The sequence below is a fragment of the Burkholderia sp. D-99 genome, assembly GCF_011605345.1.
Classification (GTDB): domain Bacteria; phylum Pseudomonadota; class Gammaproteobacteria; order Burkholderiales; family Burkholderiaceae; genus Burkholderia.
In genome coordinates, this window is sequence record NZ_JAAOXM010000008.1 from 114,309 (window position 1) to 170,445 (window position 56,137).

Sequence of the window (56,137 nt, forward strand, 5' to 3'; positions counted from 1 at the left end):
CGCCGACGTTGCTCGCGCGACTGAAAGGCGTCGCGGTACAGGCGCCGCAGCCGGACGTGCACGTGCGCGGCGACGAGAGCACGCGCTATGAGTTCATCGGTCGCGTGATGACGGCATGCGAGCGGGCGGGCATCGGCAAGGTGTCGTTCATTACGGAGCCGCCGGCGCGCGGCGGTTAGGAGGCAGTCATGGGAATGAATCTGTCGTCGTCGGGAAGCGAGCCGGATGTGATGGTGGACATCAACACCACGCCGCTCATCGACGTGATGCTGGTGTTGCTGATCATGTTGATCATCACCATTCCGATCCAGATGCACGCGGTCCGGATGAACCTGCCGGTCGGCACGCCGCCGCCACCGGCCGTGGAGCCCGAGATCGTGCAGATCGACGTCGCCGCGAACGGCGTCACGTCATGGAACGGCGTGCCGGTGCCCGGTCGCGCGGCGCTCGAGGCGAAGCTTGCGCGGGTGGCCGCCGAGCCGGTGCAGGCCGAGATCAGGCTGCGGCCCGACCGGCAGGCGCCTTACCGCGATGTCGCCGCGGTACTGGCGTCGGCGCAACGCGTGGGCGCGACGAAGATCGGGCTGACGGGTAACGAGCAGTATGTGCAGTAGCGGAGTGCGAGCGGAGGGTGCCGGAAGTGTTTCTGGCGCAGGCCGGGATCGCTCTGTCACCGAGAGCCGGCAGGCTGCATGGGGCGAGTCGAGAGGTCAACGTGCGGGACGCCGATTCCATCGGCATCGGTGAGAACGCGATCCGTTCGCTGCGGATGATCGTCTGGTCCGGGTATTCGCCCGGGTTTCTCCACCCTTTGCATCGCACTGCGTCTTGAACCGGAATCGATATAAATCGCGGAAAAGGTGCCGCGACGCGTACTCAGGATTGCGCGCAGTCGCGGGAGCGTGTGATGAACGGCAGGGTCAAGGTCGGACGGATACGTATCGGTGCGATATGCGCCGCATGCAAAGGCATCAAATATGTCCCACGCAAAAAGCGATAGATCAAAGTTTGCCAGTCGAACCAGTCGCTTCAGAAATGCGAAGCTGACGGAAAGGTCGAATCTGCCGTTGAGGAAGAGCAATGCGATGTCGCGAGCCAACTCGTCAAAAATATCCCTGGAAGCGCGAAATTCTGGTGTTTCGTCGGTCTCGATGCAATGTTCCGCCGAGCGTCGCGCCGTTTGACATCCACGAATTGCCTTGTGCATGAATGATCCGATTCTGTCGGGGCAGTGGAATTGTCGTTGGGGTGACGGGGCGGCTTGCCATACTGAAGGAGACGCCGGGAGTCTCCCCGGCGAAACTTCGTTATGCTCGTGGCGCATGGCCTGATTGTTCAGTCGAGAGCGATCGAATTTTTTAAAAAAATCAAGAATATTTAACGAAATTCCTTCGTCGGGTGGCGGCATAAAATGGGTCGCCGGGGTATCGATCGTTGACGGCTGAATCGAACGCCACATCGTGATGTGCGGACGAGTCGTTCAAGGCAAGGCGCGGTTTCGGCTATCGGGAAGGGTGAGTGGACGATCGTATTGACATGACTGGTTCGACGTCGACTTTCCGCCCATTCGTACCGTCTTCAGTGGGCTTGCGCGCTCACGTTGCGTTTTCCGGGCGTGGCTACGGGGTACTGCGGCCGGTTGTCGTGACGGAGCAGGAATGAATCCGCTGTCGTCGCTGCTGCGCTTTGCGCGCGCGCCGGCCTTGTGGGTGCCGGAGTACACGCGTGCCGCGCGGATCGAATGGGGTGGGGCGCAGGTCACCGTGCGCGATGTGCGGAACTTCAGATATCGCACACGCGACGACTGCATGCCGGCGTACTACGACGCAACGTTCGCGCTCGATGCGGTGACGACGGTCGACCTTGTCGTGTCGCGCTGGACCAACGAAGCGATTGCCCACGTGTTCCTGAGTTTCGGCCTGAGCGACGGCCGTTATATCGCGATCTCGATCGAGACGCGCCGGCGGCACGGGCAACGCTACTCGCCGTACAAGGGCTTCTTGCCGCTGTACGATCTCGTGTACGTCGTTGCCGACGAGCGGGATTTGATCGGCGTTCGCACCGATGTGCGCCGGGAACGCGTGTACTTATTCCGTGCGCACGTCGCGTCCGAGACCGCACGTGCATTGTTTGAGGATTACCTGCATCGCGTACATGCGCTCGAACGCCATCCGGAGTTCTACAACACGTTGCTCAACAATTGCACGACGAATATTTTGCGTCACGTCAGATCGGTTGCTCCTGACGTCGGATACAGCTGGAAGGTGTTGCTGAGCGGTTACGCGGACAGATACGGACATGAGCTTGGCCTGCTCGACGATTCCATACCGTTCGATGCGCTGAAGTCGGCAAGCCTGATTCAGCGCCCTCCCGGCGCGATGATCGATGGCGATTTCTCGGCGGCGATCCGCGCATCGCTGCCGCTCGCACGGAACGAATGAACCCATGCCTGGCCACTGGCCTGCGACGACCTGCACACCGTGGCCGGCGACGACGAGGGAGCGGAACATGGTGAGACTGGTCATGCTGTTGCTGGGCGTCGACTATCTGCGCAAGCGCGCGAAAGGAATTGTCTGGATCGGCATCGTATGGGTCATCGCGGGGCTCGTCGTGTTCGTCGATGCGCTCGATGGCGCAATGCACTTTCCGGTCACGCTCTTTGCATGGCTGTGCCTGCTCGAAGGGGGGGCGACGCTGGCTGTTGCGTGGACCGGCGTGGGCGGGCAGCGCGCATTGCGCTACGTGAAGGGGATCGCGGTCGTGGCCGCGTCGATGCTGATCTTTGCCGGACACCATCACGGCAACTTCATCCTGTCGATGATTTTCGGCGCGTTGTTCCTGGTCGACGGGGCACTGCAGTGTATATCCGCGTGGATCGTCCGGTATCGTCGCTGGAGAATCGCACTCGGTTGGGGGGCAGTCGAGATCCTGATCGCGGTGTTTTTCTTTCAACCGTACCCGACCCACTACGTGGGCACGTTGCCGTACTCCCTCGGCCTGTTCCTGATCTTCGGCGGCACGAACATGCTGGCGCTGGCGGCCCGCGTGCGGCGTCTCGAACGCAATCCGGCGTTCAGCGTGTCGCGCTGGTCAGCATTGTTTCCCGACGTCGCATCGGAGACACGCACGGGCCCGTTCGATCGAACCGAATGGGACGGCCCGCCGGCCGATCACGAGCGCGCGCTGACCGTGCATGTGTGGACGCCGACGGGTTCGTCGAAGGCGCCGGCACAGCATCATCCGGTGATCGACCGCTACATCGCCGCGGTCGACGTCAACGGCAACATTTCGACCGGGCATGCGGCGCTCGAGTCGCCTGAGGGAATCTACATCAGCCTGTATCCCGCTGCCGAAATCGACCGTTCGCCGTCGGAGTTCGGCCGTATCCTGCGCGCAACGCGCGAAAACGACGTGCCCGGCACGTTTCAACCGGACTATGCAACGGAGTCGCGCGCGTGGTGTCCTTCTACGATACGCGTGCGGATCCGCAATTACGATCCGGCGAAGTTGCACGCGTTCTGGGAGCGCTACCGGATCGATACGACGTACAACCTCACGCACCGCAACTGTTCGAGCACCGTTGCCTATGCGCTCGAGGCTGCGATCGACGGTGCGGTGGGCCGACTGCACGACGGCAGTACGGGTTGGGGCAGTTTTCTGCGTGTACTCGTCACGCCTGAACTGTGGGTTGCCGCTCAGATTCGCAAGCGTGCGTTGACGATGGCGTGGACGCCGGGCCTCACGCTCGACTATGCACGTGCGCTGAGCATGCTGGCCGATCCGCGTCCGTTCGCGTGGTGGAAGGCAGCAGGGATTGCCGCAAGCCGGCTGTCGCAACAGCGGCGTGCATGGCGCGCACAGGACGCGGGCAACGTGCAGTGATGCGGCATACGGATTGCGCCCCTGCCACGCTAGGGAAAAACACGACGCATTCCGCCGAATGCGCGCTACTCGCGATGTTTGAAAGGCGTGTTGCCGTGACGGCGGTGCGACGCGATTTATCGGCTGTCGTTGTCGCCAGCCGGTGCGTGACCCGACAGCCGAAGTTGACGCGGCGTAACGCCGTAGTACCGCTTGATCTGCGTCGTCAGATAGCTCTGGCTGCCGAACCCGCAATCGAGCGCAATCGACAGGATGCTCGCCGACGTATGGCACAGCAGCCAGCGTGCACGTTCCAGGCGGCGTTCAATCACGTACTGCATCGGTGTACGTGAGAATCGCTCTTTGAACGCCGCGATTGTCGCGTGCTCGCTCAGGCCGGTGTATCGGGCGATGTCGGCAAGGCCGATCGCTTTGCCCAGCGATGCGTCGATCCAGCGATTGATGGACGTTTCATAGAGAATGTCCGGACGCTCGCGGATGTTTTGACTGACGTCCTGAGCGTTAGGGTTTCGACGGTACGTTGCGCTCGGTGGCTCTCCGAATCGCCGGTGGTACAGGCGAACGAAGCGCAACGACGGCGCAAAGCCATATGCACGCAGCACGCCGACAAAACCGGTGCCGATATCGACGGCCAGCGCGCGATGAACGGCGCGAAGACGTGCGTCGACGATGAGGTCCCTCGAGTGTTTTCCGGTCAGGCGCCGGATGCCGTTTTCCAGCGTGTTCGTTGCACATCCCAGCGCATAGGCGACCGTGCTGAGCGTTGCCCAGCGCGTCGGGTCGGCTTCGATCATCTCGACCGCGGTACGTGCGAGGTGCTCGGGCGCGTGACGATCGCTCAGGACGATGTCGCTGTAGTTGCTCTTGTGGCCGGTCACGACGAGCTTGAGCATATGCTCGTACAACGAGCGTATCGCGATATCAGGGGATGGCGACATCAGCATCATTCGACGCAGGCAATCCGCGGACGCGTTCCATTGCGTGGCGAGATCTTTGGCCAGCGGCGACAGGTCGAACTGGATGAGGTCGTCGAGCGGATGGCCGAGCCAGCGTCCGACAAACTCGTTGACCTCGGTGACATCGAGGATCACGGCAATGTGGTGCAGGCCCTCGGGTCGTGACAGGCACGTTGCGTCACTCGCGGACGAAACAGGCATCACATCGCCGATTGCGCATTGCGCGACCGAATTCCCGCTCGAGTAAGTCGATCCGCCATTGATGCACGACGAGAAGAGATAGTTGGGGCGGGGGCCGTGCGACTGAAAATGAAACGGTATTTCGAAATTGCCATCGTAAACCGCGATTCCGTTCCATTGCTGGCCACTGACGGTGACGTCCCGATTGCTGGCATGACAGGCACGAAAGCGGTTCTCCGTATAGGTCGCCACGAGAAAGTCGGAAACCTCATCCGGATCATTACTGTGAAAGCGATGCGTTTGGATGGGCGATTCACTCATCATAATGGCCAGTTCGAATATATCTGCTTGATTGAATATTATTGGGGGTCAATCAATGCGGGAGCAATACGGTTTCCGGCCAGCATCGTAGGGAAAAGCCAGTCGCTCGATAAGCTGCCGTGCTGTATACGGGGTATACGACCGGTTACGCCGACTATGTGCATGGAACCTGCACGTAGTGAAACAAGGTGGCCGTGCGGAAATAGAAAAATGAAGACCTGAGCACCTTACACCCGAGCGCTTATTTTTTAGAGAAATTCCATCGATATTCCGGAATAAATAATCTTACATAGTCAATACAATCGTGTGACCGATGCAGTTTATGTCGGATACGTTTCCCTCGGTAAATCCTGAATTATTCGATTGCGAATCGTGCGGCGTTACGCGGCGCAACTGGGTGAAACCAGTCCTTGCGTCCGCGTGACAGAGGGGCATGCCTGTCGATAAATACGGGCGCGCGTGCGTGACACCGGCTGAAGAATACAACCGATGAAAATTCTCTATACCAACTTTCATGGCGGAAATGGTGGCGGGCACGACACCTATATTTATCACCTTGCGGCTGGTCTGGGCCGTCGGTATCGCGTCGCGGTCGCATCGCCGGCCGGCAGTCGCCTGTCGCGCATGGTCGATACGCTACCGGGCGTGCGCGTCGTCGACATGCAGTTCAAGCCGTGTTGGCGCACATTTCTCCCCGAGTTGGTGCGGCTGCGGCGCCTGATCGAGCAATCTGCGTTCGACGTCATCCATGTCAACGGCTCGGCCGACCACCGGCAGGTCATGCTCGCACTCGTGGGCTGCCGCACGCGGCCATCGGTTGTTTTTACGAAACACAACACCTATGCAGCCGGCAGCATCGGCAATTTTTTGCGGGCGAGATTCGCGACGGACACGACGATCGCCGTCAGTGACTACGTCCGGCTGATGCTGGAGCGGCAGTCGCCCTACGGGGATATCACGGTAATCAAGCATGGCGTGCAGCTGCCGCCGGATACAGGCGGGCAGGCCGAGATCCGGCGTCGGCGAATCGGGTATTTCGGCGAAGCCGGTGCGGATGCCATCGTGCTCGGCAGCGTCGCCGGCACCGGGCCGCACAAGGGGTGGAGCGATCTGGTCAGCGCGCTTGCGCAATTGCCTGAGGCGTTGCGGGCGAAGTTTCGCGTGCTGCTTGCAGGCGACTGGCCGTCGCAGGAGCAGCGCGAATTCGTCGAGCATTGCGGCGCGGCCGCGAACGTGGCGTTCGTCGGTCCGACGGATCGGACGCATGACATTCTCGCGACCTGCGACGCGTCGTTCGTGCTGTCGTATCACGAAAGCCTGTCGTTTGCGTGCCGCGAAGCGATGTCGATGGGTCGTGCCGTGATCGTGACCGATGTCGGCGGCCTGCCGGAGAACGTCGACGACCGGATCGACGGCTGGATCGTTCCGCCGCGCTCGCCCGAAGCGATCGCCGCCGTCCTGCGCGAGATTGCCGAACATCCCGAACGTGTTCCCGAGATGGGGCGCGCCGCGCGCGCAAGGAGCGAACGCGAGTTCAGTTTCGCGCGGTTCATCGACGAAACGAGTTCGGTTTACCGCGCGTCGATCCGCGGGACGGCGGTGTCTGCATGACCGATGCTCCGAAGCAACCGCCGGTCACGCCGCCGGAGCGGCCGCAGGCAGAACGCGCCGTGTGCGGCCCGATCCTGATGTATCACCAGATTCGCCCGTTGCCGCCGCATTCAGACGTATTGCGCGGCCTGAGCGTCGATCCGCGCGCGTTTCGGCGCCAGATGCGTGCGCTGAAGGCGCTGGGCTATCGCGGCATGTCGGTCACCGACCTGCAGTGGCGGCTACCGCAGGCGCGGCGTGAGAAGTTGTTTGCCATCACGTTCGACGACGGTTTTCGCAACGTGTTCGAGCATGCGCTGCCCGTGCTCGATGAGCTCGGCTTTACTGCGACCTGCTACTTCGTGTCGGGCAGGCTGGGTGGCAGCAATGATTGGGATCGCCGGCTCGCGACGGCCGAGAGCGCGTTGATGGATCTCGGTGCGCTGCGCGAATGGCGCGCGCACGGGCACGAGGTCGGCGCGCATACCGTCGATCATGTTGCGCTGTCCGACGTGCCTTCACCGGCTGCGTGGCGGCAGATCGCGCATTCGAAGGCGCAACTCGAGGATGCGGCCGGATGCCCGATCATATCGTTTTGCTATCCGTATGGCGCGCTAGACGCGAACGTACGGCGGCTTGTCATCGAAGCCGGCTTCCGGAACGCGACCACAACCGTGCGCGGACGTGCTGACGCGCGTACCGATCCGTTTCTGCTACCGCGTATTGCCGTGCCGGGCGGGCGCGGCGTCGCGCGCTTTCTCGGGAGGTTCTTCCGGTGATGCGCGACAGATCCGCTGCAAACGCAGGACGGCTTTGCCGTGCCGGCCCGCTGCATGCAGGGCGCGGCACACCGTCCGGATTCGACGCGGATTGGGTCGCGCGGCCGATGGTGCGCGTGCTGCTGTTCGTCGCGCTGGGAATCGCGTATCTGGCGCCGGGCATCATTGGCCACGACCCGTGGAAACAGGACGAGACCTACACGTTCGGGATCATTCGGCACATGCTCGATTCCGGCGACTGGATTGTGCCGACCAACACCGGCACGCCGTTTCTCGAGAAGCCGCCGCTGTACGACTGGGTCGCGGTCGCGTTCGCGCGCCTGTTCGGCGCAATCTTGCCGTTGCATGACGCCGCGCGGCTTGCGAGCGCATTTTTCGCGGCGCTGGCGTTCGGTTTCACCGCGCGTGCGGCGCGCGTGGCAACCGGCTCGACGCGCTGGTTCGAGCCGCGCGTGCTTGGTCCCGTCGCGCTGTGCGCCGGGACGCTCGTGGTGCTCAAACACACGCACGACATGATGACAGACGTCGCGCTGATGGCCGGTGCGGCGATCGGTTTCTGCGGTCTGCTTGAACTTGTCGGCGGGTTCGTGCACGGCGGCCATGCCGATTACCGGGCGGCCGCGCGGCTGGGAGCCGGCATCGGGATTGCGTTCATGTCGAAGGGCCTGTTCGTGCCGATCGTGTTCGGCGCGACCCTCGGTGTCGCGCTCGTGCTTTATCCGGCGTGTCGCACGCGTGCCTGCGCGCGTGCGCTCGCGATGGCTGCGCTCGTCTGCGCACCGTTCGTGTTGATCTGGCCGACGGCGCTCTACCTGCGTTCGGAAACGCTGTTCGCCGTCTGGTTTTGGGACAACAACGTCGGCCGTTTCTTCGGCTTCTCGGTGCCAATGCTCGGCGCCGAGAACGACAAGCTGCTGTTCATCTGGCGCGCGTTGCTGACGGTCGGGTTTCCGGTTGGTCCGCTCGCGGTCGTGGCGATCGCCGGCGGTGTGTTGCGCGGCTGGCGCAATCCGTCGATCGCGCTGCCGGTCGCATTCGCCGCGATCGGGCTGATCGTGCTCCACTTCGCCGCGACGTCGCGGCAACTCTACATCCTGCCGTTCATCGGGCCGCTGTCGCTCATCGCCGCGCGCAGCGTCGAGCGCATGCCGGCTCGCCTGCATGCCGCGTGGGATTACGCGAGTCGCAGCCTGTTCGGTGCATGTGCGGTGCTGGTGTGGTGCGTCTGGTTCGCAATGACGCGCGACACGCTGCCGCGCGACATCGTTGGGTGGTTGGGGGGCTGGCTGCCGCTTGACTGGACGATTCCTTTGCAACCCGCGGCGATCTGCGGGGCGTTCGCGCTGAGCGTCGGCTGGCTCGCTGCGTTGCCGTTGCTGCGCGGCGCGGGCCCGTGGCGCGGCACGTTGTCGTGGGCCAGCGGCGTGGTGCTCACCTGGGGCCTTGTCTGCACGCTGTTGCTGCCCTGGCTCGACGTAGCGAAAAGTTATCGGTCGGTGTTCGACGACCTGAAGGTCCAGCTTGCGCGCGAGTGGCACGCGGGCGATTGCATCGCGAGCCCGGGGCTCGGCGAGTCCGAGGTGCCGATGCTCGATTACTTCGCCGGACTCCGCTACATACCGGTGGACGAGCCGCGTGCGCGCGCGTGCCGCTGGCTGATCGTACAAGGCGTGCGCGGTGCGGTGCCGGATCCTGGGGCGTCATGGGCGCCGTTCTGGCAAGGCGCGCGTCCTGGCGATACGCACGAGGCGCTCGTCGTTTATCGCTCGGTGAACGGTGAGTGGCCGCGTGCAGGATCGAATGTGCCGGAGCGCAGATGACGACGCGTAGCGGACGCCGCGGTTGTTGGCTCGCCGTACTGGTGATCGGCGCGTTGATGTTGCTCGTCGCGGAACTGATTGGAATCGTTGCTTCGCTCGTCGGTTAGGCGTGCGTGTCGAGGCGTGATGCGAAGGGCGGGGGTGAGTACATTTCAGGAGAAAACAATGGGAAAGCGCTGGTGCATGACGTGGAGGCGGATCGGATGGCTGCTTGTGGGGTTCGCGCTGTCCGGATTGATGAGCGCTTGCGGATCGGGAGACGAATCGATAACGGCGACGGCCGAGCGCACGGTGCTCGTTTATCTTGTCGGCGCGAATTTGACATCGAGCCTTCAAGACGATCTTGACGCGATGGCCAATGCCACGGCCGGTACGAACGTGAATATCCTGGTTACAACCGGCGGTGGAGACCGGATGCAGAAGGACGTCGACTGGACTCGAACTCAACGTTGGCAGCTCTCGCAGGGGCGGCGAACCTGGCTGGCCGACCTCGGACAGCAGGACATGGCGGCATCGGCCACGTTGAGCGATTTTCTCGAATGGGGTATCCGGCAGTATCCGGCGAAGCGGGTCGCAGTCATTCTGGGCGATCACGGGGGAGGGCCGAATGGCGGCTTTGGCTATCGAACGACGACGAAGGCCGAGGACGATGCGCAGGAGCGCCCGCATTTGTCGTTGCGGGACATGACCCAGGCGTTTCAGCGCGCGACCGCGACCACGGGAAAGCGCTTCGATCTGGTCGGGTTCGACGCATGCCTGATGGCCAGTGTCGAGGTTGCCGCCGCATTTCGCCCGTATGCGGACTATCTGGTCGCATCCGAGGATCTTGAATTCGGCGGGTGGGATTACGCCAGCGTATTTGGCGGTCTCGTCGCGCAGCCGGATATGAATGCCCGAGACCTGGGAACGCTGATCGTCAACAGCTATGCCGACTTGCGCGCGGAAGGCAATCCGGATCTCACGATTTCGCTTGTCGACCTGGGGGCGCTGGACAGTGTCATCGGCGTGGCTGACGCACTGGGCCGCGGTCTCTATGCGAACGGAACCAGCGTGGAGGACATCGCACGTGCGCGCGTCAATGCGCGGTCGTTCGATACCGACTGGACGACAGTCAACGATATGGTCGATCTGGTGCAGTTTTCAAGGGCGCTCGAGCTTGCGGCGCTGCCGAAGCCGACGGTCGCGAGCAGTGAGGTCGAAAAAGCATTGAGCCAGGCCGTCGTCGCCAAGCGGGCGGGAAGCAACCGGTCGCTGGCGAAAGGATTGACGATTTTCATGCCGGCAGGCGCTGCGTACAACGCCACCGTCATGCAGACGTACGACAGCCTGGATTTCAGTACGTCTTACCAGAGTTTTGTTGGCGAGTACGGCGCGGCATTGCGGGCCGCGCTCGATGTACTCGTTCAGATCTCGCCGCCAGCCGCGACCGGCGATGATGTTCAGGCTTTCGCGTATTCCCCGAAGCTCTGGCAGGAAGAGGTGCCGATGGCTGCGCTTGGAGACAACCTCGGGCAAATCGTGGCATTTCGTCCTATCGGACCGGCGTCACCTGCCGGGGATACGAATCTGGGCGGCGATTTCCGCAAGCTCTCGACCAAATTGTCGGAGCCATGGTATGCGCTCAATGGTTGCATCGTGTCGGTGATTCCGGGCGTAACTGGCGATACCGAAACATCGTTCGTGATTCCGGTATCGTACCGCGACGAGGGCTCCACCGCGGATGTCACAGGCTTCCTGCTGGCGTCGGGAGGGCCGGGTGGTGACATGACTCTGGAGGGCTTCGTGTCGTCACTTGGCACGGCAGTCGGTCATGTGACGTCGATCGACCCGAAGTGGACATTGACGCCGCAGCTTTGGTCCGCTGCCCAGTCGATGTGGTACCCACCCCCCCCGGAGACTGTCGTGTGCAAGGCGGTCGCGGCGCAGGACGGAAGCTGGAAAATCGGAAGGATCGAGAAGCCCAAGTCGTATCGATTCCGGTTCGCCGTGGCAGACCTGGCGAATCGCTTGCGTCTGTCTCCCGAGATGGAACCTGTTCCCCCCGGAGAGGAGCAGGTTCCTTGAACCGCCCGGGGCGCGCTCCAGCTCATGAAGTTCGATCTTGCCGATTCGCTCGAAGTACTCGACCTGATCGGCAGCGCGTTCGCCGCACCGCCAGACGACCTGCCGGGCTTGCCGCAGTCGCCGGCAAGCCGTTTGGCGCGGCGCTGGAAGCGGCAGCGTCGGCCTGTCGGGGTGTTGCGGACTCGTTTGGGCATTCCTCGCGTGCGAGCAGCAACGCGGTGAAGCAGCAGAATGTGCCGGTATCCTGATCGATGCGCGACCGGCCCGATGCGTGGCGTACTTGAAGCAGGCCACGGGGACCGGATCGCGCGCGATCCGCGCCGCACCCGTCACGCGCGGGCCAGCCGGCGCGCCGCCAGCAGCGCGAGCACGAGCAGTACCGCGACGAACGCGGCGACGCCCGTCCACGCGCCGTGTTGCCAGAACGTGCCGCCGAGCGACCCGAGCACGCTCGACCCGAGATAGTACGCAAGCAGGTACAGCGACGCGGCGTGCCCTTTCGCGGACCCCGCAAGGTGCCCGACCCAGCCGCTCGCGACCGAATGGGCAATGAAGAAGCCGATCGTGACGAGCACGATGCCGACGACGATCGCCGCGAGCGAATGCGACAGCGTCAGCGCGAGGCCCGCCGCGAACACGAGCACGCCGCTGACGAGCACCGGTGCGCGTCCGAGACGGTCGGCGAGCGCGCCTGCGCTCGACGACGAAACCATCCCGAACAGGTAGGCGCCGAAGATCAGCCCGCACGCGGTCGCGCTCAGGTTGAACGGAGCCGCGGTGAGCCGGAACCCCGCATAGTTGTAGATCGTCACGAACGCGCCCATCACGAGGAAGCCGATCGCGAAAACGAACGGCAGCCGGTCGTGACGCAGTTGCGCGCCCCACAGCTTGACGTGATGGCGCAGCGTCAGGTCGGCGCGCTTCACGAAGCGCCGCGACGGCGGCAGCAGCATCACGAACGTGGCCGCCGCGACGAGGTCGACGACACCGATCGCCAGCATCGCCGTGCGCCACGAGAAGTGCTCTTCCAGCATGCTCATGCCGATCCGTCCGACCATGCCGCCGAATGCGGTCCCGCCGACATAAAGCCCCATCGAGAAACCGAGCCCTTCCGACGCGATTTCCTCGGCGAGATACGCCATCGCCACCGCCGGGACGCCGCCCAGCGCGAAACCTTCCAGCGCGCGCCAGACCAGCAGCAGGTTCCAGTCGGGCGACAGCGCGGCGAGCACGTTGAACAGTGCGGCGAGCGTCATCGACGCGAACATCAGCCCGCGCCGCCCGACGCGTTCGGACAGCGCGCCGGCGCACAGAATGGAGACCGCCAGCATCCCGGTCGACAGCGACAGCGAGAGCGAACTCGATGCTGCGCCGAGCCCGAACTCGCGTGCGAACGCGGGAAGCAGCGGCTGGACGCAGTACAGCAGCGAGAACGTGGAAAAGCCGGCGAGGAAGAGCGCCAGCGCGATGCGCTTGTATGCGGCCGAGCGCGGGGAAACGCCGGCGGGCAGCGCATCGGGCGTGGTCTGTTGCGTGCCGGGCAGGGAGCGGGAAAGTGAAGGGGAGGGCATGACTGCACTCGATGTGCGAAGGGATGCCTGAATTCTTGCGCACCGCCATCGATATGTCCAATATATGAAAGCAACCGCAGCGATATGTTTAACCACTGGCTAGTAAGCCGACCCGGCGCACCGTGAGGTCACGTACGAATGGAACTCCGACATCTCCGCTATTTTCTGGCCGTGGCGGCCGCATCGAATTTCACGAAGGCCGCCGAGGCGCTCGGCATCGGGCAACCGCCGTTGAGCCAGCAGATCAAGGCGCTCGAAAGCGAGCTCGAGGTGGAACTGTTCAAGCGGACCGCGCGCGGCGCCGAGCTGACGCTGGCGGGCGAGGTCTTCGCGCAGGAAGCGCGCCGCGTGCTCGACGCCGCCGAGCGTGCGGTGCGCGCGGCGAGGCGGGCTGCACGCGGGGAAACCGGGCATCTGCGCGTGGGCTTCACCGGGACGGCGGCGTTCAATTCGAAAGTGTCGGATCTGATCCGGCGCTTTCGGGAAGCGTTTCCGGACGCCGAGCTGACGTTGCAGGAAGCCGCGTCGCGCGTGTTGCTGGAATCGCTGGAGGCCGGGCACCTCGACGTCGCGATCGTGCGGCCGGAACGCCGTGCCGCCGCGACGTTGCGGGTCTCCGACTGGGACGATGAACCGATGTTCGTCGCGCTGCCCGTTGCGCACCGGCTGGCGCAGCGGCGGCGGATCGATCTGGTGGAACTGGTGGACGAGTCGTTCGTGCAGGTGCCGCGGGAGGCCGGCGGCGCGCTGTTCGACTATATCGTCGCCGCATGCAATGCCGCCGGGTTCGAGCCGCGCATGGCGCAGCCCGCGCCGCAAATGGCGTCCGCGGTGACGTTGGTGGCGGCCGGGCTCGGCGTGTCGGTCGTGCCGAAGGCGATTACGCAGGTGCAGGTTGCCGGAGTCGTCTATCGGCCGTTGGCGGGGGATGCGCTGCGTGCGCGGCTCGCCATTGCGTCACGATGCGACGAGTCGTCGGCGGTGGTTCGGAATTTTCTGTTGCTGGCGGGGGAGGATGGGGCGAACGGCGTGCGGTAGAAACAAAAAAACCGCGAAGCCATGTGCCGTCGCGGTTTTTGTAAATGCATGAAATGCGGTGAACCGCATCTGGTGCCGACGGCGAGACTCGAACTCGCACAGCTTTCGCCACTACCCCCTCAAGATAGCGTGTCTACCAATTTCACCACGTCGGCACTGCACTGCAAGGGGCGCAATTCTAGCGTTACTTTTCGCGTTTGTGAAGAGGGTGTGACACGATGAGCGGATGCGTGAAGGCGATCCCGGTAGAATTCGTGCGATCGCCCCGATGATCGCCGCAACCGCAACCCGTTTTCTTCGCGTGACACATACCCTCGAACAACTGCAGGCCGGGCAACTCGCCGGCGCACGGCAACTCAAGCTCGCATGCGGGCTGACCGAGTTTCCGCGTGAAATTTTCGATCTCGCCGACACCCTCGAAGTGCTCGACCTGACCGGCAATGCGCTCACCGCGCTGCCGGACGACCTGCCGCGCCTGCATCGCCTGCGCATCCTGTTCGCATCCGGCAATCGCTTCACCGCGTTTCCCGCCGTGCTCGGTGCGTGCGAACAGCTCGACATGATCGGCTTCAAGGCGAACCGGATTCAAACGGTGCCGCGCGGATCGCTGCCGCGCGCGCTGCGCTGGCTGATCCTGACCGACAACGCCATCGACGAATTGCCCGCCGACATCGGCGAATGCTCGCGGCTGCAGAAGCTGATGCTCGCGGGCAACCGGTTGCGCGCGCTGCCGGCGGAAATGGCCGCTTGCCGCGCGCTCGAACTGGTGCGCCTGTCGGCGAATCGTCTGGAGGCACTGCCGGACTGGCTGCTGCGCCTGCCGCGCCTTGCGTGGCTCGCCGCTGCCGGCAATCCGTTCGGCGCGGCACCGGAAGCCGCGGCGTCGGCGGAACCGGGCGTCGCGGACGTCGATTGGGCATCGCTCGCGTGCGAGCAGAAACTCGGTGAAGGCGCCTCGGGCGTGATTTACCGCGCGCAATGGACGGCGGAAAACCGTGCGCCGCGCGCGGTCGCGGTCAAGCTGTTCAAGGGCGCGGTGACGAGCGACGGCCTGCCCGATTGCGAAATGGCCGCGTGCCTGCACGCCGGCCGCCACCCGAACATGATCCCGGTGATCGGCAAGGTGCGCGGGCACCCGGACGGCACGCACGGCCTCGTGATGGAGCTGGTCGATCCCGCGCTGACGAACCTCGCGGGGCCGCCGAGCTTCGCGACCTGCACGCGCGACGTGTATGCCGACGGCACGAGATTCGAGCCGGCCGCGGCGCTGCGGATCGCACACGGCATCGCATCGGTCGCGGGCCATCTGCACGAACGCGGCATCATGCACGGCGACCTGTATGCGCACAACATCCTGCACGACGGCGCCGGTGGCGCGTTGCTCGGCGATTTCGGTGCCGCGTCGCTCTACGACGTGAACGACCGCATGCGCGGCGCACGGTTCGAACGGCTCGAAGTGCGCGCGTTCGGTTACCTGATCGGCGAGTTGCTCGATCGATGCGAGCCGCGAGCGTGGGCCGGCAGGCACGCGCTCGACACACTGGCGGCAGCCTGTTTGAACGAGGAGGTCGACGCGCGGCCGTCGTTCGTGGAGATCGCCGCCGCGCTGGCTGCGCAAACACGCTGACGGGATTGCGCGGCAGGATCGATATCGAGATGCGTGCGCTTACGCCTGCCGCGCAGTCAGCAGCTTGATCCCGAGCCCGACGAACAGCAGCCCGCTGGCGCGCTTGAGCGCACGCACCGCGCGGCTCATGCCGAAGCCGCGATGGAATCGGCGCACGCCGGCCGAATAGACGCTGTGAACGACCACGACGGTGCACGCGATCGTCGCGTACATCACGACGAACTGCAGCGCGAGCGGGCGGTCGTGCACGATGAACTGTGGCATGAACGCCGACAGGAAGATCATCGTCTTCGGATTGCTGCCCGACACGAACAGCGCCTCGCGAAACAGCTTCCTGCGGTCGGGCACGGCGACGTCCGCCGCGCCGGTCGACGCGGCGGCCTTGCGTTCGCCGCGCAGTTGCCTGACACCCAGGAACATCAGGTACGCGGCACCGACCACCTTCATCGCGACGAACAGCGGCGGCATCGCGGCCAGCACTGCGCCGACGCCGAGCGCGACGAGCACCACGACCACGCCTTGCGCCGTGAGGTTGCCCGCGATCGTCGCGGCCGTGCCGTGCGTGCCGTAGCGCACCGTGTTGCGGATGACGAGCAGCACGTTGGGCCCCGGCGACAGCGTCGTGGCGAGATAGGCTGCGGCAAACAGCATCCAGGTCTGAATGGACATGCGGCGCTCCGAGAGGCGGTTCCGGCGGGCGGGATGCCACGATGATGCCACGCCAATAAATGGCGCAGGCGTGCGCCGGAACCGTCGCGTCAGCGTGCGTCGCGCATGCAGTACGCGGGGATCGACGGCGGCGTATCGATCGCGGCGGGCCGCGTCATCCACGCGATCCAACCGGCCCATATCCCGCAGACGATCAGCACGGCGACGTTCAGCGGCGTCCGGTAGCGGATGATCAGGTCGGCCAGCGGCTGGCGGTTCTTCATGTTCGTCTCCTTCGTTCGTTGCGGACGCAACGTTACTGGCCGGCGTACGACGGCGCTCTGGCGTCGCAGGTCACGGACACTGTCGAGCCGTCCGCGAAATGCAGCCGGAACGGCACCTTGGCGCCGGGCACTACGGTCTGGCGCGGGTCCTCGAGCATGACGTGATAGCTCTTCGGCTTGAACGTCACCGAACCGTGCGCGGGCACCTGGACCGATTCGACATGAACCATCTTCGCGGTGCTGCCGTTCGTTTGCGTTTCATGCAGCATCGCCATCCCGTAGGCGGGCGTGTCGAGGCCCGTCAGCGTGACGGGTGCGTCGCCGTCGTTCTTCAGCGTGAAGTAGCCGGACGACGGCACGGTTGCCGGCATCGCACGGATCCAGCAGTTTTCTGCCTGTACGGCCGGCGCGGCGAACGTGGCGGGGGCTTGCAGCGCCAGCAGTGCGAACAGCAGGCCGGTCGGAATCGAGCGTTTCATGGTTGGTTATCCTGATGGGTGGATGCAGCGGGGATCGGCGGCGACGCGACCGGCGCGGAACGCCGATGCGCGTCGCGAACATCATTTCAGCGTGAACGTGTAGTGGCCTTGCGTGCGATGGCCGTCGCCGGCCACCGCGATCCACGCGACCGTGTACGTGTCGGCGCTCAGGCTGGCTAGCGCGACGTGCATGCGTTTCCGGTTGCCGGCGTCGACGGACGATTTCCCGTCGACGACCGACTGCCCGTGGCTGTCGGTGACGGCGATCGAGCTGAAAGCGGGCTCGAGCGCTTCGCTGAAACCGATCGACACCGCGTGCGGTGCGGTTGAAAGCGTGGCGTTGGCGGCGGGCTCCTGCGTCTTCGGCAGCGCGTGGGCCTGGGCGGCGTGGATGACGACGAAGCCGAGGGCGGCGAGTGCGCCGCGAATGAAAGTAGCGGTTTTCATGGTCGAGTGTGCTAGTGGCGAATCGGTTGGAGCAACACGGATTCGACGGACGGGTGCACGCACACCGTCGCAGCTGCGCCGATGGCGGCCGATGCCAGTGCGACCGCGCGCGGCCGGACGTTCGCCCGCGAGCGAATGTCGGCGCGACAGTACGAACCGGAAGCAGCCAGCCGCACGCACGGCACGACGCTGTGCGCAACACGGTGAGACATGATCGTCCTTCGAAACGTGACACGTCGCGCACGCCGGCGGCGTGCGCGAGCCACGCGATGCGCTACGGCATCACGGGCGTTGACGACGAATCAGGACGCGAACGGAGGGGCGCGCGGTTGCGCGGCCGTGAGCGGCAGCGCGCGGCGCAGGCTTTCGAAGCGGGTCGCTTCGCGATGCTGAATGACGTGCACGTTGGCCGCGAACGTCAGTTCGGGCGCGGGCAGAGCGGGCGTATGGGCAAGCAGGCTGCAATAGCCGCATGCCTGGAGGTGAGACTGCAGGCTCTTGCGCGACGAATCGGCGGCGCGCTCGCCGATGGCCGGCGCGGCCGTGCAGTAGCCGGCCAGCAGCGTATCGACGCGCTGCTGCGTCGTCAGTGCCTGCGAGATCGTCGGCGCGAGCGCCGTCATCAGGATGGCGAGCATCCCGATCAGACTGCCGATCTTCCGGAGGCGACGACTCAGCATGCGATGCGCGGCGGCGGTTGGGCGACGATGGAGCGGATTATGCCACGCACGTCGATTCGCATGTCGACACGGCGGTGCGGCGTTGCGGCGCGCTATGCGTGCTTTGCCAGATATTTCGTGACCAGCGTCATCTGCGCGGCCCAGCCCTGATCGTTCATCTCGCGTGCCTTCGCGCGGCGCGTTTCGATCAACTGATCGAAGCCCGTTTCGGTGACCGTGAGCAGCGTGCCGCCGGCCTGTGCCGCGAGCGCGAACGTGACGAGCGTCATCGGCTCGGAGGCGTAATCGATATTCGGGTCGATCGCGAACGGATGCCAGCGAAACGAGAACAGTTGCTTCGGCTCGACGCGGTCGACGACGATTTCGAACACCATACCCGCATAGGGCTCCTGCGTCTTGGCGACATCGTCGTCGACGCGGGTCGGCGTGATGCGGCCGAACAGCGGCTGGCCGGCCGCGAACGGCCCGTCGAACGTTACGCCGAACCACTGGCCGAATTCGCCGGAATTGCTGACGGCTTCCCACACGCGGTCGGGCGATGCGTTGAGCAGGGCCTGTTTTTCGATGCGATCGGTTTGCTGGGTCATGACGTTCTCCACACGGGATCAACCTTTGCGGGACGGCACGCGCGACCGCGTGCCGCGTCTAGTCGAGCATGACCGCGTCGGGCACGTCGAGCACGAGGTCCGACGTCGCGACGGCCACGCATGGCAGCGTATAGCCGTCGGCCTTTTCCTCGCGGCTCAGCCCCGGCCATTCGATCGTGTAGCGTACGCTGCCGCTGACGATCCGGCAAAGGCAGCTTCGGCACGTGCCGTTGCGGCACGAGCGCGGCAGCGACACGCGCGCGAACGCGGCGGCTTCGAGCAGCGTGAGCGAATCGGGTGCATCGAAGGTCGCGCCGAGCGGCTCGATGCGCACGAGGGGAAGGTGTTCCGGATGGGTCATGGCGGAGGCGGGCGGCGGTTCGGCGGCAACGCGTCAAGCATACCCGAACGTGCTGGCGGCCGGCGTCGGCCGGCCGCTGGCGTCAATGCCGGCGCAGGTGCCGGTACACGGTATTGCGGGCGAGGCCGAGTTCGCGCGCGGCCGCCGACACGTTGCCGCCATGCCGCGCAAGCACGGCGTCGATTACCGCGGCCTGATGGCTTTGCAGCGTCGTACCTTCACGCGTGCCGGCCGATTCGGCCGGCGCTGCGGTGGACGACGCGGCCGGTGCGTCGTCGCAGTCGAGCCAGAAATCGTCGGGCAAATGGGTGAGCGTGATTTCGGCTTCGTCTTCGGCCAGCATGCCGGCCGTGCGCAACACGTTGGTCATCTGGCGCAGGTTGCCGGGCCAGCGGTGGCGCGTGAACGCGTCGAGCACGTCGGCCGCGATGCGGCGCGGCATCGGTTCGCTGCGCGCGAGTCGCGCGAGAATCCGCTCGACGAGCGCGGGCAGGTCGGTGCGTGCGGCAAGCGCCGGCAGCGTGACCGCGAGCCCGTTGATCCGGTAGAACAGGTCTTCGCGGAACGTGCCTTCCGCGATCATCGCGCGCAGGTCGCGATGGGTCGCGCAGACCACCCGCACGTCGACCGGCACTGCGCGCGCGCCGCCGAGCGGCATCACCGCGCGTTCCTGCAGCACGCGCATCAGCCGGACCTGCTGCGCGAGCGGCATGTCGCCGATTTCGTCGAGAAACAGCGTGCCGCCATCGGCCTGCACGATCTTGCCGGGGCTGCCGCGCTTGCGCGCGCCGGTGAACGCGCCGTCCTCATAGCCGAACAGCTCGGCCTCGATCAGCGAATCGGGCAGCGCCGCGCAGTTGACTGCCACGAACGGACCGTCCGCGCGCGGCGATGCCTGGTGCAGTGCGCGGGCGAGCCATTCCTTGCCGGTGCCGGTCTGGCCGAGGATCAACAGCGGCAGGTCGCGCCCGCGGATCTTCGCGACGCGTTCGAGCACGGCGGCCATGCGTGCGTCGCCCGTGTCGAGCGTCGCGAACGTGATCGCGTCCGGTTCCGGGTCCGGCGTGCGTGCGCGTGCGGCGGGCGCGGGCGGCGTGACGGCGACGGTGGTCTTGTGCGCTTCCGCGAATTCGCAGCGTGCCAGCACGCGTACGCCGGTTGCCAGCGTGAGGCGGAACATCGCGCCGGGTGCGCGTGCCGCCTGCTGCGCGAGCTGGCCGAAGCGCATGCCGAACAGCGCGTCGCTGGCCTGATGCTGCAGTGCGTCGAACGACGCGCCGAGCTGGAATTGTGCGCTGCGGTTCGCAGCGATCAATCCGCCGTCGGGGCCGAATGCGACGAGCCCGGCGAACAGCGAATCGACGCATTCCTCGTGCGCATGAAAGCGCAGCCGCAAGGCTTCCGCGCACTGGTTCGCGAACAGGTGATTCTCGATCAGTTGCGCGGACATCCGCACGAGCGCGAGCGTGTGCGGGCTCGAGCCGCGCGGATCGCCGCTGACGTCGAGCGTGCCGAGCGTGCGGCCGAACGGGTCGAAGATCGGCGCGCACGAGCAGGTGAGGATGTGGTTGGCGCGCAGGAAGTGTTCGGCGCCGTGCACCGCGACGGCCTGGCCCGATGCGAGCGCGGTGCCGATCGCGTTGGTGCCGCGTGCGCCTTCCGCCCATGAGACGCCCGTACACAGTGCGACGCGGTTTGCTTTCTCGATGAAGTCCGCGTCGCCGATGCTGTGCAGGATGACGCCGGCGGCATCGGTCAGCAGCACGAGGCTTTGCGTGTCGGCGATTTGCGCGTGGAGGTTCTCCATCACCGGGCGCGCGTGCGAGAACAGTGCGTGATTCGTGTCGAGCAGTTCGCGCAGCGCGATGCGCGACAGCGGCGAGAAATCGGGGCGTTCGTGCGCGCGCAGGCCGACCGCGGTCGAACGCGCATGCGCCTGCGCGAGCAGGTCGGTGCGACCCGCGGTGGCGGGCAGCACGAAGGGTTGCGGCATGACTTGTCTCCTGTCGACAGCAGTTAGCGCTTCAGCGCTTACTGCTGTCCCATGCTTCGCGGTCGACCCGAGTTGGCGCTTTAGCGCTTACCCAGGTCCCATGCTTCGCGGTCGACCCGAGTCAGCGCTCCATCGCTCACCCAGGCCCCATGCTCCTCGAATCTGGCCGATCCGGCGCACGCGCACTCGCCGAAATCCTCTACCGATTCCGGCTTCCGCGTGCGGCGCACCATCGATGTGCGAACGCCGGCCATCCGGGTACGCATCATCATACAAGCGCCGCGTGCGATGCGCGACCGCGAACAAAATCCCCTTGCTTTTAAATGCCCGCCTGCAATGATGGAAATGGAGCACGCACGCGCCGTGTTCCGCATTGCAACATGCATGCGACGCGACATGCATCCGTTCGGGAGACGCATCATGGTTCGGACGGAACTGAGAGTCGTGCTGGCGGCCATCGCCACCTTCATCATGCTGGGCGGCATTGCCGTGGCGATCCACGGGCTGCTGTTCGATCTGACCGATGCGGTGCGATACGGGGCGGCCGCGATTGCGGTGGGCGCCACGACGGCTGCGATTGCGCTCAACGTCTGGCCGACCGATCCGCACTGACGCCGGTTTCCGAAACGGTGCCGGATGCCGCGCTGATCAGATGAAATGCGCGTCGGAACGACGCACGCCGGAATATTTGTCTCCTGCGCGAAACCGTCTAAAGTGGAAGTCAACCGGCATGCATTGTTCGCGCCATCACCCGCCGGCGAGCCCGCGTACATCATCGTCCGGCCGGTAGCGGACGACGGACGCGGTCATTCGTTTTCTACCGGTCGAGGCGGCTCCTATGCAAATCCATTTCACGAACGATAAGCCCGAGTATTCGGGGCGCGACCTGATGCTTGCGTTCACGGCGTTGGTGAATGGCGAGCGCGTCCAATGTCAGATCACCGCCGAGGCGCTGGAAGATCACTTCGGCGCGGCTTCGCCGCGCTTCGAGGACATGGTCGGCGCATTCGACCAGCACCGCGACCGTATCGAGGCGGCCGCACGGCGCCTGCTGTCGGAGACGCGCGCGCAATGCGTGACGTTGCGCAGCGGCTATGTGCGTTTCTACGAGGCCAACTGGCGCTGACGACACGACGCTCGTCTTGCTGCGCGCGTCGCTGAACGCCGCGCCCGCGAAGACGTTGCCTTTCATGCGATGCCGTTCGGCGGGGCCGGGCGGCATTTTCGTATGCGGGCCGTACCGGCACGCTCGCTCGCCGGAATGAGCAGCCGCACGAATTCATCAGGATCGCAGAGGAAATTCCGCGAAAACGAAAACGCCACCGAAGGTGGCGTGTTTTCATCGTGCATCGCGCCGAAGCGCAACCGTCACTCGCTGCCGAGATAGAAGAAGCGGAACAGGAACACGGCGGCGATGATCCACACGATCGGCTTGACCGAGCGGGCCTGGCCCGTCAGCAGCTTGAGGCCGCCGTAAGCGATGAAACCGAACGCGACGCCGTTCGCGATCGAGTACGTGAACGGCATCAGCAGCGCGGTCAGCGCGGCCGGCACGGCTTCCGTTGCATCGTCCCACGGCACCTCGACCATCTCGCGAAGCATCAGGCACGACACGTACAGCAGTGCCGGCGCCGTCGCATACGCCGGCACGACGCCGGCGAGCGGCGCGATGAACAGGCACGCGAGGAACAGCACCGCGACGGTGATGGCCGTCACGCCCGTGCGGCCGCCGGCCTGCACGCCCGATGCGCTTTCGATATACGCGGTGGTCGACGACGTGCCGAGCACCGAGCCCGCGACGATCGCGGTGCTGTCGGCGAGCAGCGCCTTGTTCAGGCGGTTCATCTTGCCTTCGACGAGCAGGCCCGCGCGGTTCGCGACGCCCATCAGCGTGCCCGTCGCGTCGAACAGCTCGACGAGGAAGAACACGAGGATCACGTTGATGATGCCGGTCGACAGCGCGGCGCGGATGTCGAGCTTGAACAGCGTCGCGTCGATCGACGGCGGCGCGGAGAACACGCCGTGGAACTGGTTGTCGCCGAAGAAGAACGACAGGACCGTGACGCCGATGATGCCGATCAGGATCGCGCCGCGCACGCGCAGGTGGTCGAGCGTGACAATTGTGAAGAAGCCGATGATCGCGAGGATCGTGTCGTGCTTGTGGAGATCGCCGAGCGTGACGAGCGTGGCCGGGTTGCCGACGATCACGCCCGACGTCTTCAGCGAGATGATGCCGAGGAACAGGCCGATACCTGCCGTGATCGAGATCCGCAGCGATTTCGGAATGCCGTTGACGATCGCCTCGCGCACGCGGAACAGCGTGACGAGCAGGAACAGGCAGCCCGAGATGAACACTGCGCCGAGCGCGGCCTGCCACGTGAAGCCCATCCCCTTGACCACCGTGTACGCGAAATACGCGTTCAGGCCCATGCCGGGCGCGCAGGCGATCGGGTAGTTCGCGTACAGCCCCATGATGATGGACGCCAGCGCCGCGACGAGGCAGGTCGCGACGAACACGGATTCCTTCGGCATGCCGGCGTCGCCGAGGATCGCGGGGTTGACGAAGATGATGTAGGCCATCGTCAGGAACGTGGTGACGCCCGCGAGTATTTCGGTGCGGAAGTCGGTGCCGGCTTCAGCGAAGCCGAAATACCGCTTGATGGATTCCATGAAGGCGTTTCTCCGGTCGGGTTGTCGTGTTGCTTGTTGTGCCGAATTGTTGTAAAGGCAGCGCGCGGCCGGCTTACTGTAACCAGCCACTATTGCCCGGCTATCGGCGGATTGTAATAGCGCGGATAGCTCGGACGATATAGTTGGAGGGCACGATCGAAAGATCGATCGGCTGCCTGCGCGCGAACGGTCTGGCAGCCCGGCCGCGCGGCGAAGGCGCGCATTTTACCGGTTCGGGCGGAGCGAACCGGAAGAAATGGCGGAAACGGGAGCAGAAACGGAAGCAGGACAAGCGAGCGAGGCCGGCCGATGCATGCGCAACAGCGTGCAAAGCGGGCCTGCAAAGCGACACGCGCGGTGTATCGCGCGTGGCGGGTGCGGGATGACATCCGACTGAAACGGAGCGCCCGCATGCTGCACGAACGCGGGGCAGGCAGCGCGTGCGCGGCCGGTGCGGATGCCCGGCAGCGGCGTGCAGCGGCCATTCGTCAGTCCAGGCGGGTGCAGATATCGGGCTATCGTGCGCCGAAGCCGTCCCGCCCGCAACTGTCATTTCGCGATGCGGGGGCGACTGTGGTTTCTGTGTAAAAGATTGCAAGACCCCATCGCATAAACCGGCAAGTCTTTCTAGGATAGATACACCGCGCATGCACACGCCGGCCGGTAATTGCCGACGCGGGGGAGTCGCAGTCCGTGCAGGCCTGGCGGTGAAGTGCGGTCAAGGCCGTTGCGCGTTCGGGCAGGCACGGCCGATTGCGATTGCCCGATGCGGGTTCGTCCGTAATCACGGAGGTCAGCATGTTGAACTGGATCAGCCGCTGGGCGATGCGACACGCCCCCACGCCGGAAAAAACCGCTGCGTCGATGCTCGTGACGGCGCGCATGGAACTGTTCTCAGCCGAACAGCGCGTCATCGATGCGAAATTACAGGCGGATTACTGGCGCACACGTGTGTCATTCCTCGAAGAGGTGCAGAAGCAGGGCATCGATCCGTGGGTGACCTCGCAGGCTTCGCAACGACCCGAGCTCGATTCCACTCCCCGAAGCACGGGCCCGCGTCTCGCCGCCAGCACTTGATGCACCTGCTGCATCGCGGCGCGCGATCGCTCGCGGCACGCACCGGCGTGCCGCGTCATTCGATGCGCACCTGCGGCGCGTGACGCCGCGGGTGCGTCCGTTTCCGGTCGCGGCCGTGCCGCGTCTCGCGTGCCTAGACGGCGCGCCGTTCATCCGCTCCTTCTCCCTATCCCGAAGAGCAAACGTTGCACTTGCGCGAGCGTGCGCCTGAAGCGCTCGCCGCGACGCACGTACGCGGTCGTGAGCGTCGCTTCGGCCGACCGGTCGGCATCGGTGCCGAGCCAGATGCGCTCGCCGCGTGCGATGCGCAGCACGTCGCCGGGCTGCACCCAGCAATCGTCGACGCTCGGCGGGCGCGTAACCCACAGCGCCGCGCCATGCGTGCGCAGCTCTGCATCCTGCGGCGCGCGCCAGGTCAGCGTCGTGCGTGGCGCGACCGCGAAACGGATCACGACAGTCGGTAACGCGATCGTGCCGGCACAGCGCCGATCGGAACGGTCAAACAGCGGGCTTGCCTGGTCCATCGTCTTCTCCATTGAGTGAGCCGGATGGATGACGCGCACCAGAACAAAAAGGCCTCATCCGTTTCCGGTGAGGCCTTGTGTGACATGCGGTACTGCTCGATTGCTAACGCACAAGCGCCTCCCGTGAACCATTCTTTCGAATGTTCATCGATCGATGAATCGCGACGGGGATGAGCGTGTACGTAGGCATGCGAACGAGTTTGTCTTCGTGGAGCAGCGTTGTCAACGACAATTTTCAAGATAGGCGCGGGTGATGCGTCGGCTGCCTGGCGAGTGTGCGCGGCGCACCCATGAGCGCGTGTGCCGCGACGCGTTCGTCATTCGCGACTTCGACATCGTTCGCGCAGCAAGCTGCGCATCCGTGCGAGCGCACGCGCCAGCCACGCGCCGCGTCTCATCGCGTACGCGGTCGTGATCGATGCTTCGACCGGACGGTCGTCGTCGGTGCTCATCCAGATGCGATCGCCGCGCTGCACGTGCAGCACGTCGCCGGCTCGTATCCAGTAGTCGTCGACGCTGCCCAGTCGCGTGACCCACAGCGCCGCGTCGTGCACGCGGATCTCGGCATCGTTTCGTGCGTGCCACGCCAGCGTCTTGCGCGGCGCGACCGTGAATTGCATCACGACCCGCGGCAATGCGATCGCATCGGTGCGGCACCGATCGGGGCAGACAACCAGCCGGCGTGCTTGGTCCATCGTCATCTCCATCCGTTGAGCCGGGCGGGATGACGCGCACCAAAACAAAAAGGCCTCATCCGTTTCCGGCGAGGCCTTGTGACATGCGTAACTGAATCTCGATGCTAACGCACAAGCGCCTCCGGTGATCGCCGCGGGTGGGCGTTCACTGGTGTTTTATGCGCGATGGCGTTGGGCTTGAGCATAGGCATGCGAACGAGTGTGTCGTGGCACCGCAGCAATGTCAACGGAAATTTCGAGATACGTGACGGTTACGCGTCGCGTTGCGCGAGGCCGTTCACGAGCAGCTCGGACAGCAGGCCCGTCATCCCTTCCGGGTGCGTGGCCGCACGTGCCTTCAGCTGTTCGACGAGCTCGGCGTTGAGCTTGCACGCGAACGGCACGAGGCCCTGTTCCTGGTCGAGCTTGCGCTGCGCGCGGCGGTCGAGCTTGGCGGCTTCGTCGGCGCCCTTGCCGAAACGCGCGGGGCCAGATTGCTTCATCGCTTGCGTCAGCTTGAGCGCCTTGTTCTTTTCGAGATCGGTTTTCTTCATGGCCATCGCGGCACCTCCGGGAAATTGAAGCCGCGATTGTACGCATTTCGGCGGGCACCGCCCGCCGAGCCGGCCGGAAACGCGCTCAGGCGCCCTTCGTCGTGCCCCAGTTGCCGCCGTGCGCGGCTGCCTGCGCGGCCGGCGAGCGCTCGAGGTAGGCGAGCGCCTGTTCGGTCGAGCCTTCGTGGTGCGGCGTATAGCTCGGCTTGAAATAACGCAGTGCCGCGCCGATCACCTTCCAGAACGACGGCAGGTGCCCGCGCCGCGAGCCTTGCCACCACGCGAGCACGAAACCCGGGTAGCGGCCGGCGTCCGGATCGCGCTTGTACATGAACTTCGCGCCGGTCGTGATGTAGTAGAGCAGCAGCAGGATCACGAATGCCATGTGCACGCAGCGCTCCGGATAGCTGCCGCCCAGGTGCCGGTAGATGTCGAACGCGACGGTACGGTGCTCGACTTCCTCCGCGCCGTGCCAGCGCAGCAGGTCGACCATCGTCGGGTCGGCACGGCCTTCGTCGAGCCCGTGCGCGTTGAGCACCCAGTTGCCGAGATAGCCGAAGAAATGCTCGAGCGAAGCGATCACCGCGAGCTGCTGCCGCAGCCAGAAACGCGTGTGGCCGATCTTCAGCCCGAGCGGCTGCTCGCCGAGCACGCGCGTGAACAGCCGGTTGAGCTTTTGCGTGAACGGCTTCGTGTCGATGCCGTGCCGGTCGTAGTAGTGCTTCAGCACGCCGCCGTGCGAACGCGAATGCACGGCTTCCTGGCGCAGGAAGCCTTCGGCCTCGTCGCGCAGGCGCGCATCGGTGATCAGTGGCAGCGCCTTGTTGTACACGCGGCAGAACCACAGCTCGCCTTCCGGGAACAGCAGGTTCAGCGTGTTGATGATGTGCGTGCTGCCCGGATCGTTCGGCACCCAGGTGATCGGCGTGTCGCTGAAGTCGAACTTCACGTGCCGGGCCTTGATCTTGTGATAGTCGGCGGTATCGGTCATCTCTGTCTCCCTGTGCGGCGTCGTGCGCCGTCAATGCGATGCCATGCTGACGCGGGCGATCATCCGGCCGAGCCACGGCATGAAGCGGCCGACGAAGCGCATCGCATGCGCCTCGCCGCCGACCGCGACGACGGGGCGGTTGCGCAGCACGCCGTCGACCATCGCCTGCGCGACGGTTTCGGGTTTCAGGCCGCGCATCTGGTACAGCTTCGTCGCGCGCTTGCGCAGCCGCGCTTCGTCCTGTGCATTGGCGCCCGCGTATTGCGTCGACGCCATGATTCCGGTCTCCGCGAAGCCGGGGCACACGGCCGTCACGCCGATGCCTTGCTCCGCGAGTTCCGCGCGCATGCATTCGCTGAGCATCAGCACGGCGGCCTTCGTCGTCGCATACGCGGGCAGGTCGCGCGACGGCCCGAACGCGGCGGCCGACGCGGTGTTGACGATGTGCCCGCCGGTGCCGCGCGCGGCCATCTGCTGCGCGAACAGCCGCGAGCCGTGGATCACGCCCCACAGGTTCACGTGCAGGATGCGCTCCCAGTGCCGCGCGCTGGTGTCGAGGATGCCGCCGGCCATGCCGATGCCCGCGTTGTTGATCACGACGTCCGCGCCGCCGAGTGCGCTGCCGACCCACGTCGCCAGCGCTTCCATGTCGTCGGCGGACCCGACGTCGACGCGTTTCGCATGGGCCTGCGCACCGGTCAGCCCGATCAGCAGCGCGGTGCGTTCGGCGCTCGCGAGATCGATGTCGCACGCGACGATCGTCGCGCCTTCGCGGGCGAACGCGAGCGCCGCGCAGCGGCCGATGCCGCTGCCCGCGCCGGTGACGACCGCGACCTTGCCGCTGAAGCGGCCGCTCGTTGCGCGGCGGCGCGCGTTCGCGAGCGCGGGCGGTTCGTTGCCCGACTCGACCGCGTCGATCAGTTGCCCGGCGAGATCCGCGAAGCGCGCCGGGTCGGCGAGCGGCAGCCAGTGGCCGGCCGCGACTTCACGGCGGTAGTGCTGCGGCACCCAGCGCGACAGGTTCTCGGACAGCGCGGGGCTCACGTACTTGTCGCCGAGCGGCACGATCGTCTGCACCGGCGCATGCGCGTAGCGTTCGCGCGGCGCGAACAGGCAGCGGATGAAGTTCGCGCGATAGAGGCGCACGCCGCGCGCGCCGTCGTCGGCTTGCGTCGGGCGCGGCGCGACGGGCGTTTTCTCGAGCCGGCGCAGCAGGCGCGGCCACGCGCGGCCGAGCCACAGCCGCCAGCCGAGCTCGGGGATGAACGGCAGGTGGAACAGGTACACGTACCACGATCGCACGAGCTGGCCGCCGAGCTTGGCAAGCGACGCGGGCGTCGGGCGCAGCACGCGTTCGCGTAGCCAGAAGCCGACGTGGTCGAGGCACGGCCCCGAGCACGACGTGTATGACGCGATGCGGCCGGAAAGGCGCGGATCGGTGACGAATTCCCAGCCCTGGATCGAGCCCCAGTCGTGCGCGATCAGATGCACGGCGCGGCCGGGGCAGAGCGCGTCGATCACCGCGACGAAGTCGTCGGTCAGTTTCGCGAGGTGGTAGTCGGCCGTGCGCTTCGGCGCGCCGGACAGGCCCGCGCCGCGCACGTCGTAGGCGATCACGTAGTGCTTGCGCGCGAGCAGCGGCGCGACGTGCTGCCAGACGCTGCTGTCGTCGGGATAGCCGTGCACGAGCACGACCGGCGAGCGGGCCGGGTCGCCCCAGGTCCTGACCGCGAGCGTCAGGTCGCCGGAGGCGACCGCCGTTTCGCTATGAACCGATTCGAACAGGGCCAGCGGCGCTTCGTCGGAAAGAGGCTGCATCGTGAGTCCGTCGTTCAGGGATTCGGGAGAAAGGGCGGGGGCGCGTCAGGCGGCGGCCGGCACGGTCGCGACGGCCTGCGCACGCTCGGCCTGGCGGCGCTGCCAGCGGCGCACGTGCGGCAGGTCTTCGTCGAGCCAGTACGCGTCGTCTTCGGTAATGACGAGCAGCTCTTCGAATTTCGCGCCGACGCCGGCGAAGCCGAGATGCGGCTCGACGGCCCACAGGCCCGGCACGGGCGCATGCTCGGAGCGGCGGTCGATCGACCACAGCGGCGACCAGCCCTGCTGTTTCGCCGCGCGGCCCTGGTCGAGCAGCAGGTTGCGCGTCGCGTTCAGCCCGAAGCGCGCGACGAAGCGCGGCTTCGACAGCTTGTGGATCTTCGCGACGCGATGCGCGAGCACCTTGAACGGATAGGCCTTGTGGCGCGGCTCGACGCCCTGGCGGCGGCACAGCGCGTCGACTTCCTGCGCGACCTCGGCCATCGACCGGCGCTCCTTCACGAGCCGCACGATCATGTCGCGGTGGTCCATCAGGTCGTCCTGCAGCTGTTCGAGGATCGGGTTCTCGCCGAGGCAGTGCGCGTAGCCGACGTCGGCCACGATGCCGTCGAGCACCGGCGCGACGTCGAGGATCACCGGCATGTCGGTCTCGAGCTGCCGGTTGCTCGGGAAGAACGCGAGATTGAAGCCGCCCATGTGCTTGAGGCCCGAGAAGCCCTCGAACGCGGTGCGGTCGCCGAACCACGCGAACGGCTTGTGCAGCCAGTCGTGTACGCCGTTGTCCTGCAGCCATTCGGTCAAGAGGCGCGCGGCTTCCTTCTCGGTGATGCCGGGGTAGAGCATCGCGCCGACGGTCTCGACACAGCGGTAGGCAAGCTGCTGGACCGCGCGGAATTGCGGCAGCTCGTCGAGGTGGACTTCCGGCAGCGAGTGGTCGGCCATGATGCGTCTCCAGATGTCGGCCTGAGCGGGCGCGTCGGCGCTTGTCGACCGGTGTGGGTGTTTCAGCACCGGCTCCGGTCCCGCGCAAAGCGCGCGCCGGTCCCGGGCGAGGCTGGGGCGCTGATCCGGAATGCACCCGCCCGCGTCACCGCGGCGGTTTATTCAGTCAGCATTTAATGTGTCATTGAGTAATGTAATGATCATAGCCGGTTCGGCGTCGCGCGCCAGCCCCCGGGGGTGAGGATTTGTCCTAATGGAAGGGCGAAATGGAGGGGAGCCTCTAGGTTTCCGGACGATGTCGAGAGCGGGCCCGTTGCCGGCCCGGGTGACCGTCTTCGGCCATCTTGTGACGCCCGGCATGTCGCGCCGGATCAACTTGCCGTCGCGTCGCGACGTGACGCTGTCAAATTGCCGAAATAATTTCGTCACATCATTCGCCCCCAATTCGAAGCCGCCCCGGCTTCGCCGCGGCGATGAACCGTCGGTGCGCTGCACGGGGCAGTGACCGAAGCCGATTCGACATTTCCACGGAGAGAGACCATGCAACGCCGCCAGTTCATGAATACCCTTGCCGCGGCGACCGCTGCGACGTCGCTGATGCTCAAGGCCGCTACCGCCGACGCCAGGAGCACGACCGCGCCGGACGCGCTGGACCCGGGCCGCTGGTCGGCGTTCAACGCCGCGCGCCTGCAGGCAGTGCTCGACCAGCATGGCGTCGCGAGCGCGCGCTACGACGAAAAGCGCCGCCCGTACGCGGTGTTCGACTGGGACAACACGTGCATCATGAACGACTGCGAAGAGGCGTTGCTGATGTACCAGATCAACCATCTGCAGTACAAGCTGACGCCGGACGAATTCGTCGGCGTGATGTGGAAGGACGTGCCGAAGGGCGCGTTCATGAAGGACTACACGACCGTCGACGGCAAGCCGGTGACGATGGAGGATCTCGCCGCCGACGTCGAATCCGACTACCGCTGGCTCTACGCGAACTACAAGGGTTTCGGCGGCGAGAAGAGCCTCGACGAGATTCGCGAGACCGATCAGTTCAAGGATTTCCGCGCGAAGCTGTACTTCATGTACGACGCGATCTGCGACACGCACCCGCTCGAAGTCGGCTACAAGTGGATCATCTACTTCTACAAGAACATGACGACCGCCGAGTTGCAGGCGATGGCGGAAGCGTCGGACAACTACGGGATCGGCGACGCGCTGCGCAAGGTCCGCTACGAAAGCCCGAAGACGCTGCCGGGCAAGGCCGGCGTGGTGGCCGACACGCATTTCCACGGCATCCGCATTCATGAGGAAATCCGTGCGGTGATGCACACGCTGCGCGCGAACGGCATCGACGTGTACGTGAGCACCGCGTCGCTCGACGATGTCGTGCGCGTGTTCGCCGGCAATCCGAACTATGGCTACGGCGTGCCGCCGGAGAACGTGATCGGCCTGCGCCTCGACATGCGGGACGGCAAGTACACGAGCACCTATCCGGCCGGCTGGCATTTCAACTGGGGGCCCGGCAAGACGGTGGGTATCCGCAACGTGCTCGAATCGAAGAAGGGCTACGGCCCGCTGCTGGTGTTCGGCGACAGCGACGGCGACGCGTGGATGCTGCGCGACTTCAAGGACACGGCAGCCGGCGTGATCGTCAACCGGATGAAGAAGGGCGAGATCGGCGCGGACAGCAAGCTCGCGGCCGAGCAGATCGGCCAGCCGGACGCGCGCTTCCTGCTGCAGGGCCGCGACGAGCACACGGGCCTGATGATTCCGGACGAGAAGTCGATCAAGTACGGCAAGGCCGAGCGCAAGCTGCTCGCTTGACGTGTGCCGGGTGCCGGGCCGTCGCGGCCCGGCGCCCGGCGGGGGCGACGGCTGCTCCGCGCAGGCCGGAACACGCGCGTTTCAGCGCTCGTGCGGCATGCCCAGCCGCTCCAGCAACGCGCCGATCAGATCGATCGGCAGCGGAAACACGATCGTCGAATTCTTGTCCGCGGCGATTGTTGTCAGCGTCTGCAGGTAGTGCAGCTGCATCGCCTGCGGCTGCTTCCGGCACCTGCAGCTCGCCTTCCGCATGAATCACTTGCACGCGACGCTCGCGCTCGGCGAGGTCGTGCTTGCCGACCGCCCGGCGCCACTTCGTCTGCGCGAGCTGGCGAGGGGGGAAATGAAGGAGAGGTTCCGGACCGGGGGCCGGGAACGAGGAGAGCGACAGAGATCGATCGGGTGTGGGAGTGGCACCGAATCTGGAGAGGGGAGCGGATCGAGCGCACAACGGAGGAGGCGGACAATAAAAAAAGGACGCTTGCGCGTCCTTTTGCCGTCTGAAGTGTTGCGCATCGTCGAGAGGCGTCCCCAGCGTTTTCATCGACGATGCTAGCGAAGTATCGACGGAATGTCAAAATGCATCGCGTCGAAAACGGAGCGTGACGGGCATCCTGCCGCGTGTTCGGTTGTATCCGCTCTGAACTCACCGCCACGCCGGCGTGGAATGCCAATCGGTCGTGAAGCCGAGATGGGACGCCGCGTCCACGTGCTCACACCCCGTCAACGTCGCTCGCAAGGCTTCGCGCCATTCGGCCCCGTGACCGAGTGGGTCGAGCAGGGCCTTCATCATCGTTGCGCGGGCGTAGAACGTCTCCGGCCGGGTCATTTCAGGGGCATACCGGGCGAGCGTTCGCCCGGCCGGCTTGGCGGGAGGCGATACCGTCAGCTTCGTTCCCCAGAGCCGGGCGTGACGCGCACACGCATTGCGCAGGTCGGTGAGCGATTGCAGCCAGCTGGTGAGCACCGTATCAGGGATGTCCGGCCACGCATGGCGTCCGGCGACCTTGCGGTCGCGCATCGAGAGCGCACTGAAGATTCGCGACAACGCGCCCAGGCTCAGCCGCTCGCAGACCAGCCAGATCGGCGGCAGGTCGGGGCTGGCATAGGTTCGATAGTAGTGAGTCAGCGCCGAGCCTTTCCGGGTTTCACACTCCCGGGCGATCTGATCCAGAACGCGTGCGTAGTGGCGCAGGTCAACGAAGCGGTCCCTCTCGACATACCAGTGGCTGCCGTAGTCGATTGCGAGGGGATTGCTGAGTGCGGCGCGCAACGCAACCTCGATGCGCTCGACCGCGTCCATCGTGATCGAGCGCAGACGTCGATCGAATGCGTAGAGTTCAACGATGTCGGAGAATCGGGTTCGAGGCCAGAATCGCTTGGTCGTGGGGTTCTGGAACCGGCGCATGTAGACCAGCAAGCGGAAATGGCCGATCGACCGGAGCATTCGCAAGTTCGCGGGGCGATCGTCGATGCGCAGGCCGCGTTGCCACAGACGATGCAGCGTTTCCTCGGCGCTGAGGGCCACCTTGCCATAGGCCCTGGTTGGCGTCGCCGATGCCGTCTTCCTTGTCCGAGTCTTGCCCATCGTTGATCCGTACAGCTATGTATGCGGATCTCGTTGTATACGCCAACGGAGCGTGAGCGGCCACCTTCCATACCATTCGGCAGATGGGGGCGCCGGCAGGTATCAATGCCTGTTGTCGCTTGTCCGCCGAATCCGGTGCTAATCCATTGTTTGCCTCATCCCTCCCGCTTCCCCCCCAGCCGATCCAGCAACGCCCCCAGCAGATCGATCGGCAGCGGAAACACGATCGTCGAATTCTTGTCCGCCGCGATTGTCGTCAGCGTCTGCAGGTAGCGCAGCTGCATCGCCTGCGGCTCCTGCGCGAGCTTTTGCGCGGCCTGCAGCAGTTTCTCCGACGCCTGCAGTTCGCCTTCCGCATGAATCACCTTCGCGCGCCGCTCGCGTTCGGCCTCGGCCTGACGCGCGATCGCGCGGATCATCGTCTCGTTCAGGTCGACGTGCTTGATCTCGACCGTCGATACCTTGATCCCCCATGCATCGGTCTGCGCGTCGAGTGTCTTCTGGATGTCCGCGTTCAACTGCTCGCGCTCGGCGAGCAGCGCGTCGAGGTCGTGCTTGCCGAGCACCGAGCGCAGCGTCGTCTGCGACAGCTGGCTCGTCGCGTCGAAAAAGCGCGCGACCTGGATCACGGCCTTCTCCGGATCGACCACACGGAAATACACGACCGCGTTGACCTTCACCGACACGTTGTCGCGCGTGATCACGTCCTGCGGCGGCACGTCGAACACGACGGTGCGCAGGTCGATCCGCACGACTTGCTGGACGATCGGGATGATCAGCACGAGCCCGGGCCCTTTCACCTTCCAGAAGCGGCCGAGCATGAACACCACGCCGCGCTCGTACTCGCGGAAGATGCGGATCGACGACGCGACGAGCACCACGACGAAGACGATCAGGACGCTGCTGAAGCCGAATGTGTAGCCGATCATGACGGCTCTCCTTGATGTTGTTCTTGCGCCGGTATGTCGTAGAGCGGGGCGACGGTGAGCAGCAGCCCGTGGCGGCCGGTGACGCGCACGCGGCAGCCGGCGGCGAGCGGCGCGCTGCTGGCCACGCGCCAGCGCTCGCCGCGCACGCGCGCCCAGCCGGCGGCGGACGGCGCGGCGCCGGCCGCGCCATGCGGCTGGTCGGCCTGCAGGCCGTCGTCGAGCACCTCGCCGATGCTGCCGACCATCGCCTCGGCGCCCGTCACGACCGGGCGCCGCCGCGCGCGCAGCGCGACGCTTGACACGCCCGCGACGAGCAGCCCGCCGCCGAGCGCCAGGCTCGCGATCACGGGCCACGGAATCCCGTAGCCGGGCACGTCGGTGTCGATCAGCATCAGCGCGCCGATCGTGAACGACACGATTCCGCCGAAGCCGAGCACGCCGAAGGTCGGCAGGAACGCCTCGGCGACGAGGCAACCGAGGCCGAGCAGCACGAGGCCGAGGCCCGCATAGCTGATCGGCAGCAACTGCATCGCGAACAGCCCGACCAGCAGGCAGATCGTGCCGACGACGCCCGGCAGTACGAAGCCGGGGTTCGCGAACTCGAAGAAGAGGCCGTAGATGCCGATCGTCAACAGGATCAGTGCGACGTTCGGGTCGGTGATGATCGCCAGGAAACGGCTGCGCCAGTCGGGCTCGACCACGACGAGCGGCGCATGCGCGGTCGCGAGCCGCACCGTGCCGGCAGTGGTCGTTGCGCTATGGCCGTCGAGCTGGCGCGCGAGGTCGGCGGGATCCTGCGCGATCAGGTCGACGACGTGCTGCGCACGCGCCTCGCTGGCCGACAGGCTGACGGCTTCGCGCACCGCACGCTCGCCCCAGGCGGCATTGCGCCCGCGCAGCTGTGCGAGGCCGCGGATATAGGCCGATGCGTCCTGCATCGCCTTGCGGATCTCGGTCGATTGCGTGTCGGTCGGCAGTGCGGCGGGCGATGCGTCCGATGCGCCGGATGCACCCGGCGGCGCCCGCGGTGCAACGGGGTTCCCGCCCGGCGGCGCGGCGCCGCCGATGCCGAACTGCACGGGCGACGCCGCGCCGAGATTGGTGCCGGGCGCCATCGCCGCGAAGTGGCTGGCATAGACGATGTAGGTGCCCGCGCTGGCGGCCCGCGCGCCGCCCGGCGCGACGAACGCGGCGACCGGCACGGGCGAGCCGAGGATGGCCTTGATGATCTGCCGCATCGACGTGTCGAGGCCGCCGGGCGTGTCGAGCTGCAGGATCGCGAGCGGCGCGTGCTGGCGTGCCGCGCGGTCAAGCGAGCGCACGATGAAATCGGCGCTGGCCGGCCCGATCGCGCCGTTGATCGGGATCACGATGACCGGGCGGGCGGTGGCGGGTGCTTCGGCGGAGGGCGGCGCGGCGACCGCGGCACACACGACGAGCAGCGCCGCGAACAGCGCGGCGCGCGCGACCCGCGCGGACAGCGGGTGACGAGGGTGGCCGCCGGGCGTGGCAGGCGCCGGCGACGGCTCGTGACGGTGAAATTGCATCGGGACGTCCGGGCGGCGCGCGGCTGCGCGCGGTCCGGCTTGCGGAAAGGGCGTGGGCCCGATGCTTAAAGATTAGGCGGTTTCGGCGGAAAGCGCGAAGCGACGGCCGTGCCGGCCGGCTTCAGACCGCGCCGCCGCCCCGCGCGAGCACTTCGTCGCGATAGTCGGCCGGGCTGCGCCCGCTCCATTTGCGGAACGCGCGGTAGAACGCGCTCGGTTCCGCGAAACCGGTTGCAGCCGCGACGTCGGCGATCGTACGCGCGGGGTCGGCCAGCGCCTCGAACGCGAGATCGCGCCGCAGCGTGTCCTTGATCGACTGGTAGGCCTGGCCTTCCTGGTGCAGCTTGCGGCGCAGCGTGGCCTCGGCCACGTGCAGCCGCGCGGCCATCCCGCCCGCGCCCGGCCACGCGGCGGGCGGCATCCCGCGCAGCACCGCGCGCACGCGCTGCGCGAGTGCGTTCGGGTTGCGGTACTTGACGATGAAGCTCGCCGGCGCGTTGCGCAGGAACGTCTTCAGCGTCTTCGCGTTCTGCACGACCGGCAGTGTCGCGAATTCGGGATCGAAATCGACATACGAATCGGGTTCGTTGAACCGCATGTCGTCGCAGAACATCGACGGGTATTCGTGGTCGGCGGGCGGCGTGTCGCAGCGGAAGCTCGCATGCAGCAGCGGAATGCGGCGCCCGATCAGCCAGCAGGTGAGCCCGTACACGATGATGAAATAGGTCGCGTACGTGAACATCGCGGGCGTCGCGCCGTTGTTGCGGTGCACGAAGCGCAGCCGCACGCGCTGCGGGTTCGCGTCGAGTTCCGCGTGCAGGTCGTCGAGCACGCAGTGCATGAAATTCACCGCGCGCGCCATCGCGTGCAGCCCGTCTTTCGCGGACAGCGCGGACTGGCTCATCGCGATGAAGCTGCCGCTGCGCATCGGGTGGCGATCCTGCCCGAAAAACTCGTCGTCGAGCGTGCGTGCGATCGCGTTCCACAGCGCGCCGTATTGCTGCGCGCTCACGCGTGCGCGCGGCTGCCCGAGCAGCGCGGGTGCGATGCCGGCCTGCGCGAGCAGCGGCTCGGCCGCGACGCCGCGCCGCGTGGCGAGCGCGACGCTGTAAGCGACGAGGCTGATCGCGACGGTTCCCTTGTCTTCCTGCTTCATCCGTGCCGCCGGTGTGGCAAAAACGCTCAGTGTAAATGAGCGACGCGAGCATCGAACAGTCGCGCCTGCTTGCCTACACTTGTTGCATCGAAACGCAAGGACGGTCGCGCCCGGCGGCCGCGGGAGACAGCAGCACCATGGACGAGCTTTACACCGAAGACCAGCGGATGATCCGCGATGCCGCGCGCGCCTTTGCCACCGAGATGCTGGCGCCGAACGCGGCGCAATGGGACCACGATGCGCACCTGCCCGACGCGATCGTCGCGCAGCTCGGCGAACTCGGCCTGCTCGGGATGATCGTGCCGCAGGAGCTGGGCGGCTCGTATACGGACTACGTGGCCTATGCGCTGGCGATGGAAGAGGTCGCCGCCGGCGACGCCGCGTGCGCGACGATGATGAGCGTGCACAACTCGGTCGGCTGCGGGCCGATCCTCGGTTTCGGCACGCCCGCGCAGAAAGATCGCTGGCTGGCCGACATGGCGGCCGGCCGCGTGATCGGCGCGTTCTGCCTGACCGAGCCGCAGGCCGGCTCCGAAGCGAACAACCTGCGCACGCGTGCGGAACTGCGCGACGGCAAATGGGTGCTGAACGGCGCGAAGCAGTTCGTGACCAACGGCCAGCGCGCCGGTGTGGCGATCGTTTTTGCCATGACCGACCCGGAAGCCGGCAAACGCGGCATCTCCGCGTTCCTGGTGCCGACCGACACGCCGGGCTTCATCGTCGGCAAGCCCGAGAAGAAGATGGGCATCCGCGCATCGGATACGTGCCCGATCACGTTCGAGAACTGCGCGATTCCGGAAGAGAACCTGCTCGGCAACCGCGGCGAAGGGCTGAAGATCGCGCTGTCGAACCTCGAAGGCGGCCGCATCGGCATCGCCGCGCAGGCGCTCGGCATCGCGCGCGCCGCGTTCGACAAGGCGCGCAGTTATGCGGGTGAGCGCGTGCAGTTCGGCAAGCCGATCGCCGAGCATCAGGCGATCCAGCAGAAACTCGCCGACATGGCCGTGCAGATCAACGCCGCGCGCCTGCTCGTGCATCACGCGGCGAAGCTGCGCACGGCCGGGCTGCCGTGCCTGTCGGAAGCGTCGCAGGCGAAGCTGTTCGCGTCGGAGATGGCCGAGCGCGTGTGTTCGGATGCGATCCAGATCCACGGCGGCTACGGCTACCTGGTCGATTACGAAGTCGAGCGTCACTATCGCGACGCGCGCATCACGCAGATTTACGAAGGCACCAGCGAAGTGCAGCGGATGGTGATCGCACGGCAGCTTTGAGCCGCGACGGTCGCCCCGGTCGAAACATCGAGCAGGGCACGAGGGCAGCGCGGCGAACGCGGCACGCAACGACGTGACCGTGCGCCGCACCAGCGGAAACCGTGCATGGGCTGCAGCGCATGCGCCGGTTGACCGCGAGACATGGAGACTGGAGGAAACGATGACGGTACAGGCATTCCTGAACGCACGCGACTTTCTGCTGCGCCATCGCACCGACTACGAAACCGCGTACCGCGAGTTCGAATGGCCGGTGCTCGACGCATTCAACTGGGCGCTCGACTACTTCGACCCGATGGCACGCGGCAACGACCAGCCCGCGCTGTGGATCGTCGACGCGGCGACCGGCACGGGCGATCCGTATTCGTTCGCGCAGATGTCCGAGCGTTCGTCGCGGATCGCGAACTGGCTGCGCTCGATCGGCGTCGTGCGCGGCGACCGCATTCTGCTGATGCTGCCGAACCGTGTCGAGTTGTGGGACGCGATGCTCGCCGCGATGAAGCTCGGCGCGATCGTGCTGCCTGCCACCACGCAACTGTCGCCCGACGACGTGCGCGACCGCGTGCAGATCGGCGGCGCGAAATACGCGATCGTCGACGAGAACGAAACCGCGAAATTCGAACAGCCCGACCTCGGACTCACGCAGAAGATCGTCGCGGGCGCGCCGCGTGCGGGCTGGCTCGCGATGAACGACGGCTACGCGGCGAGCGCCGAATTCGAGCCGGACGCCGTCACGCACGCGAACGATCCGATGCTGCTGTACTTCACGTCGGGCACGACGTCGAAGCCGAAGCTCGTCGAGCATACGCACCGCACCTATCCGGTCGGCCATCTGTCGACGATGTACTGGGTCGGCCTGCAGCCGGGCGACATCCACTGGAACATCAGCTCGCCGGGCTGGGCGAAGCACGCGTGGAGCTGCTTCTTCGCGCCGTGGAATGCGCAGGCGTGCGTGTTCGCATTCAACTACGCGCGCTTCGAGCCGAAGGTCGTGCTCGATGCGCTCGTCAAATACCAGGTGACGACGCTGTGTGCGCCGCCGACCGTGTGGCGCATGCTCGTGCAGCAGCCGCTCGCGTCGTTCGACGTGAAGCTGCGCGAGATCGTCGGCGCGGGCGAGCCGCTGAATCCCGAGATCATCGAGCGCGTGAAGAAGGCGTGGGGCATCGCGATTCGCGACGGCTACGGCCAGACCGAGACGACCTGCCTGATCGGCAACTCGCCGGGCCAGCCGGTGGTCGCGGGCTCGATGGGCCGGCCGCTACCCGGCTACCGCATTGCGCTGCTCGACCCGGACGGCGCGCCCGTGACCGAAGGTGAAGTCGCGCTGCCGATCGGCGCGGACGTCACGCGCCCGGTCGGGCTGATGACCGGCTACGCAAACAATCCCGATGCGACGGCCCATGCGATGCGCGACGGCCACTACCGCACGTCGGACATCGCGATGCGCGGCGACGACGGCTACTACGTGTACATCGGCCGCGCGGACGACGTGTTCAAGTCGTCCGACTACCGGCTGAGCCCGTTCGAACTCGAGAGCGTGCTGATCGAGCATCCGGCGATCGCCGAAGCGGCCGTCGTGCCGAGCCCCGACCCCGTGCGGCTGTCGGTGCCGAAGACCTTCATCACGCTGCGGCAGGGCTACGAGGAAAGCCCCGAACTCGCGCTGGAAATCTTCCGTTTCTCGCGCGAGAAGCTCGCGCCGTACAAGCGGATCCGCCGCCTGCAGTTCGCGGAGCTGCCGAAGACGATCTCGGGGAAGATCCGCCGCGTCGAATTGCGCCGCCGCGAGATCGAGCGCGGCGACGATGCAAGTGAACGGATGCCCGGCGAATACTGGGAAGAGGATTTCGCCGCTGAATTGAAGTGACGTGACCGCGGGCCGCGCGCGCCGCAATTCGCGGCCGCCGCCCGCAGCCGAATTGAACCGGCCGCGCGGCGATATCGCGCTTCGCGGCCCTCTGCAAGGAGATTGGATCGATGAACGCGAATTCGAAAGACGTGCCGACGGTCAAGCTGCTGATCGATGGCACCTTCGTCGAGTCCGCCACGAACGAGTGGCGCGACATCGTCAACCCGGCGACGCAACAGGTGCTCGCGCGCGTGCCGTTCGCGACCGTCGCGGAAGTCGACGCGGCCGTGCAGGCCGCGCACACCGCGTACGCGACGTGGAAGAACACGCCGATCGCCGCGCGCATGCGCATCATGCTGAAGTTCCAGGATCTCGTGCGCACGAACCAGCAGCGCATCGCGAAGACGCTGACGGCCGAGCAGGGCAAGACGATTCCCGACGCCGAAGGCGACATCTTCCGCGGCCTTGAAGTCGTCGAGCACGCGTGCTCGATCGGTTCGCTGCAGCTCGGTGAATTCGCGGAGAACGTCGCGGGCGGCGTCGACACCTACACGCTGCGCCAGCCGCTCGGCGTGTGCGCGGGCATCACGCCGTTCAACTTCCCCGCGATGATCCCGCTGTGGATGTTCCCGATGGCGATCGTCTGCGGCAACACGTTCGTGCTGAAGCCGTCGGAACAGGATCCGATGTCGACGATGGAGCTCGTTGAGCTCGCGATCGAGGCCGGCGTTCCGAAAGGCGTACTGAACGTCGTGCACGGCGGCAAGGAAGTCGTCGACGCAATCTGCACGCATCCGCTCGTGAAGGCCATCTCGTTCGTCGGCTCGACAGCAGTCGGCACGCACGTGTACAACCTCGGCAGCGCGCACGGCAAGCGCGTGCAGTCGATGATGGGCGCGAAGAACCATGCGGTGGTGTTGCCGGATGCGAACCGCGAGCAGACGATCAACGCGCTCGTCGGCGCCGGCTTCGGCGCGGCAGGGCAGCGCTGCATGGCGACATCGGTCGCGGTGCTGGTTGGCGAAGCGCGCGACTGGCTGCCCGATCTCGTCGCAAAGGCGAAGCTTCTGAAGGTGAATTCGGGCGCGGAAGCCGGCACCGACGTCGGCCCGGTCGTGTCGAAAACCGCGAAGGAGCGCATCCTGTCGCTGATCGAAGCGGGTGTGAACGAAGGCGCGAAGCTCGAGCTGGACGGCCGCGACGTGAAAGTGGCCGGCTACGAAAGCGGCAACTTCATCGGCCCGACGATCTTCTCGGGCGTGAAGACCGGCATGTCGATCTACACGCACGAAATCTTCGGCCCGGTGCTCGTCGTGCTCGAAGCCGACTCGCTCGACGACGCGATCGCGCTCGTCAACGCAAACCCGTTCGGCAACGGCGTCGGCCTGTTCACGCAAAGCGGCGCGGCGGCGCGCAAGTTCCAGAGCGAGATCGACATCGGCCAGGTCGGCATCAACATCCCGATCCCGGTACCGGTGCCGTTCTTCAGCTTCACCGGTTCGCGTGGCTCGAAGCTCGGCGATCTCGGCCCGTACGGCAAGCAGGTCGTGCAGTTCTACACGCAGACCAAGACGGTCACCGCGCGCTGGTTCGACGACGACACGACGGCCGGCCCGGTGAACACGACGATCCGGCTGCATTGACCAGCGGAGGACTCCAAAATGAAAATCGGATTTATCGGCCTCGGCCACATGGGCGCACCGATGGCGCTGAACCTGCTGAAAGCCGGCCATGAAGTACATGCATTCGACCTGAGCGCCGATGCATTGCGCGCGCTGCAGGACGCCGGTGCGCAGGTGGCTGCATCGCCGCGCGATGCGGCATCGGGCGCGACGTTCGTGATCACGATGCTGCCGGCTGCCCCGCACGTGCGCTCGGTGCTGTCCGGCGAGAACGGCGTGCTGGCCGGCCTCGGCGCAGGCGCGACCGTGATCGATTCGAGCACGATCGACCCGGCTAGCGCACAGGCGTTCGGCGCGCTGGTGCGCGAGCACGGCGGCGCGTTCGTCGATGCGCCGGTGTCAGGCGGCACCGGCGGCGCGGCGGCAGGCACCTTGACCTTCATGGTCGGCGGCAGCGATGCGGATTTCGAGCGCGTGAAGCCCGTGCTCGCCGGCATGGGCAAGAACATCGTCCATTGCGGCGCGACGGGGATGGGGCAGGTCGCGAAGGTCTGCAACAACCTCGTGCTCGGCATCTCGATGGCGGCCGTGTCGGAGGCGATGTCGCTTGGTGTCGCACTCGGCATCGACCCGAAGGTGCTGGCGGGCATCGTCAACACGTCGACGGGCCGTTGCTGGAGCTCGGATACCTACAACCCGTATCCGGGCGTGATCGAGACTGCGCCGTCGTCGCGCGGCTACTCGGGCGGCTTCGGCACCGACCTGATGCTGAAGGATCTCGGCCTCGCGAACGACGCCGCGAAGCAGGCACGCCAGCCCGTCTATCTCGGCGCGCTCGCGCAGCAGCTGTACCAGACGATGAGCAGCCGCGGCGACGGGCAACTCGATTTCTCGGCGGTGATCCGCCTGTACCAACCGGCAACGAAGAAGGACGCCTCATGATCGAACTGGACTACGTCGACGACGGCGCGATCGTGTGCGCGACGCTCAAGCGTCCGCCCGCGAACGCCTTTACCGCCGACGGGCTGCAGCAACTGCAGGAAACCGTCGCCGAGCTGAATGCGAACCCGCGCGTGCGCGCGCTGGTGGTCACCGGCGACGGCCCGAAGTTCTTCAGCGCGGGCGCCGATCTCAACACGTTCGCCGAAGGCGACCGCGCGGTCGCGCGCGCGATGGCATCGCGCTTCGGCGCGGCGTTCGAGGCGCTGCACGACGCGCGTGTCGTGACGATCGCGGCGATCAACGGCTATGCGATGGGCGGCGGGCTCGAATGCGCGCTCGCGTGCGACCTGCGGATCGCCGAGACGCATGCGCAGATGGCGCTGCCCGAGCCTTCGGTCGGCCTGCTGCCGTGCGGGCTCGGCACGCAGACGCTGCCCTGGCTCGTCGGTGAAGGCTGGGCGAAGAAGATCATCCTGACCGGCGCGCGGGTCGATGCGGCCACGGCGCTGCGCATCGGTCTCGTCGAGGACGTCGTGGAGTCGGGCGCATCGCGCGATGCAGCGCTGGCGCTGGCGCGCAACGTCGCGCGGCAGAGCCCGCACGCGGTCGCGTACAGCAAGGAGCTGATCGGCCTCGCGCGCCGCGGCGTGCCGCGCAGCGCGGCGCTCGCGGTCGAGCGCGAACGCTTCGTCGACCTGTTCGAGACGAACGATCCGCGCGAGGGCGTGGCCGCGTTCCTCGGCAAGCGCGCGCCGCAGTGGCACACCGATGGAGAGTCGCAACGATGAGCACGCCGGTCACGAATCACGACGCGTTCGCGGAGCACGCGCCCGAGGTGCTGTTCCGCGTGGTGAATCGCGTGGCGCTGATCACGCTGAACCGTCCGGCCGCGCTCAACGCGCTGTCGTACGCGATGATCGGCGAGCTGGCCGCGCTCCTCGAGCGCTGCCGCGACGATGACCAGATCGTCGCGGTCGTGCTGCGCGGTGCGGGCGAGAAGGGCTTTTGCGCAGGCGGCGACGTGCGCGCGCTGTACCGGATGGTCGCGCAGCGCGAAACCTGGCTGCCGTTCTTCGTCGACGAGTATCGGCTCGACTACGCGATCCATACGTTCCCGAAACCGGTGGTCGCGCTGATGGACGGCGTGACGATGGGCGGCGGCATGGGTCTTGCGCAGGGCGCCGCACTGCGCGTCGCGACCGAGCGCAGCAAGATCGCGATGCCGGAGACGCGCATCGGCCTCGTGCCCGATGTCGGCGCGACGCATTTCCTGTCGCGCATGCCGGTCGAACTCGAGCTGTACGTCGGGCTGACCGGCGCGATGCTGTCGGGCGCCGACGCGCTGACCGCGAAGCTCGCGGATCTGTGCGTGCCGTCCGCTTGGCTCGACACGTTCGAGACGCGCATCGAAAGCGTCAAGTGGGAAGGCGACGCGTTGCCGCTGCTGCGCAAGGTGTTCGAGCCGCCGTGCAACGTCGTGCCGCATGCGGCGCTCGACGGCCAGATGCCGTGGATCGTGCGTCATTTCGACAAGCGCTCGACCGTCGAGCGGATCGTCGCGACGCTGATGCAGGATCTCGCGCGCGAGGAACTGTCGCGCGAGCACCGTCAATGGCTGCAGGCGACGCTCGATGCGCTCACGGGCCATTCGCCGACGATGCTCTCCGTGACGCGCGAGGCGCTGCTGCGCGGCCGCCAGATGACGCTGGCCGAATCGTTCCGGATGGAACTCGGCATCGTCGCGCGTGCGATCGAGGAAGGCGACTTCTGCGAAGGCGTACGCGCGCATCTCGTCGACAAGGATCGCAAGCCGCGCTGGGCGCCCGCGTCGCTCGTCGAAGTGCGCGCCGAACGCGTGCGGCATTTCCTGACGTCGCCGTGGAAGCTGTTCGCGCATCCGCTCGCGGCGTTGGGGGAGGATTGAACTGCCGGCACCGGGCCGCTGCCCGATGAAGGCACTCGCCTATCTTGCCTGTCTGGCCGTGGTCGGCATGGCGCTGCAGTATGCGGGCCTCCCGCATGGCCTGCTGCTCGGCTCGATCCTTGCCGCATCGATCGCGACCAGCCGGTTCGGCTTCGCGCCCGGGTTGCGCTTCGGGCTGGAGTACGTGCAGATCGTGCTCGGCATGGCGACCGGCTTGCTGTTCAAGTCGTGGGACACGCAGATGGTCGTCTCGATCGTGCCGAGCCTCGGCGTCTTGCTCGTCTGTCTGGCGGCGCAGGTCGCGGTCGGCAGCCTCTGGCTGTCCCGCGTAGCGCGCTGGAACCGGACCGACGCGCTGCTGGCCGTCTATCCCGGCGCGCTTGCCGCGGTATTCGACCTGCTGGAGTCCGAGCGCGCATCGAGCAAGGTGATCGTCGTGCATCTGGTGCGGCTCATCTCGATCACGATGCTGGTGAGTTTCTTCATTCCGGCGCACGGCGGCGCACCGCTGCCGGCGACCGGCGCCGCGCTGCCGGCAGCGGCGCTGCTGGCGCTGGCGGTGCTGGTGGCGCTCTGCGTGCTGGTCGGGCGCGCGCTGCTCGGGCTCGGCGTCCCCGCGCCGTTCATGATCACCGCGATCGTGCTGACAGGCGTCTTCGTGAAGGCGGGCTGGCTGCATGCGTTCGAGATGCCGGCGTGGAGCGTCGATGCGGCGTCGGTCATCCTCGGGGCACTGATCGGCGCGCAGTTCAGGCAGATCAGCATTGCGGACGCGCTGCGCTACGGCCGGACCGGCCTCGTGTGCATCGCGCTGATGCTGATGATCGCCGGGGCGTTTGCGGCGGTGACGGCGCGCTTGTCCGGCTACGGCGTGCTGCCGCTTTGGCTCTCGTATGCGCCGGGGGCCATCGAGACGATCACGATCGTCGCGTATGGCGGCGGCCTGAGCGTCGTGTTCGTGTTGATGCATCATCTGACGCGCCTGGTCGTGCTGCACTTCGCGCCGGCGGTGCTCGTCCGTGCGCGCCGCCGACGCATGCCGGCGATCGGGAGCGGAGCCGGCGAATAGACGCACGACAGCGGGCGGACGTGCCATGCCGGCAGGCGGCCCGTCGTGCGCCGTCGTGCGCCGTCGTGCGCCGTCGAGCACCGTCGAGCACCGTCGAGCACCGTCAAGCGCCGTCAAGCGCCGTCAAGCGCCGTCACCGCTCGATCATCGGCGGGATCGCCTGCGCGAACGCGTCGATCACGCAGCGCGTCTTGCGCGGCAGGTAGCGCGTCTTCGGCCAGATCGCATGGATGTCGCCTTCGCAGACGAAGCAGCGGTCGAGCACGATCGTCATCTCGCCGCGCTTCACGTAGTGATCGAGCAGCCAGCTCGGCAGCCAGGCGATCCCGAACCCCGATGCGCCGGCTGCCGCGATCGCCTGCACGTCGTCGAAACTGAGCTGGTGCGGCATGTCGATACGGACCGTCGAGCCGTCCGGCGCGCGCAAGTCCCACGGTTGAACCACGCCCGAGCGTGAATACGCGATCGTCCGGTGGTGCTTCAGGTCATCGAGCGTTTTCGGCATTCCGTGGCGGGCGAGATACGACGGCGCCGCGCCGAGGCTGCCGTATTGCGTACCGAGCCGTCGCACCGCGAGGCTCGTGCTGTCCGCGAGCGTGCCGATCCGCACCGCGAGGTCGATGCCTTCCTCGACGAGATCGACGAAGCGGTCGGTGATCGACACGTCGATCCGCAGATGCGGATAGGTGCGCGCGAGATCGAGTACGACGGGCGTCACGCAGTGATGCCCGAACGCGAGCGGCACGCTCAGGCGCAGCTTGCCGCGCGGCTCGTTGCGGCCGCAGTCGAGGTCGGCCTCCGCCGCTTCCAGTTCCGCCAGCGCGCGCACGCAACGGTCGTAGTACGCCTGGCCGTCGTCGGTCAGGCTCTGGCTGCGCGTCGTGCGCTGCAGCAGCCGCGCACCGAGCCGCTTCTCGAGCCGCGCGACCGCCTTGCCGACGGCCGAACGCGTCATGTCGAGCCGCTCCGCGGCGAGCGCGAAGCTGCCCGATTCCACTACCTGGACGAAGGTCGTCACGCCGTCGAGTCTGTCGGTCATGGGAGGGTGTGCTGATTGAGTCCTGTAGTTCCCCAGTCTGGAGAAATGCATGCATCAATGGGGATGGGAATTCTCACTATAGTACCGATTCCGGTCCAGCGTGCGTTGCCGGCCGCACGCGACCCATCCTTCTCTCCTGGAGGCACGCGGCCCGTTGCCGGGCCGCCGCGCAATTCGCATGACACTATCCGACTCCCGCAGGAATGCGGTCGCGCTCGCGGCCGTCTGTCTCACGTCGCTGATGTTCGGCCTCGAAATCTCGAGCGTGCCGGTGATCCTGCCGACGCTCGAACACGTGCTGCATGGCGATTTCAACGGCATGCAGTGGATCATGAATGCGTACACGATCGCGTGTACGACCGTGCTGATGGCGGCCGGCACGCTCGCCGACCGGTTCGGCCGCAAGCGCGTGTACGTGATCGGTACCGTGCTGTTCGGCGCGACGTCGCTGCTGTGCGGGCTCGCGCCGAACGTGCCGGTGCTCGTCGCGGGCCGGCTGTTGCAGGGCGCCAGCGGCGGCGCGATGCTGATCTGCCAGATTGCGGTGCTGTCGCACCAGTTCCGCGAGGGCCGCGAGCGCGGCCGCGCGTTCGGGATCTGGGGGATCGTGTTCGGCATCGGGCTCGGTTTCGGGCCGATCGTCGGCGGCGCGATCGTCGCGCTGGCGAGCTGGCCGTGGGTGTTCCTCGTCCATGCGCCGCTCGCGGCCGTCGCGCTCATGCTGATCGGCGGCGCGGTGCAGGAGTCGCGCGATCCGCACGCGGGCAGGCTGGATGTGGCGGGCATCGTCACGCTGTCGCTCGCGGTGCTCGGCCTCGCGTTCTACATCACGCAAAGCGCCGAGCTGGGGCTCGCGAGCGCGGCCGGTCTCGGCGTGCTCGGCGCAACCGTGCTCGCGGTGATCGGTTTCTTCATCGCGGAACGCGCGAGCGCACGGCCGATGTTCGACTTCTCGGTGTTCCGGATCCGCGCATTCACCGGCGCGATCTTCGGCTCGATGGGGATGAACTTCAGCTTCTGGCCGTTCATGATCTACCTGCCGATCTGGTTCCAGGTCGCGCTCGGCTACGACAGCGTGACGGCCGGCCTCGCGTTGCTCGCGTACACGTTGCCGACGCTGGTCGCGCCGCCGTTCGGCGAACGGCTCGCGCTGCGCTACGGGCCGGGCGTCGTGATCCCGGGCGGCTTGTTCACGATCGCCGCCGGTTTCGCGCTGATGCGGCTCGGCAGCGCGGCCGACCATGCCAGTTGGGTGACGATGCTGCCCGGCTGCGTGATCGCCGGCATCGGGCTCGGGCTCACAAACACGCCCGTGACCAACACGACGACGGGCGCGGTGCCGAGCGCGCGGGCGGGGATGGCGTCGGGCATCGACATGAGCGCGCGGATGATTTCGCTCGCGCTGAATATCGCGGCGATGGGCTTCGTGCTGGTCGCGGGGATCGTCGCGAGCCTGAAGGGCGGGGGCGCGGGGGCGATCGGCGATGCGGCGCTGCGCCGGCTCGCGCAGGAGATTGCATCCGGGCGGACCGACGGGCTGCACGAGATCGCACCGGCGCTCGCGCAGGCCGACCCGACCGGCGCGGCGTTGCATGCGGCGCTCGTGCACGGGTTCGGCTGGGTGATGGTGTACGGCGCGGCGGGCGTGGCCGTGCTCGCGACGGCGAGCGCGGTGGCGTTCGCGCCGGCGCGACGCGGGGCGGCCGTGTGCGAATGACGCGGCGCGTGGCCGGCGGGGCAGGCCCGGCCGGCCCGGTGCGTGCGCCGGTCAGGACATCCCGCCGCCGAGCGCGCGGTACAGCGTCATCTGGTTGTTGAGCCGGTCCAGACGCGTCTGTTCGTCGGCGCTTTGCGCGTCGCGCAGCCGCTGCTGCTGGTCGAGCCACGGTTGCACGGCGGTCGCGCCAGCCGCGAACTGCGCGGCAGCAAGCCGCTCGGCGCGCTGCGCCTGCGCCAGCGACAGCGCGCGCTGTTCGGCCTCGCGTTCGAGCTGTACGCGTGCCGACAGCGCGTTCTCGACTTCCGCGAGCGCCGTGTAGAGCTTCTGCCGGAACCCGACGACGGCTTCCTCGTACTGCGACTTCGACACCTTGATCTGCAGTTGCATCGTGTTCCACTGGATGAACGGCAGGGCCAGGCCGAGCCCGAGCGTGCCGACCGGATTCGCGAGCACGCGCTCGAGGCTCGTGCTCGACGTGCCGGCCGTGCCGGTCAGCGTGAAGGTCGGATAGAAGCTGGTACGCGTCGCGTCGACCTGCGCGAGCGACTCGCGCAGCCGGAATTCCGCCGCGCGCAAGTCGGGGCGCCGGCCGAGCAGGCTGGCCGGCAGGCCGGCCGCTACCTCCGGCGGCGGCGCGTCGGGCAGCGCCGACGGTTCGGCCGCGCGCTGCTGCGGCGGCCGGTCGAACAGGATCGCGAGGGCGTGACGGTTCACGGTGCGCTGTTGGATCAGGCGGGTTTGCGCGGCGCGTTGCGTGGCGAGGTTCTGTTCGGCCTGCGCCAGGTCGAGCCCCGACACGGCACCGGCCGTGTGCCGTGACCGGACGACCGCGAGCGTGCGGACCGCATACGCGATGTTCGCGTCGCCGAGCGCGATCTGCCGGTTCAGGTAGCCGATCTGCCAGTACAGCGACGCAGTCGTGCCGATCAGCGACAGCCGCGCGGCTTCGAGATCGGCAGCCGTCGCGTCGGCTTCCCAGCGCGCGGCGTCGCGCAGCGCGGCCAGCCGGCCCCACAGGTCGATTTCATAGCTGAGCGACGCGTTCGTGTTGCTCGACCGGCTCATCTGGTGCGTGTCGAGCGTGCGCGACACGTTACCGTTCGCGCCGAGCGATACGTTGGGCGTCAGGTTCGTATTCGCGAGCCCGGCCTGCAGTTGTGCGCGGTACACACGGATCGCCGCGATCGCGAGGTCGTTGTTGGCACCCAGCGCGTCGTCGATCAGCGCGTCGAGTTGCGGATCGCCGAAGCTGTGCCACCAGTCGCGCGATGTGGCCGGCGCGTCGGCGGCAACCGGCGCCGTCCAGTTCGCGGGCATCGCGACGGCGGGCAGCGGTTCATGGCGCGCGCCCGCGCAGCCGGCGAGCAGCGCGGCTGCGCACGCGAATGCGCCGAGGCGCTGAAGCGGTGAGGAATGCGTCATGGCGGGCCTTGCGTCAGTCGCGCGCGAGCGCATCGATCGGATCGAGCCGCGACGCGTTGCGTGCGGGCATGAAGCCGAATATCACACCGGTGAGCGTCGAGCAGACGAACGCGGTCACGATCGCGCCGGCCGAGAACACCATCTTCCATTGCGCGACGAACATCGAGAACAGCGCGCCGAGCCCGAACGACAGCGCGATGCCGATCGTGCCGCCGAGCAGGCAGACCAGCACGGCCTCGACGAGAAACTGCTGCAGGATGTCGGACTGGCGCGCGCCGACCGCCATCCGGATGCCGATTTCGCGCGTGCGCTCGGTGACCGACACCAGCATGATGTTCATCACGCCGATCCCGCCGACGACGAGCGAGATCACGGCGATCAGCGACAGCAGCAGCGTGAGCGACTGGCCGGTCTTCTCGACGGTCTTCACCACGCTGTCCATGTTGTACGTAAAGAAGTCCTTGCGGCCGTGGCGCTGCGTCATCAGCTTTTCGAGGCTTTTCTCGGCCGCGGCGCTCGGCTGCCCGTCGCGCACGCGCACGGTGATGCTGTCGAGATGGCGCTGCCCGAAGAGGCGCCCGCTCGCGGTCGTGTACGGCACCCATACGTTCAGGCTCTTCACGCTGCCGAACGCGCTCTTCTTGTCCGCCGTCACGCCGATCACGACGCACGGCACGTTGTCGACCAGGATCACTTCGCCGATCGGGTTGCGCGTCGCGCCGAACAGCTTGCGGCGCGTGTTCTGGTCGATCACGGCCACCTGCACCTGGCGGCGCACCGCATCCTCGTCGAATGCGACACCCAGCGCGAAGCGCATCCCGCGCGCCTGGAAGAAGCGGTCGCCGACGCCGCTCACGAGCGCGTTCACGTCGACATTGCGATAGCGCAGCAGCAGCGTGCGCGACGTTTCGGGCGTCGCGCTGTCGACGTACGGCTGCTCGGCGAGCGCGGCGACATCGGCGGGTACGAGCGTCTGGATCGTGTCGGCGCGGCTGTCGCCCCAGTCGGTGCCCGGATAGATGTTGATCGTGTTCGTGCCGATGCTGCCGATCTCGTCGAGCATGTAGCGCTTCGCGCCTTCGCCGATCGCGACGATCGACACGACCGACGTGATGCCGATGATGATGCCGAGCATCGTCAGCAGCGTGCGCAACCGGTGCGACACGAGTGCGATCCACGCCATCCGGCAGGCCTCGGCGAAGCGCCCGGAGCCGGCCGCGAAGCGTCGCGCGCGGGGGGCGGGATCGGCATGCGCATCGGGGTCGGCTGCGGCGGGCGGCGGCGTGTCGTGACGATCGCGGGAGGATGGTGTGCCGGCTGCCGCTTCGCTCGTTTCCGCTGTATCTGCGCCCGCGTCTACTTCCGCGAGGGCTTCCGCATAGTGCCGATTCGGGCGGTCTGCGACGATCTCGCCGTCGCTGATCTCGATGATGCGCCGCGCATGGCGCGCGACGGCCTTGTCGTGCGTGACGATGACGATCGTATGGCCGAGCGCGTTCAGCTCGTGCAGGATGCGGATCACGTCCTGGCCGCTTTTCGTGTCGAGCGCGCCGGTCGGTTCGTCGGCGAGGATCACCTGGCCGCCGTTCATCAGCGCACGCGCGATGCTCACGCGCTGTTGTTGGCCGCCGGACAGTTGCCCGGGGCGGTGGTGCGCGCGATCCGCGAGCCCGAGGCGCGCGAGCAGCTCGCGTGCGCGTGCATGCCGCTCCGCGCGTGGCGTGCCGGCATAGATCGCGGGCATTTCGAGGTTCGCGACGGCATCGACGTGCGGCAGCAGGTGATAGCGCTGGAACACGAAACCGAAGTGCTCGCGGCGCAGTTGCGCGAGCTCGTCGCTGTCGAGCATGTGCGTGTCGCGGCCGCCGACCGTGTAGGTGCCTTCGCTCGGGTGGTCGAGGCAGCCGAGGATGTTCATCAGCGTCGATTTCCCGGAGCCCGACGCGCCGACGATCGCGACGATCTCGCCCGCGTGGATCGACAGGTTGACGTTGTTCAGTACAACGACGTCCTTGTCGCCGGCCGGAAAGCGTCGTGTGACGGCGGCGAGTTTCAGCAGGGGCTGGCTCATCGTCACACCACGTCCGCCAGCGGCGCGTGGTCGTCAGCCGACGCCTCACCGATCACGACGCGTTCGCCGTCCTTCAGGCCGGCCAGCACTTCGACGCGCACGTTGTTGTTGATGCCGATGCGGATGTTGCGCGTTTCCGTGCTGCCGTCGGCGCGCAGCACGCGCACCGCGTAGGTGCCGTCCTTGCGTTTCTCGCCGAGGGCCGCGGCCGGAATGCTGAGCGCGTTGCGTGCGTTGCCGAGCACGATGTTGACCTGCGCGGTCATCGAGATGCGCAGCCGGTGCTCGGGATTCGGCACTTCGAACAGCGCGTTGTAGAACACGGCCGAATTCGGCTTCGCGCCGCCGCCCGCGCCGCCGCCGAGCGCGCTTTGTGCTTCGGCGTAGTTCTGCGGCGCCGGCTCGATCGCGCGCAGCTTGCCGTAGTGGCGCTTGTCCGGTTCGCCGAGGATCGTGAAATACGCGGTCTGGCCGGCGCTCACGCGGATCACGTCGGCTTCCGATACCTGCGCCTTCACGGTCATCGTGTCGAGATCGGCGAGCTTCAGGATCACCGGTGCCTGCTGTTGCGCGATCACGGTCTGGCCTTCCTGCGTGACGATCGCGACGACCTGGCCGTCGATCGGCGCGACGATGCGCGTGTAGCCGAGGTTGGCCTGTGCGGTCTCGATCTGGATGCGGGCCGAGCGGATCTGCGCGGCGAGCGACGCGAGGGTTGCGCGCTGCACGTCGAGCGTCGCGCGTGCGGCCTCGAACGATTCGCGCGACGTCGCATCGTCGGGCAGCATCGCCTGCTGGCGCCGGAACGCGAGTTCCGCCTGCGTGAGTTGCGCGGCGGTCGATTGCTGCTGCGCGCGCAGGCTTTCTTCACTGGCGCGCGCCTGGCGCAGCGCGTTTTCCGAGAGCACGGGATCGATCTCGGCGAGCCACTGGCCCTTCGTGACCTTGTCGCCGAGCTTGACCTTCAGCGACTTCAACTGCCCCGAGACTTGCGCGCCGACGTCGACCTGCCTGAATGCCTGCAGCGCACCGGTTGCCAGCACCGCGTTCTCGAGATCGCCGCGCGAGACGGGCGCGGACAGGTATTGCGGATGCTTGTCGGGCGCGCACGCCTTCAGCGTGACGCCGGTGGCGATCGCGACGATGGCAATGGTAGCCAGCACGATGCGCCGGCGGCAATGGGTCTTCTGAGTCATGAGCGTGCGGCGAGGATGAAGCGATGCCGGCGATGCGTGCGGCTGCGCAGGACGATCCGGCCGGCGTCGCTTGCCGGGCGTGTTGCCCGCGACGGCATCCGCGTACGCATCGCACGGACGTGCCGGGTCGAATCAGCCGCTCATGGTAAGCGAGGAAATCACGACAAATCGTGTGGAAATTGTGCTGAATTGTGCGGACGGCGCGCGGGAGCGGATGCCGGGTGGCGTCATTGTTGCAATCTGTCAGCGCGACGGGCAAAGCCCCGTGCGCGCGTTGCGGCCTGCGTTATCGCTGCGCGGCGACGAGTGCCATCATCGGCCGGTCGCGTTCCTCGTCGAGCGCGGGCAGCGCATCGACCTGCTCCTGCGTCGGCCCCCATTCGTCGAGGTGCGTGAGCGTGAAGCCGCTGCCGATCAGCAGGTTCACGAGCGTGCCGAGCGTGCGGTGCTGCTTGACGACGCCCGGCGCGAGCCAGTCGGTCACGCGTTCGCCTTCGCGCTGGTAGCCGTCGAGCGGCCACGAGCGGTTGCCCTGCGCATCGATGACGAAGCCGGGCCGGCGCGGCGCCGTGTAGACCGGATGCTCGATCGAGAACACGAGCCGCCCGCCCGGCACCAGCGCGCGATGGATCGTGCGCAGCAGCGTGTCGAGGTGCGCGATGTAGTGGAACGCGAGCGAGCTGTACGCGAGATCGAACGCGGCGTCGGGCAGCGCGAGCGTTTCGAGGTCGGCGCGGCGATACGTGATCGCCGGGTGCGCGGCGGTTGACGCCGCGCGTTCGAGCATGCGCTCGGAGACGTCGACGCCGAGCACGTTTGCCGCGCCCTGATCGGCCGCCCAGCGGCTGAACCAGCCGTAGCCGCAGCCGAGGTCGAGCACGTGGCGGCTGCGCAGGTCGGGCAGCTGCGCACGCAGCGCGGGCCACTCGGGTGCGCCGTCGAGTCCATGGACCGAGCGGTTCAGGCGGCTGTAGCCTTCGAAGAAGGCCGGGTCGTCGTAGATGTTCTGCGTCATGCGTAGGGCCTCGTGCGGGCGGGGTGCGCGTCGCCGCGCACCCGGTCCCGCGAGCTTACGCGTGCTGCCCGCCCGCGTCGATCCGGCGTTGCGTATCGGCGTCGACGATGTCGCGGATCGCGCTGAACAGCGGCGCGTCGTCGGTATAGCGGCGGCCGTAGCCGAGATTGAACGCGTAGTCGAAATCGGGCGGGTTGCTGCCCTGGTTGTGCTGCAGGATCGTCTCCAGCTTGTCGAGCGCCTTCGCCGCGCGCGCTTCCGGCGTGGCCGCCGCCTCGTATTCATCCCACAGCGCGACGATCTCGTCGCGCAGCACGCGATCGAGCGGCGCGGTGAGTGTCAGCAGGTCGTCGCGTTCGTGCGCGCTTTTGTCGGGGTGCGCGGCCTGTTCGATCGCGGGGATGTCGCCGTGCAGCGCCTCGCCGAGATCGTGGACGACGCACAGCTTCAACAGCTTCGGCGTGTCGAGGCCGGGCAGCGCGTCGGCGAATACGAGCGCCATCAGGCACAACCGCCAGCTGTGCTCGGCCGTGCTTTCTGCGCGCCCGCCCGACGTGTAGCCGCTGCGCAGCACATCCTTCAGGCGTTCGGCTTCGCGCAGGAAAGCGAGCCTCGCGTGGATCGTATCGGGGTTCATGGTTGGTGTCCGTGCGATGAGCCGTCCAGCGTAATGCGGGCACGCACGGTTCGTCCACGCATGAAATATGCGTGGTGGCGGGATCGAGGGGGGGGGCGCCTTGTCGGGCGCCTACTTCACGAAAAGTCCGGCCCAGCAGAACAGCGCGAAGAAGCCCGTCTGAACAACGACGATCAGGCTGAACAGGTAGGGGTGGCTGCGGCGTGCCACGCGCCTGCCGCCGGCGTTGGCCACGCCCGAGCGAAGCGCGATCAGCACGGCGGCGCCCATATAGAGAATGAACGCGACGATCACGAGTTCCCGCAACACAAGCCTCGACATGTGGCATTTCCCCTGGGCGTGCTGCCATTCACGTTGGCATCTTTTGCGTGGCGTGCCGGATCCGTCGAAGTACGCCGCGCCGTTGCCCGCATGCGTTGCTTCGTTGCGGACCGGCGCTTACGCCTCCTGGAGCGTCTCGACGAGCCGCGCGGCCGACCCATCCGACAACGTCATCCGTGTCCACCGGCACATGCTGCCGCGGATCGGCACGACGCGCGACGCGTTCGCGCCGGTGTCGAATTCGACGCTCGACGGCCCCGCTCGATCATGCCAGCCGAGCGTGTCGAGCGCGGTTTCCATGCGAACGATCTCCGCTGTCGCATAGCGCCACAGCGACGTGCCGAGCAGCATCGACAGCGGCTGCGAAAATTCGGCCGCACGCGCGGGCGAACAGGCGAGCAGGCGGTGCGTGAGGTCGCACACGAGATGCATGCGGCCCGCGCT

The 56,137-nt window shown here is 66.7% G+C and carries 53 protein-coding genes, 1 tRNA gene and 1 pseudogene (2 of these 55 only partly in view); 23 read left to right on the plus strand and 32 right to left on the minus strand.

Translation table 11 applies throughout. The features are described from left to right. A protein-coding gene (locus HAV18_RS25880) for a biopolymer transporter ExbD (RefSeq protein WP_166961693.1) crosses the window boundary here: on the plus strand, window positions 1-179 show its 3' end. 244 nt of this gene lie to the left of the window's left edge; only the last 179 of its 423 coding nucleotides appear in the window; the start codon falls outside the window, past its left edge; the stop codon is at window positions 177-179. A gap of 9 nt (window positions 180-188) precedes the next feature. After that, window positions 189-614: a biopolymer transporter ExbD gene (locus tag HAV18_RS25885; RefSeq protein WP_166961696.1), complete on the plus strand. Its 426-nt coding sequence runs from the start codon at window positions 189-191 to the stop codon at window positions 612-614. A gap of 56 nt (window positions 615-670) precedes the next feature. On the opposite strand, the gene HAV18_RS25890 is transcribed toward HAV18_RS25885, so the two are convergent. Next, complete coding sequence (locus HAV18_RS25890; protein WP_166961699.1) at window positions 671-1,459, minus strand: hypothetical protein; 789 nt, start codon at window positions 1,457-1,459, stop codon at window positions 671-673. Between the two features lie 199 nt (window positions 1,460-1,658). On the opposite strand from HAV18_RS25890, the gene HAV18_RS25895 reads away from it, so the two are divergent. Both HAV18_RS25895 and HAV18_RS25900 read left to right on the plus strand, forming a co-directional pair. After that, entirely contained in the window at window positions 1,659-2,441 is a 783-nt protein-coding gene (locus HAV18_RS25895; RefSeq protein WP_166961702.1) for a DUF4105 domain-containing protein, read from the plus strand. Window positions 2,442-2,508: 67 nt separating this feature from the next. Next, window positions 2,509-3,882, plus strand: a complete 1,374-nt coding sequence (locus HAV18_RS25900) for an HdeD family acid-resistance protein (protein ID WP_166961705.1) — start codon at window positions 2,509-2,511, stop codon at window positions 3,880-3,882. Window positions 3,883-3,998: 116 nt separating this feature from the next. On the opposite strand, the gene HAV18_RS25905 is transcribed toward HAV18_RS25900, so the two are convergent. Further along, window positions 3,999-5,339: a helix-turn-helix domain-containing protein gene (locus HAV18_RS25905; protein ID WP_243771766.1), complete on the minus strand. Its 1,341-nt coding sequence runs from the start codon at window positions 5,337-5,339 to the stop codon at window positions 3,999-4,001. A gap of 489 nt (window positions 5,340-5,828) precedes the next feature. Between HAV18_RS25905 and HAV18_RS25910 the strand changes: the two genes are divergently transcribed. From HAV18_RS25910 to HAV18_RS25930, 5 genes are all read left to right on the plus strand, one after another. Beyond that, complete coding sequence (locus HAV18_RS25910) at window positions 5,829-6,950, plus strand: glycosyltransferase family 4 protein (RefSeq protein ID WP_166961711.1); 1,122 nt, start codon at window positions 5,829-5,831, stop codon at window positions 6,948-6,950. Further along, window positions 6,947-7,708, plus strand: a complete 762-nt coding sequence (locus HAV18_RS25915; RefSeq protein WP_166961714.1) for a polysaccharide deacetylase family protein — start codon at window positions 6,947-6,949, stop codon at window positions 7,706-7,708. Before HAV18_RS25910 ends, HAV18_RS25915 begins: the two co-directional genes overlap by 4 nt. Window positions 7,709-7,815: 107 nt before the next feature. Continuing rightward, on the plus strand, window positions 7,816-9,528 hold the full coding sequence (locus HAV18_RS25920; RefSeq protein WP_243771779.1) for a glycosyltransferase family 39 protein: 1,713 nt from the start codon (window positions 7,816-7,818) through the stop codon (window positions 9,526-9,528). Between the two features lie 165 nt (window positions 9,529-9,693). Next, the gene (locus HAV18_RS25925; RefSeq protein ID WP_166961717.1) at window positions 9,694-11,592 is read left to right on the plus strand and encodes a clostripain-related cysteine peptidase; all 1,899 of its coding nucleotides are present in this window, start codon (window positions 9,694-9,696) and stop codon (window positions 11,590-11,592) included. A 24-nt stretch (window positions 11,593-11,616) separates the two neighbouring features. Continuing rightward, window positions 11,617-11,814 (plus strand): hypothetical protein, encoded by a 198-nt coding sequence (locus tag HAV18_RS25930; protein ID WP_166961410.1) that lies wholly within the window; start codon window positions 11,617-11,619, stop codon window positions 11,812-11,814. 107 nt (window positions 11,815-11,921) lie between these two features. Here HAV18_RS25930 and HAV18_RS25935 read toward each other — a convergent pair whose 3' ends face one another. After that, the gene (locus tag HAV18_RS25935) at window positions 11,922-13,163 is read right to left on the minus strand and encodes an MFS transporter (RefSeq protein ID WP_166961720.1); all 1,242 of its coding nucleotides are present in this window, start codon (window positions 13,161-13,163) and stop codon (window positions 11,922-11,924) included. A 138-nt stretch (window positions 13,164-13,301) separates the two neighbouring features. Here HAV18_RS25935 and HAV18_RS25940 point away from each other — a divergent pair, with 138 nt between their 5' ends. Continuing rightward, the gene (locus HAV18_RS25940; protein ID WP_166961723.1) at window positions 13,302-14,201 is read left to right on the plus strand and encodes a LysR family transcriptional regulator; all 900 of its coding nucleotides are present in this window, start codon (window positions 13,302-13,304) and stop codon (window positions 14,199-14,201) included. A 70-nt stretch (window positions 14,202-14,271) separates the two neighbouring features. On the opposite strand, the gene HAV18_RS25945 is transcribed toward HAV18_RS25940, so the two are convergent. After that, a tRNA-Leu gene (locus HAV18_RS25945) sits at window positions 14,272-14,356 on the minus strand. Between the two features lie 146 nt (window positions 14,357-14,502). On the opposite strand from HAV18_RS25945, the gene HAV18_RS25950 reads away from it, so the two are divergent. Further along, entirely contained in the window at window positions 14,503-15,828 is a 1,326-nt protein-coding gene (locus HAV18_RS25950) for a leucine-rich repeat-containing protein kinase family protein (RefSeq protein WP_166961726.1), read from the plus strand. Window positions 15,829-15,867: 39 nt separating this feature from the next. Here HAV18_RS25950 and HAV18_RS25955 read toward each other — a convergent pair whose 3' ends face one another. The 8 genes from HAV18_RS25955 to HAV18_RS25990 form a co-directional block, all read right to left on the minus strand. Further along, on the minus strand, window positions 15,868-16,497 hold the full coding sequence (locus tag HAV18_RS25955) for a LysE family translocator (protein ID WP_166961729.1): 630 nt from the start codon (window positions 16,495-16,497) through the stop codon (window positions 15,868-15,870). An 89-nt stretch (window positions 16,498-16,586) separates the two neighbouring features. Further along, the gene (locus HAV18_RS25960; protein WP_166961732.1) at window positions 16,587-16,760 is read right to left on the minus strand and encodes a hypothetical protein; all 174 of its coding nucleotides are present in this window, start codon (window positions 16,758-16,760) and stop codon (window positions 16,587-16,589) included. Window positions 16,761-16,792: 32 nt separating this feature from the next. Further along, window positions 16,793-17,239 carry a copper chaperone PCu(A)C gene (locus HAV18_RS25965; protein WP_166961735.1) on the minus strand — a complete coding sequence of 149 codons (447 nt, stop codon included), beginning with the start codon at window positions 17,237-17,239 and terminating at the stop codon, window positions 16,793-16,795. An 81-nt stretch (window positions 17,240-17,320) separates the two neighbouring features. Beyond that, window positions 17,321-17,686, minus strand: a complete 366-nt coding sequence (locus HAV18_RS25970) for a copper resistance protein CopC (protein WP_166961737.1) — start codon at window positions 17,684-17,686, stop codon at window positions 17,321-17,323. Window positions 17,687-17,988: 302 nt separating this feature from the next. Continuing rightward, window positions 17,989-18,366 (minus strand): DUF2946 domain-containing protein, encoded by a 378-nt coding sequence (locus HAV18_RS25975; protein ID WP_166961740.1) that lies wholly within the window; start codon window positions 18,364-18,366, stop codon window positions 17,989-17,991. Between the two features lie 92 nt (window positions 18,367-18,458). Further along, window positions 18,459-18,953: an SRPBCC family protein gene (locus tag HAV18_RS25980; RefSeq protein WP_166961743.1), complete on the minus strand. Its 495-nt coding sequence runs from the start codon at window positions 18,951-18,953 to the stop codon at window positions 18,459-18,461. A gap of 58 nt (window positions 18,954-19,011) precedes the next feature. Then, window positions 19,012-19,314 carry a 2Fe-2S iron-sulfur cluster-binding protein gene (locus HAV18_RS25985; protein WP_042977775.1) on the minus strand — a complete coding sequence of 101 codons (303 nt, stop codon included), beginning with the start codon at window positions 19,312-19,314 and terminating at the stop codon, window positions 19,012-19,014. Between the two features lie 82 nt (window positions 19,315-19,396). Further along, a complete protein-coding gene (locus tag HAV18_RS25990) occupies window positions 19,397-21,307 on the minus strand; it encodes a sigma-54-dependent Fis family transcriptional regulator (protein WP_166961745.1) in 1,911 nt (636 codons plus the stop codon). 336 nt (window positions 21,308-21,643) lie between these two features. Here HAV18_RS25990 and HAV18_RS25995 point away from each other — a divergent pair, with 336 nt between their 5' ends. Together HAV18_RS25995 and HAV18_RS26000 are read left to right on the plus strand one after the other, a co-directional pair. Continuing rightward, entirely contained in the window at window positions 21,644-21,919 is a 276-nt protein-coding gene (locus HAV18_RS25995) for a DUF2964 family protein (protein ID WP_240674446.1), read from the plus strand. Window positions 21,920-22,145: 226 nt separating this feature from the next. Beyond that, entirely contained in the window at window positions 22,146-22,433 is a 288-nt protein-coding gene (locus tag HAV18_RS26000) for a DUF1488 domain-containing protein (protein WP_166961748.1), read from the plus strand. Between the two features lie 242 nt (window positions 22,434-22,675). On the opposite strand, the gene HAV18_RS26005 is transcribed toward HAV18_RS26000, so the two are convergent. Next, entirely contained in the window at window positions 22,676-23,977 is a 1,302-nt protein-coding gene (locus HAV18_RS26005; protein ID WP_166961753.1) for an NCS2 family permease, read from the minus strand. Window positions 23,978-24,775: 798 nt separating this feature from the next. On the opposite strand from HAV18_RS26005, the gene HAV18_RS26010 reads away from it, so the two are divergent. Beyond that, entirely contained in the window at window positions 24,776-25,054 is a 279-nt protein-coding gene (locus tag HAV18_RS26010) for a hypothetical protein (protein ID WP_129515545.1), read from the plus strand. A 149-nt stretch (window positions 25,055-25,203) separates the two neighbouring features. Here the strand turns inward: HAV18_RS26010 and HAV18_RS26015 are convergent, their stop codons facing one another. The 6 genes from HAV18_RS26015 to HAV18_RS26040 all read right to left on the minus strand — a co-directional run bounded on the left by HAV18_RS26015 (window position 25,204) and on the right by HAV18_RS26040 (window position 30,557). Next, window positions 25,204-25,578: a DUF2917 domain-containing protein gene (locus tag HAV18_RS26015; RefSeq protein WP_166961756.1), complete on the minus strand. Its 375-nt coding sequence runs from the start codon at window positions 25,576-25,578 to the stop codon at window positions 25,204-25,206. A gap of 317 nt (window positions 25,579-25,895) precedes the next feature. Next, a complete protein-coding gene (locus tag HAV18_RS26020; RefSeq protein WP_166961759.1) occupies window positions 25,896-26,273 on the minus strand; it encodes a DUF2917 domain-containing protein in 378 nt (125 codons plus the stop codon). Between the two features lie 251 nt (window positions 26,274-26,524). Next, window positions 26,525-26,812: a hypothetical protein gene (locus HAV18_RS26025; RefSeq protein WP_166961762.1), complete on the minus strand. Its 288-nt coding sequence runs from the start codon at window positions 26,810-26,812 to the stop codon at window positions 26,525-26,527. Window positions 26,813-26,891: 79 nt separating this feature from the next. Then, window positions 26,892-27,797, minus strand: coding sequence for a metal-dependent hydrolase (locus tag HAV18_RS26030; protein WP_166961765.1), 906 nt, complete (start codon window positions 27,795-27,797; stop codon window positions 26,892-26,894). Between the two features lie 30 nt (window positions 27,798-27,827). After that, window positions 27,828-29,615 (minus strand): SDR family oxidoreductase, encoded by a 1,788-nt coding sequence (locus HAV18_RS26035; RefSeq protein ID WP_166961767.1) that lies wholly within the window; start codon window positions 29,613-29,615, stop codon window positions 27,828-27,830. Between the two features lie 45 nt (window positions 29,616-29,660). After that, window positions 29,661-30,557 (minus strand): M24 family metallopeptidase, encoded by an 897-nt coding sequence (locus HAV18_RS26040; protein WP_166961770.1) that lies wholly within the window; start codon window positions 30,555-30,557, stop codon window positions 29,661-29,663. Window positions 30,558-31,097: 540 nt separating this feature from the next. Here HAV18_RS26040 and HAV18_RS26045 point away from each other — a divergent pair. Beyond that, complete coding sequence (locus HAV18_RS26045; RefSeq protein ID WP_166961773.1) at window positions 31,098-32,375, plus strand: haloacid dehalogenase-like hydrolase; 1,278 nt, start codon at window positions 31,098-31,100, stop codon at window positions 32,373-32,375. An 81-nt stretch (window positions 32,376-32,456) separates the two neighbouring features. Here HAV18_RS26045 and HAV18_RS26050 read toward each other — a convergent pair. The 5 genes and pseudogenes from HAV18_RS26050 to HAV18_RS26070 form a co-directional block, all read right to left on the minus strand. Beyond that, window positions 32,457-32,682, minus strand: a pseudogene (locus tag HAV18_RS26050) (slipin family protein); the annotation flags it as partial. Window positions 32,683-33,021: 339 nt separating this feature from the next. Beyond that, the gene (locus tag HAV18_RS26055; RefSeq protein WP_166961776.1) at window positions 33,022-33,963 is read right to left on the minus strand and encodes an Abi family protein; all 942 of its coding nucleotides are present in this window, start codon (window positions 33,961-33,963) and stop codon (window positions 33,022-33,024) included. 155 nt (window positions 33,964-34,118) lie between these two features. Continuing rightward, complete coding sequence (locus HAV18_RS26060; protein WP_166961779.1) at window positions 34,119-34,892, minus strand: slipin family protein; 774 nt, start codon at window positions 34,890-34,892, stop codon at window positions 34,119-34,121. Further along, window positions 34,889-36,439 carry a nodulation protein NfeD gene (locus tag HAV18_RS26065; RefSeq protein ID WP_166961782.1) on the minus strand — a complete coding sequence of 517 codons (1,551 nt, stop codon included), beginning with the start codon at window positions 36,437-36,439 and terminating at the stop codon, window positions 34,889-34,891. The genes HAV18_RS26060 and HAV18_RS26065 overlap by 4 nt, the downstream gene beginning before the upstream one ends. 121 nt (window positions 36,440-36,560) lie before the next feature. Next, window positions 36,561-37,595, minus strand: coding sequence for an AraC family transcriptional regulator (locus tag HAV18_RS26070; RefSeq protein WP_166961785.1), 1,035 nt, complete (start codon window positions 37,593-37,595; stop codon window positions 36,561-36,563). Between the two features lie 137 nt (window positions 37,596-37,732). On the opposite strand from HAV18_RS26070, the gene HAV18_RS26075 reads away from it, so the two are divergent. The 7 genes from HAV18_RS26075 (at window position 37,733) to HAV18_RS26105 (ending at window position 46,272) form a co-directional block, all read left to right on the plus strand. Next, window positions 37,733-38,866, plus strand: a complete 1,134-nt coding sequence (locus HAV18_RS26075) for an acyl-CoA dehydrogenase family protein (RefSeq protein ID WP_166961787.1) — start codon at window positions 37,733-37,735, stop codon at window positions 38,864-38,866. Between the two features lie 160 nt (window positions 38,867-39,026). Next, window positions 39,027-40,733, plus strand: a complete 1,707-nt coding sequence (locus HAV18_RS26080) for an AMP-binding protein (RefSeq protein ID WP_166961789.1) — start codon at window positions 39,027-39,029, stop codon at window positions 40,731-40,733. A 110-nt stretch (window positions 40,734-40,843) separates the two neighbouring features. Further along, a complete protein-coding gene (locus tag HAV18_RS26085) occupies window positions 40,844-42,358 on the plus strand; it encodes a CoA-acylating methylmalonate-semialdehyde dehydrogenase (RefSeq protein WP_166961792.1) in 1,515 nt (504 codons plus the stop codon). A gap of 18 nt (window positions 42,359-42,376) precedes the next feature. Continuing rightward, on the plus strand, window positions 42,377-43,279 hold the full coding sequence (gene mmsB / locus HAV18_RS26090) for a 3-hydroxyisobutyrate dehydrogenase (protein WP_089475353.1): 903 nt from the start codon (window positions 42,377-42,379) through the stop codon (window positions 43,277-43,279). Further along, the gene (locus HAV18_RS26095) at window positions 43,276-44,067 is read left to right on the plus strand and encodes an enoyl-CoA hydratase (protein WP_166961795.1); all 792 of its coding nucleotides are present in this window, start codon (window positions 43,276-43,278) and stop codon (window positions 44,065-44,067) included. Before mmsB ends, HAV18_RS26095 begins: the two co-directional genes overlap by 4 nt. Beyond that, a complete protein-coding gene (locus HAV18_RS26100; RefSeq protein ID WP_166961798.1) occupies window positions 44,064-45,203 on the plus strand; it encodes an enoyl-CoA hydratase/isomerase family protein in 1,140 nt (379 codons plus the stop codon). The genes HAV18_RS26095 and HAV18_RS26100 overlap by 4 nt, the downstream gene beginning before the upstream one ends. Before the next feature lie 25 nt (window positions 45,204-45,228). After that, complete coding sequence (locus HAV18_RS26105; RefSeq protein WP_166961801.1) at window positions 45,229-46,272, plus strand: AbrB family transcriptional regulator; 1,044 nt, start codon at window positions 45,229-45,231, stop codon at window positions 46,270-46,272. 133 nt (window positions 46,273-46,405) lie between these two features. Here HAV18_RS26105 and HAV18_RS26110 read toward each other — a convergent pair whose 3' ends face one another. Then, on the minus strand, window positions 46,406-47,311 hold the full coding sequence (locus HAV18_RS26110) for a LysR family transcriptional regulator (RefSeq protein WP_166961804.1): 906 nt from the start codon (window positions 47,309-47,311) through the stop codon (window positions 46,406-46,408). A gap of 178 nt (window positions 47,312-47,489) precedes the next feature. On the opposite strand from HAV18_RS26110, the gene HAV18_RS26115 reads away from it, so the two are divergent. Then, window positions 47,490-49,028, plus strand: coding sequence for an MFS transporter (locus tag HAV18_RS26115; RefSeq protein ID WP_166961807.1), 1,539 nt, complete (start codon window positions 47,490-47,492; stop codon window positions 49,026-49,028). Window positions 49,029-49,079: 51 nt separating this feature from the next. Here HAV18_RS26115 and HAV18_RS26120 read toward each other — a convergent pair whose 3' ends face one another. The 7 genes from HAV18_RS26120 to HAV18_RS26150 form a co-directional block, all read right to left on the minus strand. Beyond that, complete coding sequence (locus tag HAV18_RS26120) at window positions 49,080-50,453, minus strand: efflux transporter outer membrane subunit (protein WP_166961810.1); 1,374 nt, start codon at window positions 50,451-50,453, stop codon at window positions 49,080-49,082. A gap of 13 nt (window positions 50,454-50,466) precedes the next feature. Beyond that, window positions 50,467-52,524 (minus strand): MacB family efflux pump subunit, encoded by a 2,058-nt coding sequence (locus HAV18_RS26125; RefSeq protein WP_166961813.1) that lies wholly within the window; start codon window positions 52,522-52,524, stop codon window positions 50,467-50,469. A 2-nt stretch (window positions 52,525-52,526) separates the two neighbouring features. Continuing rightward, window positions 52,527-53,720: an efflux RND transporter periplasmic adaptor subunit gene (locus tag HAV18_RS26130; protein WP_166961816.1), complete on the minus strand. Its 1,194-nt coding sequence runs from the start codon at window positions 53,718-53,720 to the stop codon at window positions 52,527-52,529. Between the two features lie 286 nt (window positions 53,721-54,006). Further along, window positions 54,007-54,735 (minus strand): bifunctional 2-polyprenyl-6-hydroxyphenol methylase/3-demethylubiquinol 3-O-methyltransferase UbiG, encoded by a 729-nt coding sequence (locus HAV18_RS26135; RefSeq protein WP_166961819.1) that lies wholly within the window; start codon window positions 54,733-54,735, stop codon window positions 54,007-54,009. 55 nt (window positions 54,736-54,790) lie between these two features. Beyond that, window positions 54,791-55,372: an HD domain-containing protein gene (locus HAV18_RS26140; RefSeq protein ID WP_166961822.1), complete on the minus strand. Its 582-nt coding sequence runs from the start codon at window positions 55,370-55,372 to the stop codon at window positions 54,791-54,793. A 111-nt stretch (window positions 55,373-55,483) separates the two neighbouring features. Beyond that, window positions 55,484-55,693, minus strand: coding sequence for a hypothetical protein (locus tag HAV18_RS26145; RefSeq protein WP_166961825.1), 210 nt, complete (start codon window positions 55,691-55,693; stop codon window positions 55,484-55,486). Between the two features lie 117 nt (window positions 55,694-55,810). Continuing rightward, on the minus strand, window positions 55,811-56,137 hold the 3' portion of the coding sequence (locus HAV18_RS26150) for a helix-turn-helix transcriptional regulator (protein WP_166961828.1). Its footprint extends 240 nt past the window's final position; only the last 327 of its 567 coding nucleotides appear in the window; its start codon lies off the right edge, out of view; its stop codon occupies window positions 55,811-55,813.

Coding starts and splice junctions, on each gene's coding strand:
- HAV18_RS25885 (WP_166961696.1), top strand. CDS start 189: ATGGGAATGAATCTGTCGTCGTCGGGAAGCGAGCCGGATGTGATGGTG.
- HAV18_RS25890 (WP_166961699.1), bottom strand. CDS start 1,459: ATGTGGCGTTCGATTCAGCCGTCAACGATCGATACCCCGGCGACCCAT.
- HAV18_RS25895 (WP_166961702.1), top strand. CDS start 1,659: ATGAATCCGCTGTCGTCGCTGCTGCGCTTTGCGCGCGCGCCGGCCTTG.
- HAV18_RS25900 (WP_166961705.1), top strand. CDS start 2,509: ATGGTGAGACTGGTCATGCTGTTGCTGGGCGTCGACTATCTGCGCAAG.
- HAV18_RS25905 (WP_243771766.1), bottom strand. CDS start 5,339: ATGAGTGAATCGCCCATCCAAACGCATCGCTTTCACAGTAATGATCCG.
- HAV18_RS25910 (WP_166961711.1), top strand. CDS start 5,829: ATGAAAATTCTCTATACCAACTTTCATGGCGGAAATGGTGGCGGGCAC.
- HAV18_RS25915 (WP_166961714.1), top strand. CDS start 6,947: ATGACCGATGCTCCGAAGCAACCGCCGGTCACGCCGCCGGAGCGGCCG.
- HAV18_RS25920 (WP_243771779.1), top strand. CDS start 7,816: ATGGTGCGCGTGCTGCTGTTCGTCGCGCTGGGAATCGCGTATCTGGCG.
- HAV18_RS25925 (WP_166961717.1), top strand. CDS start 9,694: ATGGGAAAGCGCTGGTGCATGACGTGGAGGCGGATCGGATGGCTGCTT.
- HAV18_RS25930 (WP_166961410.1), top strand. CDS start 11,617: ATGAAGTTCGATCTTGCCGATTCGCTCGAAGTACTCGACCTGATCGGC.
- HAV18_RS25935 (WP_166961720.1), bottom strand. CDS start 13,163: ATGCCCTCCCCTTCACTTTCCCGCTCCCTGCCCGGCACGCAACAGACC.
- HAV18_RS25940 (WP_166961723.1), top strand. CDS start 13,302: ATGGAACTCCGACATCTCCGCTATTTTCTGGCCGTGGCGGCCGCATCG.
- HAV18_RS25955 (WP_166961729.1), bottom strand. CDS start 16,497: ATGTCCATTCAGACCTGGATGCTGTTTGCCGCAGCCTATCTCGCCACG.
- HAV18_RS25960 (WP_166961732.1), bottom strand. CDS start 16,760: ATGAAGAACCGCCAGCCGCTGGCCGACCTGATCATCCGCTACCGGACG.
- HAV18_RS25965 (WP_166961735.1), bottom strand. CDS start 17,239: ATGAAACGCTCGATTCCGACCGGCCTGCTGTTCGCACTGCTGGCGCTG.
- HAV18_RS25970 (WP_166961737.1), bottom strand. CDS start 17,686: ATGAAAACCGCTACTTTCATTCGCGGCGCACTCGCCGCCCTCGGCTTC.
- HAV18_RS25975 (WP_166961740.1), bottom strand. CDS start 18,366: ATGCTGAGTCGTCGCCTCCGGAAGATCGGCAGTCTGATCGGGATGCTC.
- HAV18_RS25980 (WP_166961743.1), bottom strand. CDS start 18,953: ATGACCCAGCAAACCGATCGCATCGAAAAACAGGCCCTGCTCAACGCA.
- HAV18_RS25985 (WP_042977775.1), bottom strand. CDS start 19,314: ATGACCCATCCGGAACACCTTCCCCTCGTGCGCATCGAGCCGCTCGGC.
- HAV18_RS25990 (WP_166961745.1), bottom strand. CDS start 21,307: ATGCCGCAACCCTTCGTGCTGCCCGCCACCGCGGGTCGCACCGACCTG.
- HAV18_RS25995 (WP_240674446.1), top strand. CDS start 21,644: ATGATGGAAATGGAGCACGCACGCGCCGTGTTCCGCATTGCAACATGC.
- HAV18_RS26000 (WP_166961748.1), top strand. CDS start 22,146: ATGCAAATCCATTTCACGAACGATAAGCCCGAGTATTCGGGGCGCGAC.
- HAV18_RS26005 (WP_166961753.1), bottom strand. CDS start 23,977: ATGGAATCCATCAAGCGGTATTTCGGCTTCGCTGAAGCCGGCACCGAC.
- HAV18_RS26010 (WP_129515545.1), top strand. CDS start 24,776: ATGTTGAACTGGATCAGCCGCTGGGCGATGCGACACGCCCCCACGCCG.
- HAV18_RS26015 (WP_166961756.1), bottom strand. CDS start 25,578: ATGGACCAGGCAAGCCCGCTGTTTGACCGTTCCGATCGGCGCTGTGCC.
- HAV18_RS26020 (WP_166961759.1), bottom strand. CDS start 26,273: ATGGACCAAGCACGCCGGCTGGTTGTCTGCCCCGATCGGTGCCGCACC.
- HAV18_RS26025 (WP_166961762.1), bottom strand. CDS start 26,812: ATGGCCATGAAGAAAACCGATCTCGAAAAGAACAAGGCGCTCAAGCTG.
- HAV18_RS26030 (WP_166961765.1), bottom strand. CDS start 27,797: ATGACCGATACCGCCGACTATCACAAGATCAAGGCCCGGCACGTGAAG.
- HAV18_RS26035 (WP_166961767.1), bottom strand. CDS start 29,615: ATGCAGCCTCTTTCCGACGAAGCGCCGCTGGCCCTGTTCGAATCGGTT.
- HAV18_RS26040 (WP_166961770.1), bottom strand. CDS start 30,557: ATGGCCGACCACTCGCTGCCGGAAGTCCACCTCGACGAGCTGCCGCAA.
- HAV18_RS26045 (WP_166961773.1), top strand. CDS start 31,098: ATGCAACGCCGCCAGTTCATGAATACCCTTGCCGCGGCGACCGCTGCG.
- HAV18_RS26055 (WP_166961776.1), bottom strand. CDS start 33,963: ATGGGCAAGACTCGGACAAGGAAGACGGCATCGGCGACGCCAACCAGG.
- HAV18_RS26060 (WP_166961779.1), bottom strand. CDS start 34,892: ATGATCGGCTACACATTCGGCTTCAGCAGCGTCCTGATCGTCTTCGTC.
- HAV18_RS26065 (WP_166961782.1), bottom strand. CDS start 36,439: ATGCAATTTCACCGTCACGAGCCGTCGCCGGCGCCTGCCACGCCCGGC.
- HAV18_RS26070 (WP_166961785.1), bottom strand. CDS start 37,595: ATGAAGCAGGAAGACAAGGGAACCGTCGCGATCAGCCTCGTCGCTTAC.
- HAV18_RS26075 (WP_166961787.1), top strand. CDS start 37,733: ATGGACGAGCTTTACACCGAAGACCAGCGGATGATCCGCGATGCCGCG.
- HAV18_RS26080 (WP_166961789.1), top strand. CDS start 39,027: ATGACGGTACAGGCATTCCTGAACGCACGCGACTTTCTGCTGCGCCAT.
- HAV18_RS26085 (WP_166961792.1), top strand. CDS start 40,844: ATGAACGCGAATTCGAAAGACGTGCCGACGGTCAAGCTGCTGATCGAT.
- mmsB (WP_089475353.1), top strand. CDS start 42,377: ATGAAAATCGGATTTATCGGCCTCGGCCACATGGGCGCACCGATGGCG.
- HAV18_RS26095 (WP_166961795.1), top strand. CDS start 43,276: ATGATCGAACTGGACTACGTCGACGACGGCGCGATCGTGTGCGCGACG.
- HAV18_RS26100 (WP_166961798.1), top strand. CDS start 44,064: ATGAGCACGCCGGTCACGAATCACGACGCGTTCGCGGAGCACGCGCCC.
- HAV18_RS26105 (WP_166961801.1), top strand. CDS start 45,229: ATGAAGGCACTCGCCTATCTTGCCTGTCTGGCCGTGGTCGGCATGGCG.
- HAV18_RS26110 (WP_166961804.1), bottom strand. CDS start 47,311: ATGACCGACAGACTCGACGGCGTGACGACCTTCGTCCAGGTAGTGGAA.
- HAV18_RS26115 (WP_166961807.1), top strand. CDS start 47,490: ATGACACTATCCGACTCCCGCAGGAATGCGGTCGCGCTCGCGGCCGTC.
- HAV18_RS26120 (WP_166961810.1), bottom strand. CDS start 50,453: ATGACGCATTCCTCACCGCTTCAGCGCCTCGGCGCATTCGCGTGCGCA.
- HAV18_RS26125 (WP_166961813.1), bottom strand. CDS start 52,524: ATGAGCCAGCCCCTGCTGAAACTCGCCGCCGTCACACGACGCTTTCCG.
- HAV18_RS26130 (WP_166961816.1), bottom strand. CDS start 53,720: ATGACTCAGAAGACCCATTGCCGCCGGCGCATCGTGCTGGCTACCATT.
- HAV18_RS26135 (WP_166961819.1), bottom strand. CDS start 54,735: ATGACGCAGAACATCTACGACGACCCGGCCTTCTTCGAAGGCTACAGC.
- HAV18_RS26140 (WP_166961822.1), bottom strand. CDS start 55,372: ATGAACCCCGATACGATCCACGCGAGGCTCGCTTTCCTGCGCGAAGCC.
- HAV18_RS26145 (WP_166961825.1), bottom strand. CDS start 55,693: ATGTCGAGGCTTGTGTTGCGGGAACTCGTGATCGTCGCGTTCATTCTC.